Source organism: Mesorhizobium temperatum, assembly GCF_002284575.1.
Classification (GTDB): domain Bacteria; phylum Pseudomonadota; class Alphaproteobacteria; order Rhizobiales; family Rhizobiaceae; genus Mesorhizobium; species Mesorhizobium temperatum.
This window is the reverse complement of sequence record NZ_NPKJ01000045.1, coordinates 1-51,941: the sequence shown is the minus strand read 5'-3', so window position 1 is coordinate 51,941 and position 51,941 is coordinate 1. Positions and strand designations below refer to the sequence as shown.

The window sequence follows — 51,941 nt, the reverse complement described above, 5'->3', positions numbered from 1 at the left end:
TGTCAGACGAGGTGCTGTGCGAGCGCTGGGTGGAAAACCCCTACTTCCAGTATCTGTGCGGCGAGGAGTTCTTCCGCCACGACCTGCCGTTCGACCGCTCCTCGATGACGCGCTGGCGGAGCCGCATGGGCGAGGAGCGGATCGTCGCGCTTTTGCAGGAAAGCCTCAGCATTGCGGTCAAGACCGGGGCGATGAAGCCGACCGACACGCGCCAAGTGATCGTGGACACGACCGTGCAGCCGAAGAACGTGATGTTCCCGACCGACGCCAAGCTCATCCACCGGGCCNTCAGCATTGCGGTCAAGATCGGGGCGATGAAGCCGACCGACACGCGCCAAGTGATCGTGGACACGACCGTGCAGCCGAAGAACGTGATGTTCCCGACCGACGCCAAGCTCATCCACCGGGCTCGCGAACGGCTGGTGCGGCTGGCCAAACGGGCGGGGCTGGATTTGCGCCAGACCTATGTGCGGGTCGGCAAGCTGGCGCTGATCAAGCAGCAGCGCTATGCGCACGCCAAGCAGTTCAAGCGGGCCAACAAGGCGCTGCGCAGGCTCAGGACGTATCTGGGGCGCACCGTCCGCGACATCTCCCGTCAGATCGCCGGCGATGCGGAGCTGGACGCGCTCTTCAAATGGTCGCTCTACCAGGCCTCCACCGTTCTCGAGCAGCGTCAGCGCCAGCGCGGCCGCAAAATCTACAGCCTGCATGCGCACGAGGTGGAATGCATCGGTAAGGGCAAGGCGCATGCGCCCTACGAGTTCGGGGTGAAGGTGTCGGTGGCCACCACGCTGAAGCGCTCAAAGGGTGGCCAGTTCGCCCTGCATGCAAAAGCGCTGCCCGGCAATCCCTATGACGGCCACACGCTGGCAAGCGTCATCCCTGACATGGAAAAGACCATCGGCAACGAGATCAGCCGCGTTCTCGCCGACGCCGGCTATCGCGGCCACAACGCACCGCAGAGCCACAAGTTCAGGGTCTTCACCGCTGGTCAAAAGCGCCGCGTGACACCGGCCATCAAGCGCCAGATGCGCCGCCGCTCCGCGATCGAGCCCGTGATCGGCCACATCAAGGCCGAGCACCGGATGGGCCGCAACTGCCTCGCCGGCAAGCAGGGCGATGCGATCAACGCCATCCTGGCCGCAGCCGGCTATAACTTCTCCCTCCTGCTCAGGTGGCTGAAGGCTCTTTTGGGGCTTCTCCTCGCCGCCTCTCAAAGTCAGCCGAAAGAACTCAAAGCCTGATCCCTCCCATTGTTCACGGCGGACGAATCACCAAACAGGGACCGTAGTGCGCGGTTGCCACGCGTTTTCGGGTGTACCTGTGCAATGGCACCCAAATTGCCCTATTCATATGCTCATCATAACTACGCAACAAAAACTTATCCATAAATGTATTTACCAATTGCGGAGATACGTGATAAGTTAGAACATCTTCAGTATTTCGTTGTGGTTTTACAGCATGTTGATGCATGCAGAAAGATTACACATTATGCAACAAAATTGTATATTACAATATGTGTGTGTAGTATTGGTTGCGGAAAGTGCCATTTGGCAATAATCGCTATTTAAGGATTGTGTGTTTCGTCCTTCAGAATGGAACCAAGAAATGCATGCCGACGTGAAAAAAGTGCTTGCGGAATATGAGGAATGTTATCGGCGCGATTCCGACGCGCTGCTTTCTCTACCGGATGCTCCGCAGGCCGTTTTACTTTCGGTTGGGCCCGATACGGGCCAATTCATGAATTCCCTTCTTAAGGGATCAAAGGCGCGCTCCATTCTTGAGCTTGGGACGTCGTATGGCTATTCGACAATCTACCTGGCCGAGGCAGCGCGCGCGAATACCGGGATCGTGACGAGTTGCGATTTTGATGTGGAAAAGCAAATCTTCGCGAACGACATGCTGAGACGAGCCGGACTGGAGGATCATGTTGTTTTCCGTTCAGGAGATGCAATCCAAATAATTGAGAGCTTAGAGGGAGAGATCGAGTTCTGTCTGATCGATCTCTGGAATAGCTATTATATTCCAGCGTTTGATGCACTTTATCCAAAGCTCGCTCCGCTGGGCTACGTCATCGCCGATAATATTAGTAGTCCTGATCCGGTCGCTGGTGAGGGTTACCGCCAACACATCCGCCTGAGGAAGGATATCGAGTCGATCCTGCTGCCTATAGGATGGGGCTTGGAGCTTTCGAGGCGGTGTGCAAGCAGCTGATTGTTCTGTCGTAGAGGAAATAGCCGAATTGCTTCACGGATTAAGGAATTTCGTGAAGACAAGCCGCATTGCCCAGGGAGTAAAAGAAACATGAGGATAATGTCTTTCAAGCCGGGCCATGATGGCACAATTGCAGCGTTGGATGTGTCAGCAGCCGAGCTGATTTGTTCATACGAGGCCGAGAAGGATAGCTTTCGCAGATATTCGACCATTAACCCCACGACTATCCTCGAAGCCGCTGGGCGCCTAGATGCCATTCCGGATATCATTGCCGTCGGTGGGTGGGGCAAACGATTTCGCCACGACCCTGTAGGATACTACGGCATAGCTCAGGGATCGGATGTTGTCGGCGAGAGGACCTTCTTCGGCAGGAAGGTGCATTTCTATTCCTCGACGCACGAGCGCTCCCATCTCTGGGGCTCATACGGCATGTCGCCGTTCCCCGCCGGAATGCCCTGCTATGTGCTGATCTGGGAAGGGGTGTTCGGCGATTTCTATGAAATCGATGAGTATCTGCAGGTCGTGCATCGGGGAAAAGTGATGGCGTATCCTGGTGACAAATATGCTTTCCTTTATGCGCTCGCCGATCCGAAATTCACCTTGCCCAAAGGACCACCGCGTATCGAAGACGCCGGCAAGGTAATGGCGCTTTGCGCCTATGGGCAGACCGGATCGCCTGACCGGGACGAGCAGGCGCTGATTGATTTCCTGCTTCCAAGCGATCAGTACCCGGTGTCCAAAGAGGATCTTCGGAATTCGCCTTACTACAACATTGGCGTAACTCATCAGAAGTTTACCAACCTCGCCAGGCGCGTTTCGGACGCCATCTTCGGTTCCTTCCACACCTTTGCGAAGAAGAACTTGACAAAGGGGTTCCCGCTGCTGATTGCCGGCGGCTGCGGGTTGAATTGCGAGTGGAACCGCCGATGGGTCGAAACGAACCTCTTTTCCGATGTTTTCATCCCACCGTGCACAAATGATACAGGCTCAGCGATCGGGACCGCAGTCGACGCGATGCGGCATTTCACCGGCAAGGCTAAGATCAAATGGAACGTCTATTCAGGCCAGCGTTTCATACTTGACGAAATCGACCGGACCGGACTCGAGGTCCATCCACTCGACTACAGCCAAGTGGCCTCGGCGTTGCTCAGCGACAAGGTGATCGGCTGGGTACAGGGGAATTGCGAAATCGGGCCACGAGCGCTCGGCAACCGGTCAATTCTCGCGGCGCCTTTCTCAACGGCAACGCATGAGAGGTTAAACCGCATCAAGAACCGGGAGGGTTTCCGCCCGATCGCGCCCGTTTGCCTGGAGGAAGATGTCGCGCTCCATTTCGATCTAGCACGCCCTTCGCCCTATATGCTTCTTTTCCAGAAGGTTCTCGATAGCCGATTGAGAGCCGTCACGCACGTTGACGGCACAGCGCGGGCTCAGACCGTATCGCAGGAGCAAAACCCGCGCCTGTTTCAGTTGCTCACTTCGTTCAAAGCGAAAAGCGGGGTTGGCGTTCTCTGTAACACATCGCTGAACTTCAACGGGACCGGCTTCATCAATCGTGCAAGCGACTTGCTAGCTTATGCTCGGGCCGCAGGCCTCGACGGATTCGTGATCAACGATGCCTTTTATCTCCTCAAGGTAAGCATCCGGTAAGGCTTCGCCGAAGCTTCCGATTACCCACATCGTCGGCGGGCCTATTGCCCCGTATGAATCTGCCGTGATTCTGTTCGTGACGCCGAATCACGGAGGCGTCACGGATGCGACACAAGACCAGCAGCAGCGAAGCCGCTTGGTGGGAGGAAGAGCTTTCTGCGGCGGCCCTTCCCGACAAGCGTCTGGCCCGTCGGCTGCAACGGTTGCTGGATCAGATGTCAGCTGCGCCGGGCAAGCCAATCCCGGCGGCCTGCGGCGACTGGGCGGCGGCGAAGGCGGCCTACCGCTTCTTTGACAATCCGCGTGTGACCGAACATAGCGTTCTCGCCGGCCATTTCGCCGCGACCGCGGCGCGCATTGCGGCGAGCGAAGGTCCGATCCTTATCCTGCAGGACACGACGAATTTATCTACAGCCGCGCGCAGCCGGGCAAAATCGGCTTCACCAAAACCATCAACGCCGGGCGCTACAAGGCCGGGCAGCCCAACGTGCTGACCTTGTGCGGGGTGCTGATGCATTCGAGCCTGGCCGTCACCCTCACCGGCACACCCCTCGGTCTGACGGCGGCGAAGTTCTGGACACGAACGAAGTTCAAGGGAACGCTCGCGCTCAAGCGGCACATCAATCCCACGCGCGTGCCGATCGAGACGAAGGAGAGCTACCGCTGGCTGGAGAACCTGCGCCAGTCCATCGCGCTCGTTGGCGCGCCCGAGCGCTGCGTGCATGTGGGTGACCGGGAGAGTGACATCTACGAGCTCCATTGCACCGCGCAGGACCTTGGTACCAGCTTCCTCGTGCGGGTGCAGGCGAACAGGCTGGCAGAGCGGCCTGCCGATGCTGCCCCACACGATCCTGCTCATCGCGTCTTTGCCCAACTTGCGGCGGCGCCTTGCGCGGGACGTCATCGCATTGCGGTTGATCAGGACGAGACGACCTGGCTGCAGGTGAAGTTCGCCGCCATCAACACCTTGCCGCCGGTGGGCAAGCAGAAGCGCTACAGTCCGCAGGTTCTGACTTACATCCACGCCCTCGAAGAGAATCCGCCGCCCGGTCGCGAGCCGATCGACTGGAAGCTGGTGACCAACTTGCCGGTCGAAGATCTCTCCGTGGCGGTCGAGAAGCTCGGCTGGAACGCCCTGCGCTGGAAGGCGGAGGTGTTCCACAAGGTCATGAAGTCCGGCTGCCGTGCCAAGGAGGCGAGGCTCGAGACCGCCGAGAGACTGGCGAAGTTCCTCGCCCTCATCGCGGTGGTCAGCTGGCGCATATTCTTCGTCACTATGTCGGCGCGCGCCAAGCCAGACGCCGCGCCCGACAGCGTTCTCACCTTCGCCGAGATCACTGCGCTGGACCGGATCGACGCGTCCGAACGCGACCGCGCCTCAAACGGCCCACGCTCGCCGCTTACCTGCTGCAAATCGCCATGCTTGGCGGCTATCTCGCCCGCAACCATGATCCGCCTCCCGGCAACATGGTCGTCTGGCGCGGCATGACCCGCTTGCACGACATCGCCTTCGGCATCTCCATTGGATCAAGCCCACGATGTGGGTAATCGGAAGCTTCGCCGGATGCTTACCGCCCGCATCGCCGATACGCCGCAGAACCGGCTGGCCGAACTCTTGCCGTGGAATTGGCAGCTTCGATCAGCGAAAGCCATCGCTGCATAGGACAAGCGAATGGCTCACGGACGCAACAAGTATCAGTCACGAGAGAACCGGGCCCGGGTTCCCGAGATATTGCTTCGCGATTGGGATCCCATCGGTATCTACGGCATACCAGAGGCCACCGACGAATGCGACACGTACGCAAACGGGGCCTATGTCACGAAGGCGCCACCGCGAGCGAGATCGCGGGCTATCTCGTCACCGTAGCCACCGAGCACATGGGACTAACTGACCGCGGACGGCTCGCTGAGAGAAGCGATCAGGTCGCCAAGCTACTCGTCAATCTCCGGCCTGAGGTCAGTGCCCACTGACTGCACATTCGCCGAAAATCTGGCAACCGCGACCTTTGCCGGCCTCCCCGCCGGATGGATAGATGGATACGCTGATATGAGCGAATCTATCACCTCGATCAGATGGGCGATATCAAGTGGCTTCTCACACCGATCAACATTTTTGAAGCTGTCGGGTATATCCGAAGAATTGTGACCCACCAGAAACACGAATGGTATTTGACGTCGAACCAGGTGCTCGGCTGCGGCGAACGTTACCTCGCCTTGTAAGTTCACACCGAGGACAGCACCATCTATCGATGACGAGGACATGATCACGTCGAGAGTGTCCTCGATCGTATCGGCCGGCTGGATGAAGTTTGCGCCTTCTTTGACTAAAGCGTCGCTTAAGTCGAACGCAAGTGTCAAGTCTTCCTCCGCGATTAAGATGCTGCAGTTTCGGAGATTTTGGCCTCCCACTCGATTTTTCTCCAACATGTCACGGGCTACCTGAAATCCGATTGCAAAGCCGAACAGGCATGGCTGCGAACAACCCAGCGTGCGGGCACAAAGTCAGCTCGGTTTCGCGTTGGAGAACAGTTCCTCCGCGTTCAAATGCATGAGGCGGGTAATCAACTCGGGGACCGCACCGCCGTCAATCCAACTGCGACCAACCAAAGTCGAAATGGCCTCCGCGATGCCCCTGCGTGCGATCACACTGTGGCCCACGATATTCTCTGCAACGATATAGTCGCCCCCGAAAGTGAGAATCTTATTGGCAGGGACCGACACAAGGAATTCGGCAAGGAAACGAACCGATGCGACCGGGTTGATGATCCACGCCCAACACATGTCGACATATGCATTGCTGTACTGCTTGCAAAGCGCGATGTATTCGTCTTGATACGGATAACCAATGTGCATAAGTACAAATCGGATTCCCGGATAGGACTGCAGCAATCTGCAGACGTCGTTCGCGTTCTCCCGCACTCTGGCCAGGGGCATGGAATCTCTGCTGGCAAGATATCCGGTGTGAAGTTTCACAGGCAATCTATAATCCTGGGCTTTTCTTAGGCAGTAGTGAAACAGGTAATCCTCAAGTGCCTGAGTGCCTTCCGGGCCGATGAATGGCCGGGCTGCGACCAGTGTCGCAAAATTTTGCTCCGCAACATGTCGATCGACGTGCGCGAAGTTCAAGGCTCTGTAATAGGCTCCTACGTACTTTACCGCGACCGCCTTCCTTCCAAAGCGCTCGAAATAGCGGTCGACCGCTGCCAGCCAATCATCGAAGGAATTGATCTCGACGCCAAGTTCTGATTGCACCTTCTCAATGTCACGAAGGCTGCACCGGCTCAGCTCCATGATGCTGAGATCCTGTCCGAGAAGCGACGGCTGAGCGGTCTCCATGAATATCCGCTCTAGAGAATTCACTTGGCACTGCGAGATGCGACAAACACCTTTCAGAATATGGTCGTAGAAGCCAGGCTTCTTTATTTCATGATACTTGCTGGAGAGCTGCTCTATGTTTCCCAGGGCGAAAGATTTGACGCCGTAGAGTTCCCTGATCGTGATACTCAGCGCTTGCGCATAACCTGTATGTTGCACCCGATCCCAATAGGGCGAAACAATCTTGAACTTGTCAACTGCGGAAACCTCGGGATCATAAAACCGCTGCTGGTCCGCTGCGCTCATCCCCGCACAATGAAGATCATCCTGGAGATATTCTCTGAATAGCAGAGACCAATCATCGCAGGGTAGAAGCCCGTCGTTCAGTGGAGCAATGCGCCTAGACTCCTCGACCAGATGCTCGTGCGTGTCCGCGAGGACAGTTTCCGCAACTTTCTCGTGAATCCAAGTCATGGCCTCGGTGCCGATCATCGTATATCCTTCCCAGTTTCGAACCGCTGTCTAGGGTCTAGCTTCTAGGGGTGTTCTGGTTACGCGGAATTAGACTCTCCGTCTGACTGGGCCTTCAGTACGGCTTGAGAAGCTGTCGCGTCTGATTGATTGGTCCTGGAACGCTAGCGGCGGGGGGGCTGCAAAACAACCGTATAAAAAGTCATGTACCGCAGGACTAAATGTTATCAGGCGGATGGCAGGCTTGGATGACCAGGTGATAACGTGAACCAAGTGCCGGGTTCGAGTATCAGAGCCAACTCGATGAGTATGTGAGATGGATGCGCGATGAGCGTGGATTCACACCGGCGACAGTCGAGCAATGGGCCCGTGTGATCGGCAAGTTCCTGCGCTGATGCGACCAGACGAACCGGCAACTGAGGAGTCTTCAGCCCGAAGACGCCGATGCTTTTTTCGCCCAGGCGCGACAATGGTCCCGCGTATCGGTAGCCAACACGGCGTCGGCATTGCGTGAATTCCTGCGCTACGCGGCAGAGCGGGGCATGTGCATGGAGCGCGGCGCGGCCTCGATTTCCGCCCTCGGCTCTATCATCAAGAGAGGCTGCCGTATGCCCCGGATTGGTCGGACGTGCAGCGCATATTGGCCGATGCCGAGACCGATGAGCCTCAGGACATCCGTGATCGAGCGATCCTGTTGTTGCTTGCGGTCTATGGCATGCGCAGCGGCGAAGTGGCGGCATTGCGCCTCGATCAGATCGACTGGGCCGTTGGAACGCTACGGCTTTTCCGCCTGAAGCGCCGCCAGCCGCAGATTTACCCGCTGGTTCCCTCTGTGGCTGAGGCGCTCGCCTGCTACATCGACACGGCGCGGCCGCCATCATCGTGCCCGGAAGTATTCCTCTGCATGCAGGCGCCGCGGCGGCCGCTGAAGGGTAAGACCGTATGTCCGCCTCTGACGGTGAGGTGGCTCGCCCTACACTGCGCGTCCGAGGGTTGCTCGGACAAGCCGAGCCGATCCTCATCACAGGAGGACGAGCCGTGGCAGATTATAGGGAAGCATTTGTCGGAATCGATGTCGCGAAACTGAGGAACGCCATCGCGATTGCGGATGCCGGCCGAGAGGGAGAGGTCCGCTTCTTCGGTGAGGTCGACGCATCGGATACCAGCATGCGCCGCGTCATCCAGCGGATCGCCGCCAAGTTCGATCGGGTCCATTTCTGCTACGAGGCCGGACCAACCGGCTACGGACTATACCGGCTGATCCTATCACTCGGCCATGAATGCATGGTGGTCGCCCCATCACTGATCCCAAGGAAGCCCGGCGATCGGGTGAAGACGAACCGCCGGGATGCTCTTGCGTTGGCTCGACTGCTGCGCGCTGGCGAACTGACGGCGGTGTGGGTTCCCGATGAAGGTCACGAAGCCATGCGGGATCTCGTCCGCGCCCGGGCGGCCGCAGTCGAGACGCTTCGCGTCCACCGGCAGCATGTGAGCGCCTTCATACTCAAACACGGACGTATCTATCCGCGCAAGAAGAGCTGGACGATGCGCTATCTGCGCTGGCTGCAGGAGCAACCGTTCGATCACCCGGCGCATCAGATCGCGCTTCAGGAAATGGTCGAAGCGGTCCGCGTTTCGAAAGAGCGGGTCGAGCGACTCGAGGGTGTGATCGAGGAGTTCGTTCCGACCTGGTCCCTGGCGCCGATCGTGCGGGCCCTGCAGACCCTGAGGGGCGTAGACCTGATCGTTGCCGTCACATTCGCCGTCGAGGTTGGCGACGTGCAGCGGTTCGAGAGCCCGCGCCAGCTCATGGGTTATCTTGGCCTCGTTCCCGGCGAACGATCGACCGGCGAGACAGTTAGACGGGGCGGCATCACCAAGGCGGGGAATGGCCGGGTTCGCCATATGCTGGTCGAGAGCGCATGGACGTACAGGCATCCGCCGAGGGTCGGTGCGAAGAAGCTGTACCGGCTGGAGCAAGCTCCACCGAAGGTGCGCGAAATCGCATGGAAGGCTCAAACACGGCTGACCGCCCGCTATCGAATGTTGAGCGGACGAGGCAAGAGGACAACGGTGGTGTGCACAGCGATCGCCCGTGAACTGGCCGGCTTCATGTGGGCCGTTGCAGGGGAGGCCGAGGCGATCAAGTCGTAGACAGCCGCGACGGCTTTCATCTCGCGCATAGGCGGAGGCGGGACCACGGCAGGGGAATGCCCGTCAGACGCTTTGTGGCCGGCAAATCGACCGACGCCCGCAGTAAGATAGGAACAGCCCCAGACGCACAATCGGGAATGCGGTAGCCAACCCGCGCATCAGAGCTTGATCACCGACGTCCTTCAGTTCCGCTTCCACCCATGCGCGACCATCAGAATGAGCAGCCGTTCCTCGGATCGGGCGACCTCCTGCGTTTCAAACCTTGACAGCGGACATCAGAGCGCTGTTCTCAGGCCACGGCCTTAAGCTCGGGAGCCCGGATGTAGGCCCATGGCAGCAGATCGTCGATCTGGCTGTTGGGGTGGCTGTTGACGATCCTGGTGAGGACATCGGCGAGATAGCCGAGCGGCTCGACACCGTTGAGTTTGCAGGTTTCGACTAGCGACGCGATGACTGCCCAGTGTTCGGCACCGCCGTCCGAGCCGGCAAAGAGGGCGTTCTTGCGGCTAAGTGCGATCGGACGGATTGAGCGTTCGACCGTGTTGCTGTCGATCTCGACGCGGCCGTCGTCAAGGAAGCGCGAGAGGCCTTCCCAGCGCGAGAGCGTGTAGCGGATCGTCACGCTCGCCTTCTGCTGGGCGCATGTCCGTCGGCGCTTTTATGAACTGGCAGCAGCCGGTCCCGCGCCGATTGCCGGCGAGGCGCCTCGGCGAGCTTTGTCTTCTGGCTGATCAGGCCGAGCTTTTCGCGCAGCCAAGGTTCGAGATCGGCAATGATAGCGCGGCTATTTTCCTGACGCATCGCGCGGCGCTCGTCGGCCGGCCGGCCACGGATGCTATAGAGCTCGGCGATCCGTCTCAGCGCCGCTTTTGTCGGCCAGCACGCGATAGCCGCCATAGCCGTCGACCTGCAAGATTCCGGTGAAGCCTGCGAGATGAGCGATCGGACGCTCGGCCTTTCGGTCCGGCGCATAGACATAGGCGACGCCCGGCGGGTCGCTCCCATTCCATGGTCGGTCATCGCGGGCATAGGCCCAGAGCTGGCCCGTCTTCGTCTTGCCGCGGCAAGGATCGAGCACCGGCGCGGTGGTTTCGTCAGCAAAGAGCTTCGGCGAAGCCTTCAGCTTGCCAAGCAGCCGCTCATGCACCGGACGACGGTCAGCTCATGGACATTTTCGACCGCGCGCCTGATGCTTGCCAGGCAGCGCGGCCGACCCAGTCGGCGAGCGTAGAGCGATCGAGATTGATGCCCTGGCGGGCGTAGATCTGCGCCTGACGATAGAGCGGAAGGTGATCGGCATATTTTGAGACCAGCACCTGGGCGACCGTTGCCTCGGTCGGAAGACCACCCTCGATCAGCCGGGCCGGCGCGGGAGCCTGAACCACCACATCCTCACAGGCGCGGCAGGCATATTTGGGCCGGCGCACGACGATCACACGCAGCTGCGCCGGAACGATGTCGAGCCGCTCGCTCACGTCTTCACCGATCCGATGCAGGCCGTTGCGGCAGCACGGGCAGGCATGGTCCTCGATGTCGACGACCATCTCGACACGAGGAAGATTCGCCGGCAGTGCACCCCGGTTGGCCCGGCGTTTGGCAGTCTTTGCCTGTCGCTGGTCCGGAGAGGCCCCCTCGGCCTCTTCCTCGCCGGCCGCCTCGATCTGCTCGGCCTCTTCGAGCCCCAGCAGCAACTGATCCTCGGGAAGCGTCTCGGCGCGGCGACCGAAGCGGTGACGCTGCAATTCCTTGATGATCTGGATCAGGCGAGCATTCTCGACGTCGCGTGCCAGGATCATCGCCTTCAGCGCGTCCGGATCGTCGGGAAGCTGGTCAGCCGTCATCGCCATGACGGATCAAACCATATTCGCCGACAGCCCGCGACAGCGGAATCCAGCCTGGTTCACTTCGTCGCGGGTCAGCCCGCCTGAACCGGAATGCGGGTTCGACGCGCCTCGTGGACACGTCGCCAGTCCAGCCCTTCCAATAGCGCCGACAGTTGCGCGGCCGTCAGCCGCATCACGCCATCCTGCACTTTCGGCCAGCGGAACTCGCCGTCCTCAAGACGCTTGGCATAAAGGCAGACGCCGGTGCCGTCCCAGAAGATCAGCTTGATCCGGTCCGTCCGCTTCGCCCGGAAGACGTAGACCGCGCCGCTGAACGGATTGGCGCCCATCGTCTCGCGCACCAGTGCGGCCAGCCCCTCTGCGCCCTTTCGGAAGTCTACCGGCTTCGTCGCCACCATGACCTTGACCGCACCCGTCGGGCCAATCACGCTGTTGCCTTCAGCGCGCGGATTACAGCAGCCACCGTCTTGGCATCGGCGCCACGGCCAACGCGCGTGGCGATGCCGTCGATCTCAAGCTCGATCACGTCGGCGTCGCGGACCGTCTTCTGCTTCCGGGGTCGTCCCAGCCGCTTCGCGGTGGGTTCGGTTGTCGGCGCCGCCACAACCGCCGGCACAAAGGCAGGAGAATCTTGCTGCACCGAAGCAGCCTGTTTACCCGCTTCCCGGCGCCAGGCGAACACCTGCTGCGGTCTGAGGCCATAGCGGCGGGCGACCTCGGAAATGATTGCGTTCGGCTCCAGCGTCTCCGCGATGACCCGCGCTTTGTCATCCACAGACCACTGACGCCGGCCACCAGCACCGTTGATTACCTCGAAACGTCGAGGCTGCCGCTCCGGGTCAAGCGTAAGGTCAAGTCCAGACACAAGCCGATCTCCGATCCCAATGCAGAACCGGCAACCTCACAGATCGAGACCACTCCTGAAAGGTAGTCCCGAAACACCGCTTACGCTGAAGGCGGGGAGTATCTATGATGTCGCTAACCGCAGATTTGTCGCACTGGGAATCGACGCCGCTCACCGCGGTGGCCATGCGTTGCGCCATGCCTGCGCCTCTCGGCTTCTTGCCGAAGGTCTGTCGATAAAGGAGATCGGGGACCACTTGGGGCACCGTAGCGCGGCAACAACCAGTATCTACGCCAAGGTGAACATGGAGGCCCTTCGCGCGGTCGGTGCATTCGACCTGGGAGAGCTCCAATGCTGCTGACCAATGTCGTCGACGCCTATCTGGCCAAGCAGCGGTCATTGGGCATGCGTTTCGAGTCCGCCGAGATTCTGCTTCGCCAGTTCTGCCGAGCGATCGGCAATCGAGACATCGCCGAGGTCACACCCCGAGGCGGTAGCCGCGTTTCTCCAAGGCCGCGGCCCGCTCAGTGCGACCTGGATGCTGCGATACAAGGTCTTAAGCGGCCTTTACCGATTCGCGCTTCGCTTGAACTTGCAGGACGTGGATCTGACCGGGCAGGTCATCACCGCCGCTCCCGCTGGCGCAGATAGGCGCGCAGGGTTGCAATCTCGGCATCAGGACCGGAAACTCCCGCGTAACAAACCGTAGGAATGAAGCTGGCGGAGCCAGTTTCGCGAACATATAACCGCAGGGTCCGCGAACACTCGTGCGGGCGCCGCTGACGAATTGCTTCTGGGAGAGTTCTTCCAGGGCACCACGTGCCGAGTGGTCGCTATAGTTTGCTCACGCTTCAGAAAGCCGAACCCTTACTGCAACTCTCGCGCGCGTCCGCCGCCGTTCCCCTCTTCCCAAACTAATTCGAAGTTGCGCAGCATCTTTTCTGCGACGCTGAAGGTATGCTTCCCTTGCCGCGAAGTCAGGCGAGCGTCGATGTCGGGATAGATAAAGAAGGGAAGGGAAATTCGTTCGGCCGGACCATTGTGCGCGACCTGATGCGGCGTACTCTTAAACCGGTCGTCGCTCAAAGCCTGAAGCATGTCGCCCAGATTGACCACCAGACTGTCGGGTAGACTCGGCACCGGCGTCCAGCGCCCGTGGAACCACACCTGCAAAGAGCGCGTGGAGAGTTCCTCCTGCAGCAGCAGCGTGAAGAAGCCACTGTCGGTATGTTTAGCGGCCGCGCCGCCAGTAGATGGATACCGGATCACGCGTTGCAGTACCGTCGGCGAGCTGAAATGGTGTCGGAACCAGCCCTCTTCCATATCGAGCAGGTCGGCCAGCGCGCCCCCCAGCTGCGGCATAACCTCGTTCAGCACTGTAGCTTGCAATGCAAGTAGGCTTCGAGCGAAACCAGGAGCCACCGCGTCATCCGGAAGGCGCGTGATTCCGGCGAACGGACGCCGGTCGCCCTCTTTCTCGATTCCGAGGTCGAACATTTCCTTTGGATCGGGGCCGGCATCGGGATGTAGCATTTCACCGTGTAACGGAATGTATCCACGGGCGGTAGCGGGGTGCACGTCTTGAGAGGCGTGACCGTAGCGTTCCTTGGTAGCCTGTGGCAACGCGAAGAAACGCCGAGAAGAGTCGATGGCTTGTGCAATCTGCTCTTTCGGGATGCCGTGTTCGATAAGGTAGAAGAACCCGTACTCCTCGCAAGCGATGCGTAAGCGCTGTTGCTCTTCAAGTCGCGTTGCATCGGATGACATGTTTCGCCAGTGATATTTGCGGTAGCGTGGTCATAGTCGCTTCTCCTTTGGTGCTTTGCTCTTTTGGGGCTCTTGGAACCCTGGTAGTCCACATTCTTGATTGCGATGTATCAGTCGTCGTCTAGACAGTGTGCTGGCAAAGGCACGGTCGCATTTTGGAGACGGCTCATCGCGTCATCAAAGGATGTGACCTCCCCTTAGCTTTTAATACTACGCCTGATAAATTCCGCTCGGGCGCGTGACGCGAGCCAGTTCGAGCAGCCAATCCGGCCGGACATACCCAAGCGTGAAGACACCGCCGCAGACCGTGTTATGATAGTTCGCGCTGGTGTATTTGGAGAGCGGTTCATCAAGGTCGACATTGCCTCGGACATGGCGGTAGACGTGGGTTTTTCGGACATTCCTAGCCATCTCCCGTAACCACCGTTCCTATTATTTTTTGAAGTAAGCATTGAGCTTCCTTTTACACGAAACGCTATGGCTGGCCCGGATATAATCCTCTCTTGCCACCATATAACACTCTAATATTTACCATGTTCTCGGTCGACTACAAAAGAAAGTATCGTTAATATTATTAGGTTATTGCTACATTTTTTTAAGGTGCTTTAACACTCGTTGCAAGCAAGGCGTAATCCCACGAATTCAAGAAGATGGCGTTAGAGGAACTTGCTGTAGATCCTGTTCGACGATACGCCGAAGATCGGCCTCAACTCGTTCGAATTTCTTGCTGACCGTGCGATCTGAACTCGCGAACGGGAGTCGTATTATTACAGTTTTCCGCGTGATTTCCCCTTTGGGGGGAGCGCAGAACGGAAGGCAATCGCAGTTTTGGAACATGCCGAAAGCGGTGCGTCATCAAGGGTTCCTATCCCTGTCGTCCAGACGCAATCAAAAAATCCGCATCGGCATGGACCGTCCGCGAAACGCTATGATTTTGGCCATGTCGGCATCCGATTTTGCGCACCCGGAGGACGTTAACGCTCAAGGCGATGGTTGTTGCCATGGCCGAAAAGGCCACCCTTCTGGAGGAGCGCAACCTCAATCTCGAGTGGTCAACAAGAGTGGCGTGAGCGGATCGCACGACTGACGGCGGTGGTGAAGATGCTGGAGCGGTCGCACTTCGGCAGCCGCTCCGAAAGGTTATCGGCGCACTGAGCGAGGAACAGTATGCTCTGGCCTTCGACGAGATCGAAACCGGGGTGGCGGCCATCGAAGCGCAGATGGAGAAGTCTGCGGGCGGCTCGAGAAGCGAAGCGTTTGGCGGGTGAGTAGGCCGATGGAATCCCACCACCAGCCTCTCGCAGAACGCAGCGTGAGACTCTCGCTCACTGGGCTCCCATCAGGCGAACGTGTCGGTCATTCTGATCTGCCAGTGAACGAAAAGGCTCACGTTTTCCCGGACCAACCGCTGTAGGAAGTGGCTGGCGCGAGTCTTGTGATTCCTGAAGCGCTTGTATTTCCTCACCGCCCACGCCAGAAGCGTCTGATTGACGTATCGAAGCATGGGATACAGGGCCGATGGCGTGTATCGCCCGTAGTTCCCGATCCACCCCCTGAGGAGCGGATTGAGCTTCTCGGCGATGTCGGCCAGCGGTGCCTGTGTTCGATGGCGGATACCCAAGTCCCTGATCGCGCTCCGCGTCGCCTTTAGCGCCGTAGGGCTGACTGCTGGCGTGAAGCCGCAAAGCAGTCGTCCGCTTTGTGACCCCCAGACGGCCCGTGGTCGGAATTCGTATCCGAGGAAGTCAAACTTGACGTTCGGATACGTTCCTTTGCGCTTGCCGGCTCTTGCCTCCACCCGTTGGAACACCAGGCGAGACGCCCTCCAACCGCTCCTGACTGCCGCGGTGGCGGGCCCCTTTTTGGGCGAACGCGTCACCGCCCGCGAATAGACGGGCCTCGCTATTGCGTTCATCGGCGTCATGATCGCCGGCGGCTATGGCGGGCTTTCGGCGCCAAGGGTTGCATACTTATTGACGGTATTGGGCACTGCCGGCATGGTGGCTGCCACAGTGATCGCCAAGGTTTCAATGGATGAAACTCCAATTCTCCCCGCGATAGGCATTCAAAGCAGTTCTACCACGGCGCTATTTCTGCCTTTCGCCCTAGCCGACCTCGGCTCAAGCCCACCTTTCCAAGACCCGACATTCTGGTTAGCTGTTGGCTGGTTCATACTGTTCTCGACCTTAGGCGCATATGGCTTCTATTGGTTGTGCCTGCGGCGATCATCCGCCGTTCACGTTGGAACGGTGCTGTATCTCACCCCGGTAGTCACGATGGCCGTGACCTGGACCTTCTTCGGCGAACCGATTACGTCATCACAGCTTGGAGATTTGATGATGTCTCACTGGTGCGGCAATCTCACTGAGCCGGGCTGCTGCAAATCCTGTGACCGCCACCAAATGATTGGCGGGGATTTGCGCCCTGCAACGTGCTGAGGCAATATCCCCTTGACAACCGGTAAATTTCACTCGCGGTAGTCAGGAGGCTCCGCATGCTCCGAGAAATATTTCGAGTTTGGTGCAATCTGGGGATCGAGATTGCCTCGTCGCAGGTACATTCGTCTTCATGTGGTTTCGTCATCTTACCAAGCGATCATCGTCTTGATGGAGACGGCACAGGTGGGCCGCTAACTAATCCTCGAGAGATACGTGACGACCCGTATTTTCCCATATTTAGTGGGAGGTGCGATAAGTCTGAGTCAGAAAGTCGCGGATGCGGGGGATTGAACGAAGCCGCTGACGCGGCAGATGGTGCACCGGTTTGTGGGTGAGGCTTCTGTTTTGAAGGATTGCTGCTGTTGAAGCGCAATCTTGAGAACAGGAGCAATGAGATGGCCGATATGAGCCCGCTTGCGCATGATCGAGGACATGACAATCCGCAATCTGTCGCCGGCCACGCAACGATCCTATGTACACGCGGTGGCTAAATTCTCCCGCTATTTCGGTCGGTCTCCGGACCGACTTGGCCTTGAGGACGTCCGCGCGTTCCAGGTGCATCTGGTCTCGACTGGGATCTCGTGGCCTGCGCTGAACCAGACGGTGTGCGCACTGCGGTTCTTCTACGGCGTGGCGCTCGGCCATGCCGAGATTCCAGAACGGATCGTCTATGCCCGCGCGCCGCGCACGCTGCCGGTGGTTCTCGGCACCGACGAGGTTGTCCGCTTTCTTGAGGCGGTGCCGAGCCTGAAGACGCGGACGGCGCTGACGACGGCCTAGGCCGCGGGCCTTCGCGCTTCGGAGACCGTCGGGCTGAAGGTCGGGGACATCGACAGCGAACGCGGCGTCATCCGGGTCGAACACGGCAAGGGCGGCAAGGACCGTACCGTGATGCTGTCGGGGCAGCTTCTGCGCATTCTGCGGGTCTACTGGCGGCTGGCCAAACCGAAGGAATGGCTGTTTCCCGGCCGGGAGGCAAATCGCCCCATCGACGTGCAGGTGCTGTATTCGGCCTGCCGCTCGGCGCGGGCTGCCGCCGGCATCGACAAGCGTGTGACGGTCCACACGCTCAGGCATAATTCCGAGGCCCAGATTATTCCGAGCTCCCCGTTCGAGATCGCTTGATACTCGTTGAAGTTCAAAGCCCTGGGCCGAGCCTTAACGGTTTATGCCTCGGTATTATTCGGCTGTCGTCTCCGGGCGGGGATTGTCCCGACTCTGAGGAGGCGAACGATGATGGATCGGAACGGCGGCGCAACGGCGCCATGCAAGGGCCCCATGTGAGCCCGTTGGTCATTCACATTGATGGATTTGGCGCACGTCTTGGCGGTGATGGTTACACGCCGGGGTCGGTGCACGATAAATGCGAGCTCGTAGCGGATCTCAGTCGCTGGCTCGATGGGTGCAGCCTTTCGCTGGATGTGCTCGATGAGGAGGTCCTCCGCCAGTATCATGCAGCCCGCCGCCGACGGGGCCATTTGCGGCGTGGCGAGGCGGCCACCGGTCGGCAACTGCTCAGGTACTTACGTGACCTCGGTTGCATTCGAGCCGTCCCGCCAGAGGTTGATCGGAGTCCTCTGGGTGAGCTCACCCGAGATTTCGGGCGCTACCTGAGTGCGGAGCGTGGCCTCTCACCGGCGACCTTGAGCAACTATCTGCCGATTGTTCGATGCTTTCTGATAGGGCGGTTTGAGAACAAGTCGATGCGGCTAGATGAGCTGCGCCCAATCGACGTCCATCGTTTCGTTGTCCGTTACGCTAAGACGGGAAGCCGTCGCCGGGCGCAGCTGATGATCACAGCATTGCGCTCGTTTCTGCGCTTTCTGCAACAGCGGGGCGCAATCGCGACGGATCTCGCTCGCGCAGTGCCTGGGGTGGCCAACTGGAGCCTGGTGAACCTACCCAAGTCACTTCCGCCTGAACAGGTCGAGCAGATGCTCGCGTTTTGCGATCGCGGCACGCCGGTCGGCCAGCGACACGATGGACTTGCTTCACCACGGCGTCGACCGTTCCGTAATCGCGCTCTGGCTCGGCCACGAGTCGGTGGAAACGACATCCATTTATTTGCAGGCCGATATGAAGCTCAAGGAAGACGCACTTGCCAAGTCGCCGTCCGCCGATGTTCGCGCCAGCCGATATCGTCCCGACGATCACCTCATGGCCTTCCTCAGGAGCCTCTGATTATGCCGACACACATGTGAGCCATACCCGAGAAACGCTTGGGTTTTCGCACCATCTGGGGCACCACTCGGAATAATCTGGGCCTCGGAATTATGCCGCTAATTCCGAGCTCGGAATTACAGGCACAGCTTCGCCACGCATTTGCTGGAGAACGGCACCGACATTCGCATTATCCAGGTGCTGCTTGGCCACAACAATCTGTCCTCGACGGCGCGCTACACCAAGGTCTCGAACGGCCTCATCCGGCGCACGACAAGCCCGCTCGACCGGCAGAACATCGATGTCGTGCCGCCGGGCTGATCGGTTCCGCCCATGTCGGCGAGAATGGAGGTGGCGGATATCTTCCGCCGCCATGGCGAGGCGTATCGGCAGGCTCATGACGGTCATCTCGGACGCGTCGAGCGCCGCACGATGAGCGCCATCGAGTTGTGCCGGACCGCCGAACTGGGCGGCCATGTCGAGGGCTGCCGGTCCTGCGGGGCGATCCGCGTGGCCTACAATTCCTGTCGCAACCGGCATTGCCCCAAGTGCCAGGGAAAGGCCTGCCGGGAATGGCTCGCCGCTCGGCAGGACGAGCTTCTGCCGGTTGCCTATTTCCACGTGGTGTTCACGCTGCCGGCCGAGATCGCCGCAATCGCCTTCCAGAACAAGGCGGCGGTGTACACGATCCTGTTCAAGGCGGCCGCCGAGACGCTGCGCACGATCGCCGCAGATCCCGGACATCTCGGCGCCGGGATCGGTCTCACCGCGGTGCTGCACAGTTGGGGCCAGAACCTCACCTACCGTCCCCACCTCCATTGCATCTGCCGGGCGGCGGCATCTCCCTCGATGGAGGGCGTTGGGTCGCCTGCCGGCCGGGGTTCTTCCTGCCCGTGCGCGTGCTGTCGCGCCTGGGTTCTTCCACAGATCGAGCAGTGTGGACCGATCCGGGCGTGGATCGTCGACGACACGGGCTTTCCCAAGGAGGCAAGCACTCGGTAAGCGTGGCGCGCCAGTATTGCGGCCAGTTGGGCAAGCAGGACAACTGTCAGATTGCGGTTAGCCTATCGATCCCAAATGACGCTGCCTCGCTTCCGCTCGCCTACGAATTTTATCTTCCGCACAGCTGGGCGGAGAATCCGGAACAACGCAAGAAGGCCAAGATTCCGGCAGAGATCACGTTCCAGACCAAGCCGCAGATCGCGCTCGCAGATCAGGACGGCCAAGGCCCAGGGCGTCGCGCCCGGCGTGGTTCTGGCCGACGCCGGATATGGCGCCGACGGCGGTTTCCGCGCGGGCCTGTCCGAGCTCGATCTGACCTATGTTGTCGGCGTTCAACCCCACACTCAGCGTCTGGCGCCCAGGCGAGGGCCCGCTGCCGCCCAAGTCTTGGGGCGGAAGAGGCCGGCCGCCGTCTCGAGTCTGCCGAACCGACAATCACAAGCCGATCTCGGCCAAGGCCCTGGTCGAGGAGTTCGACGCCGAGACTTGGCTCATGATTGCCTGGCGTGAAGGAACCAACACCGAGCTCAATTCTCGCTTCGCCGCCGTGCGCTTAAGGCCGATCCAGGGACTACAATCGGCCCGAGGCTCACGCCGAAGAGTGGCTTCTGATCGAGTGGCCTCAAGGCGAGGTCGAGCCGAGCAAGTATTGGCTCTCCACCTTCGCTGTAGGAGCTGCCGTCGATTTCGTACGCCGAGTGTTGCTCGATCGACTTCACCGGCACGAACCGCATAGTCGGGCGTATCGCTGCCTCGTAAATCGCATCCGCGTCGACCGCGTCGTTCTTCGAGCCGCGCACAAACGGCTTTACGAAACGTGGGTTGATCAACCGAACCTGTCGCCCATCAGCCATAAACCAGCGGCCCCAATGATGGGCGCTGGCGCAGGCTTCCATCGCGATCTTCTCTGGCGCTATCTCGTTCACGGTCTCCACGAGCTTCGCCCGACTGACCTTCCGCGAAACGAGCACACCACCGGCATCGATCCCGTGCAGGTGAAACGACTGCTTTCCAAGATCGATCGCGAGCAAATCCATGTCATGCTTTCCTCCTTCAAGTTGGTCACCCAATGGTGCCGCAGAAGAGGGAGGCGTCCATCCCATAACATTTAGTCCTACAGTACATAACTTTTTGGTCCGTTGTTTTGTTGCCCCCGCGCCGCTAGCGTTCCTTGGATATAAAATGGCCCCGGCGAATACCCGGGGACGGGGATTGCGGCCTTACGCTGCGAGAATTCATCCTCGATACCAGATGACCTCAATATACAAACTGAATTTGACGCAAGCCTTCCATGTCACTGAATATCGACTAAGCAAAAATCAGAATGGGAGCAGATCATGAAATATACCATAGGCAATGTGAGCCGCCGATCATTTCTCAAGACCGGCGCCGTGCTCGGAGGGGGAATCGTCGCCGCTGGAATGCCGTTGTCGCAAGTCATCTGGGCAGCCGAAGGCAAGGTGCTCACCGCGCGGTCCGATACTGAGCCAAACACGCTCGATCCTGCATACTATACGTCACAGCTCGAAGTGGACTATATGAACTGCATCTATTCGAAGCTCATTCAATTTAAGCCGGGATCGGAATGGGGCTGGGAGCGGGAGGCCGCGGAAAATATAGAGCAGGTCGACCCGACGCATATCCGCTTCCGCCTCAAAAAGGGCATCAAGTTCTCTGGCGGTCACGGCGAGTTAACCGCCAAGGACGTCAAATTCTCGTTCGAGCGCATTGTCAAGAACAATACACCAGTCAAGGTAGAATGGGGTTCGCTTGACCGTGTAGAAATAGAAGATGATTATACAGCGGTGATGATTTTCAAAACGCCGTTCGTGCCAGTCTGGAACATCTCATTGCCTCATGGCGTTGGCCAGATCGTTTCCGAGGATGCGGTCATGAAGGCCACAAAGGATGGTGGTAATTTCGGCACTACACCACCGGCCTTTTCCGGCCCGTATGTGCTCGCTGACTGGAAGAAGGGCCAGTACATCCTTTTGACCCGAAATCCCGACTGGGCTGGCCAAAAACCTGGCTTTGACGAAATCCGCATTTTGACTGTCGCCGATGCTAAGACTGCGGAACGCGCTTACCAAGCAGGCGATATTGATTACACTACAATCAGTCTTGACTCACTCGCTACTTTGAAGGGGGCGCCGCCCGCAGATACAAAGATAGAGGAATTTCCCTCGCTCAACTACGTCTGGATCGGCATGAATATGGATCACCCGAAGCTGAAGGACATCAATGTCCGTAAGGCGATCCAGTGGGCGATCAATGTGCCGCAGATCTTGGATACTGCCTACTCAGGCCAAGCACAGGTGGCAACAGGTACAATTGCTCCGGGCATCGTCGGGCATCGGGAAAGGGCGCTCGTCCCCCCGGAAGGAGATCTGGCGAAAGCCAAAGAGTTTCTCGAAAAGGCCGGTGTGACCGACTTAGCCTTGACCATCAATTGCCTGAACGACAGCGAGTCTTCGACCATAGCTCAAACTGTACAGGCGCAGTTGTCGCAAATCGGTATCACGGTTGAGGTCAACGCCCAAGACCCTGGGTCGTTTTGGTCGACCGGCATGGAGTCCGAGGGCGAGCGGTGGAAGGACCTGCAGCTCAACCTCATGAGTTTCTCGTCCCTGGCGGACCCCCACGTTTCAACCACTTACTTCGTGCGGGAACAGATCGGCGTGTGGAACTGGGAGCGGTTCAGTAACGAGCGGTTCGATGAACTGAGCGCCAAGGCGGTGACAATCAGTGACCCAATAGAACGCGCCAAGCTCTATTACGAGATGCAGGATTTGATGGAGGAGTCCGGCGCCTATCGCTTCCTGACGAATGGGCGCACGCCGATCATGTACCGAACCACCAAAGTTCGGCCCGCGATGCGCCCCGACGGGCTACCACTTTACATCCATTTCAAGCCAGTTTCGGCATGACGATTTAGCCGGATTATGTGGCTATATCTCGTCAAACGTATCATTCTCGCGATCGCAAACATTGCGATCGCGGTGACGTTTCTTTTCCTTATGATTCGTGCTGTACCCGGGGATCCTGCCGCAGTGCTGCTCGGAACCCGGGCGACACCCGAAATGAAGGCGCAACTCCACGAGCAGATGGGGCTGGACAAGCCGTTTATAGTGCAGATCGCTACCTTCTTCGGCGGACTGCTCCACGGTGATCTCGGTTTTGATGTGTTCAGCCAGAGAGCTGTTGCCGATATCGTCTTCGAGCAATTGCCTTATACTCTAGAACTGATATTGGTCTCAATCCTATGGGCGGTCCTGGTAGCGGTGCCGCTCGGCTGTTACTCGGCGATGCGGCGCAACTCCCTGGTCGACCAGGTGGCCGGCGTTGTGACGGTCGCCACGATCGCCATTCCTTCCTTCGTTGTGGCAGTCTACGCACTGCTGATTTTTGCCGTGACTCTGCGCTGGCTGCCAGCAATCGGTGTCGGTATTGGATTCTGGGATGGACTTATCTATCTCATTCTCCCAGCTTTCGCCATAGGGATTGGCTGGGTCGGCTACATCTCCCGACTGGTGCGTGCGTCGATGCTCGAGATTCTGGGTGAAAACCACATCCGCATGGCTCGATCCTTCGGAATCTCGGAATGGCGCATTATTGCGCGATACGCGCTGCCGCTCGCGATCCTGCCGACCGTGACCATACTCGGGGTAGGCATCGCGTGGCTTCTTTCGTCCGCTGTCTTTATCGAGGTGGTCTTCGCGAGACCTGGCATCGGCACTTTGATTGTAAACGCGGTCAATACGCGCAACTATCCGATTGTCATGGGCGTCGTGCTCGTCACCACATTCCTTATCGTTGCCGCCACAACGCTCTCCGATGTGGTCAACGCATTCCTTGATCCTCGAACCAGGGAAAAGCTCGGACATGGTAAGCGTTGAAGCTATCGGTCCCGAACCCAACGATGCGATGGCTACCGGCGCCTTACGCACCTTTTTGCGGCAATTTCGCAATAACCGTACGGGCATCCTCGGAGCATTTCTTGTGGTACTCATAGCAGCAACTGCGGTCTTCGCTCCGCTGTTGGTCACGCATGATCCGATCCGGATCATGGTCGGGCCGCGTCTTGCCGCACCCTCACTGGATTATCTGCTGGGTACCGACCAACTGGGCCGCGACACGTTTTCTCGTATCATCATGGGCGGTCGCATCCCGCTCCTTGTCGCTTTTGCCTCCCTCGGTAGTTCGCTGGCGGTCGGAGTCGTGCTTGGTCTCATCGCAGGGTTCGGGCCGCGTTGGCTGGACAATTTGCTACTGCTCATCTTTGATACCATCCGCTCCTTTCCCGGTATCATTTTTGCGCTGGCAATCATCGCGCTCTTAGGCCCAAGTCTGGGCAGTATCATTTTCGTCATCGCAATAACGTCCATGCCCATTTATGCGCGCCTAGTGCGCACCCAGGCCCAGGCGCTGCTCGGCAGTGAGTACATAGCCGCGGAGCGCAGCCTGGGCGCAGGCATGACGCGCATCCTTGGCGTGCATGTTCTGCCCAATGTGATCGGCCCCCTTCTCATCCTCGTGAGCATGGATGTGCCGGCCGTCATCGCCGTAGAGGCGGGTCTCAGCTTTCTCGGCATGGGCGTGCGACCACCGACGCCTGATTGGGGAGCTACCCTCAACGACGGCTATAGCTACATCAACCAGACCCCTTGGCTGGTGATCGCTAGCGGCATCCCGATCGTCCTCGCAACGCTTGGCTTCACGTTCCTGGGCGAAGCGCTGCGCGACATATTCGATCCCACGCTGCGGAAAGACCTATGAGACGAGACGATTCGATATCCCACACGTCCGCCCGTCCGCTTTTGGAGATCCGCGGGCTCGGTCTCGATTTTGGCACACCGCGTGGGCGCGTCCACGCCCTGCGCAATGTTTCGCTCGATGTGCCAGCCGCACAGGTGGTTGGCATCGTCGGGGAAAGCGGATCCGGGAAGTCGACGCTCGCCTATACGGTGATGGGCCTGCTTCCCGAAAATGCAGATGTGACAGCCGGCAGCATCCTGTTCGAAGGTAAAGACCTGCTCAAAATGCCCGCTCAGGCGCGACGGAGCCTGCTCGGCGATCGTCTCTCCATGATCTTTCAGGATCCGATGACCGCCCTCAATCCGGTGCGGACCATCGAGAGCCAAATGATCGATATCCAGCACCACGAACAAGGAAGCCGGAGCGAAAAGCGCGCTCGTGCCCTCGAGATGCTTCACCGGGTCGGAATTCCCGATCCCCAAAGCCGTATCGGCGCCTATCCGCATCACTTCTCCGGCGGCATGCGTCAGCGCGTTTGCATTGCCATGGCGCTTCTCGTGAAACCAACGCTACTCGTCGCCGACGAGCCAACCACCGCGCTCGATGCAACGCTGGAAGTGCAGATTATTCGTCTACTCAAGGATTTGCAAAAAGAGATCGGTTGCTCGATTCTCTTCGTCTCCCACCACCTCGGCGCGGTGGCTGAGTTGTGCGACCGAGTCGCCGTCATGTATGCGGGCGAAGTGGTGGAGCAGGGCGCCGTTCGAGACATCTTCCACAATCCTGCTCATCCATATACGCGGGCGCTGCTTGAGTGCGATCCCGGGCGGATCAAAAAAAGCACACGCACTTTGCCGACCATACCCGGCGAGGTGCCCAGTCTCCTGGGCAGCAAGGAAGGATGTATCTTTCGCACACGTTGCCGACATGCCTCCAACCGCTGTGTGCTAGAGAACCCGGTCGAGTACCGCATCGGCGTGGATCAAGTCGCCCGATGCCATCTCCTCGATGAAGAGCGGCTGGTTTCGGCATGAGCGCGCTGCTTCGTGTTCAGGATTTGCGCGTCCGCTTCCGCACCAGGGTTCGCTGAAGGCGCTCGCAACGGGGACGAAAGCCCCTTTCATCGACGCAGTATGCGGTGTGTCCTTTGAAATCCGCAAGGGCGAGACACTCGCCCTTGTCGGTGAAAGCGGCTCAGGCAAATCCACCATCGCGCGCACGATCATCGGCTTGCAGCGGGCTGTGAGCGGCAGCATCAGCTTCGACGGACAGGAAATTGAGGAGCTCAGCGGGGCTGAACGCAAGCCCTACTTGCGGCGCATAGCGATGATGTTCCAGGATCCGATCGGCTCCCTCTCGCCCAGGCTGACAGTGCGATCGCTCCTGACAGAGCCTTTTCGCATCCATGGACTAAAGGATCGCGATGCCGGAAGCGAAGCCGAGCGCCTGCTGCGGATGGTCGGCTTGCCGGCGGATTTTGTTCGCCGCTATCCCCATCAGCTTTCCGGAGGTCAGGCCAGGCGCGTTGGTATCGCGCGTGCTCTTGCGCTGGATCCGGACTTGATTATTGCCGATGAGCCGACCGCAGGCCTCGATGTCTCGGTGCAGGGCGAGGTGCTCAATCTTCTCGCGCGGCTTCAGGACGAACTCGGCATGGCGATCCTGATTATCACGCACAATCTTAACGTTGTGCGGCACATGACCGATCGCATGGCGATCATGTATCTCGGCCGCTTTATTGAGGTCGGCTCGACCGAGCGTATCTTTGAGCACCCGCGTCATCCCTACACCGAGGCACTGCTTGCGGCCAATCCCGAGCCTGATCCGGATGCGGTGCTGAACCGGATAGAGCTCAAGGGTGAGGTGCCGAGCCTGCTTCGGCGGCCATCCGGCTGCGAGTTCCATACACGTTGTCGTTATGCGCAGGACATCTGTCATCGCGTGTTCCCCGAACCATTAGCAAGCCCAGATGATACGGAGCACAGCTTCAGATGCCATTTCCCGCTGGAGGGCGAGGCGGTCCAGCGGGAGCAGGAATTGCTGTTTCCGGTTGAAGAAGGCATCTGATCCGACACCGTCGTGTGCCGTCCATTGCCGCTGGAGCGCAGATGGGCGGCGATCCTCTCGCCCTTGCGGAACAGCTCGATGGTGGTCGCCGTGATGCGCGCCTCGACCTTGGCTTTGTCGCGTGGCCGCCGTGGCCGGGTCGGCAGCACCGAACTGCCATGATGCTCGGCTATGCCAGCATAGGTGCGGTTTACCTGCGGGTCGTAGCGGCAGGCCTTGATGATGGCGACCTTGGCATTGTCGGGAACCAACAGAGCCGGCGCACCGCCGAACGCTTCCAGTGCATTGACGTGACACCCCAGCCAGTCCGGAAGTGTCTCACTCCAGCGTGCTTCCGCATAGGACAGGCTCGAAGCGCCCAACACGGCCACGAACAGATGCGCCTGGCGCGTCTTGCCCCTCAGCCGGCCGACGATCACCGTCACCATATCGCCGGCATAGTCGATGAAGAGCTTGTCGCCGGCGGCATGGTTCTGCCGCATCGTTACTGGCAGGTTGGATGCCCAGCCCCTGTATAGATCACAAAAGCGGCTATAGCGGTAACCATCGGGGTGGCGAGCGATGTATTCCAGGATCTGAAGCGTCACATGCTTGCGCTTCAGCTCGCGATGCACGCAAGCCCAGTCCGGCTCCACGCTGCGACGGTGCCCTGTCTTCGTCTGGTTTGCCTTGTAGAGCGCGGCCTCCAGGACCGCGTCGATGATCTCATCGCCAAGCGGCCAAACCTGCCCGGCGGTCTCCGCGCGACGAAGCGTTTCGCGCACAGTCGAGGGCGCAGCCCCGACCCTTTACGAGATCGCCTTGTGGCCAAGGCCCTCTTCAAATCGATATCTCAAAATCTCGCGGACACGCCGCATCGCCAATCTCTTCGCAGGCATTTCGTTCCTTCTCCTGGACAACCCAAAAGAAGGAACATTTCACCAGCAGAGCACCATGCCCATACACCCCTCCAAGGGGGCGGCATCGACATCCCTGGGAATTTTGCAGAAAGCTCTGCGCTCCAAACAGCGAGACCTTCTGAAGGTTGGAGAGCTGGGTGTTGAGAGTTCGCGAGGTTGCACCTCCATGTCCTCGCTCATGCGCGGGCGAAGGTGGGTCATGACAAGCTCCTTTGATGGAATGGGCTGCTGACAGCCACTCCATGCTGACGCAGTCGGAGCTTGTTGTGGACACATGACCAGCGCGACAGACGATCAACACCACGCCGTCGGCACATACCTCCTTGCCGCTCCGCAATCGCGGAGCGGGTTAGTCCAACCGTCCTAATCAACCGCCCTCCACAACCAGCATTTCTGACCGTTGATGCGCGCCACGACTTCATCGAGGTGCCAGACATCGTCCTTCGTCGGCGCCTTGCGGCGTATGCGGCGCGCATAATCAGGGCCATGCTTTCGGCACCATCGGCGGATGGTCTCGTAGCAAACAACAATTCCGCGATCGAGCAGCATTTCCTCGACATCGCGCAGGCTCAGATTGAAGCGCTGCAGGTCGGTGCACTCGCGGTCATGGGCGCGCTGCTATCTCAACTTCCTTACTGCTCAATCAATGTAACAGCGCCAGACGACGTCCAGATCTTCCGCAAGTGCTGACACAGGTCGCAGATTTGAATCCGGTCCCGCCAGTGCCAGCTGCGGAAACATCAAAGGAGCACCCGTTGCACCCAGCGGGTATCAACTGGCCTTCTGTCTAATAACATTTAGTCCTGCGATACATAACTTTTTGTCGGGTTGTTTTGTTACACCCCTCTCGCTAGTGTCACCTTTACTACCAAACTGGCGAAGTATTTCATGAAGGATAGTCGCGGGGATGAACAGTGAATTCGCGAGATCCTCGATCGGCTCACTCGCCGTAATTCCAGAAGTGATGACTGGTGTGCTGCTCGTAGGACATGGCGGTTTCGATAAGCTTGAGTATCCTGATGGCATCCCCGTTCCGACCCTAGGCCGGGTGAAGTTCTGATCCGTGTCGCTGCTGCGGAAATCAAACAACACTGACATCAGCACGCGGATCGGTTGGTATTCGAAAAGCGTGAAAAGTGACACCGAGGAGGTGCAAGGCCTCGAAACATCGCAGGACGCCGACGCAGCCTGGTCCGGAGTCTCGATGTGCTTTCCGCGAATTCGGGGCTCTGACTGTTGTGGTCGTATCGTCGCCGTCGGAGAGGACGTAGACGCCAGCTGTATCGCCGGCCCGATTGTGCGGGGCCTGGGCGGAGGGAGGTTTGAATGAGCAATAACAAGGAAACCGATAGTATCTCGGTAGCTCGACGCGCGATCCTCAAGGACGTGGACGCGGCGCTTCCTGCCAGCGTTAGTGCCAGCGCATCTGCCGCCACGGCGGTCAGCGCCCAAACCTCATCGGCCAAGGCGCGAACAGGTCCACGCACAGTGCGTGAAATCGAAAACATTTGGATTCCGATGTCCGATGGTACCAAGATTGCGGCGCGCGTGTGGCTGCCGGAGGATGCCGAGCATAATCCGGTGCCAGTGCTTATGGAATATATCCCCTACCGCAAGCGCGACAGCAGGCGCCTCCATGAAGAAACCTTCCACCCCTACTTGGCCTCTTTTGGATATGCTTGTGTGCGGCCGGACATTCGCGGGTCTGGGGATTCCGAGGGCCTGCCGATGGACGAGTGGGTTAAACAGGAGCAGGACGACGGCGTCGAGATCATCGCGTGGCTGGCCCAGCAGCCCTGGTGTACGGGCAAGGTCGGTATGTTTGGGATCTCCTGGGGTGGGTTCAGCGCACTGCAGGTGGCTGCCCGCCGTCCGCCTGAACTCAAGGCGATCATCACGGTTTGCTCGACTGACGATCGTTATGCTGATGATACGCCTTACACCGGTGGTATGATCATGGAGGACGCGTTCGGGATTGCATGGGGTCTCCGTTACCCCGCTTCTTGTGCAAGTCCTCCCGATCCGGCAATCGTTGGGGACCGCTGGCGCGACATGTGGATGGAGCGTCTCAATAACCTGGACTTTTATACCGCGAACTGGCTTACCCACCAACACCGCGATGCTTTCTGGAAGCAGGGGTCGATCAGCGAAGACTATGGTTCCATTCAATGCCCCGTCTACGCGGTGACTGGCTGGTACGATGCGTATCGCCGTACGGTTCCGCGCATGCTCGCCAACCTCAAATGTCCGCGCAAGGGACTTGTCGGCCCCTGGGGCCACCAATATCCGAACGATGGCGGTCCGGGTCCGGGTCCGGCGATAGATTGGCTCGCCGAGTCGCTGCGCTGGTGGGATCACTGGCTCAAGGATATCGATACCGGCATAATGGACGAGCCGATGTACCGGGTCTGGATGCAGCAAGAGCCGGCAATGCGCGGCATACACCAGACTTCCGGCCGGTGGGAGATTCCCGGCCGGTGGGTGGCCGAGGATAGCTGGCCTTCATCGCGCATCAGGCCACGCAAACTCTATCTCACCAAAGACGGGCTGGAGAACAATGCCGGTGATGAAACGGCACGTGTTCTCAAGCCTTTGCAGACGGTCGGCATAACGGCGCCTGGATGGTGGTTGAGAAGCGCCGAGGAAGCCCCGACCGATCAGCGAATTGATGACGCTCGCTCACTGACATTCGATTCCGAGCCGCTCAAGGGCGGTTTCGAGATACTCGGCGGGCCGGTAGTCACCCTCGATCTGGCGGTCGACAAGCCGGTTGCGTTCCTGGCCGTTACACTCAATGAAGTCGATCCGGACGGCCGTTCAAAGCGAGTCGCTTATAATGTGTTGAATCTGACCCACCGAGACAGTGACGAGTTTCCTCAACCGCTGGAGCCCCGCAAACGCTATCGCATCAGTTTAGCACTGCAGGACTGCGCCCATGTTTTCGAAGCGGGCAAACGCATTCGTGTTACCGTGGCGACTTCACATTGGCCGGCATACTGGCCGTCACCAGAGCCCGTGACCCTGACGCTCTACGCCGGTCGGTCCGAGCTCGAGCTGCCGGTACGACCGCCAAGGGCGGAGGACAGAGAATTGAAACCTTTCGGCCCGGCCTTTGTTCCAGAACCGACCTCCGGACGAACCATTTTACAAGAAGCGCCGAAGCCAACCAGAGATTCTGAATGGGATGCCGCAACGGGCAAACTTACAATACGCAACGCCTATGGCACCGGGCGATACAGGATTGATGCGATCGGCACCGAGTTGTCGTTGACAGAAAGCGAGGTCAAGGAAATACTTGATCACGAGCCCACCAGCGCCAAGAGCGACGCACAATACGTCAAGGCCTACAAACGCGGCGATTGGGACTGCCGCATCGAGGGTCGCCTATGTTTTAGCTCGACCAAAGACAATTTTTTGTTCGTGGGTCAGATCAAGGCCTTCGAACACGATACCGAAGTCTTCGCCAAGACTTGGAATCGAACGATCCCACGCATGCTAGTCTGATATCCAGATCTTGGATGGGGGAGAAGCGCCGAAAGTGACGGATCGTCTTTGAAGCGACGGACGATCCCGGTGGTCAGATCCGTCTGATCGCCCGGAGCTCGCGCCGCGGCGTCGTCACGTTGTTTGAAGTGTGGCCGCGTGAGGCCGACACCGCGCTTTTCAGTCAGCCCGTGCACTCACGGCTTCCCACGCGGCCGTGGCCTGGCGTCGATGGGTTAGAATTTGTGCTGCGGAGCGGCTGATCTGGGATGGGACGAAGAGGTTTTGGACGGCGGAGAAGATAGACTCGAAATGCTGCGATGAGCCGACCGACTGGAAACCCTGACGCCGCTTGATTGAACAGAGGGAGGCGCACGGGCGCGTTTGTTCGCCAATCCTCTGGTCAGTCTCGGAGACTTCTACGAGCAGCTGATTGTCTGGCCAATTCTGCAGTCGATGCTCCATGAGCCTGCCGTCGCTACCGGCAATGGCTGGTGGACTGACGGCACCAACGTCATTGCAATCCAGAACGCAAGCATGATCGCATGGGCGCGGCTCTTCGGCGATGCCGCTCGTCACCGCCTTCAACCAATAAACGGAGTTCCCCAATGGTCGACGCTGCCCTCATGCGGGAATGCGTAGATCCCGGGCTGGGCCCGACGATCGTGGAGAAATTCATCGCCGAGGCGGGCTCGCCCGATCCGCTGGCCGTCACGGGAGATCGGGGGATCGGCTGGTGCTCGTTCCTCGAGCGGGCACGCCGTACGAAGCGATTACCCGTGTCCGCCAGTACGTTGGCGACGCAGTGATACGCGTCGGGCTCACTGTGGGCTCGGCATCACCAATGCGAGGGAGGACGGCGACCTGGTCGATGGCTGTCCAAATATCCAATTCGGCACGAAGCTCTTTTCCAAGGGCTACCGCATCGTCCCCGAATGGCACGGCAACGCCGTCGATGAGGCCTTCGACGATGCGACAGAGGAGAGGGTACTTCGGGGGGTCTTAACCGGATCCGGGCGACGTAGAACTCGCCTTGCCGGCCGCACAGCAGAAGCAAAAAGGCCACCCGGCTGTAAGATAACCATCTGGGCCGCGTTCAGAACCGAAAGATCCCAACGAGGGCAGGCATTCGTATAGATCTTTCTGGCATCGGCAGCGCGCAGGCGAAGAACGATTGAGTCAACATCCAAGTCGCAGGTTCAATGCTTGTCGGGAATCCGATTGGGTCACCAGCGTTCAGCACCACTGCCGAGCTCACCGACGCCTTCTGATATCATCGACCACCCCATGGCTCCTCACATAGGGACCGCCGACGATCCTTTAAAGGGCTGCACATTGGCCCGGGCGTCCCTTCAGATGCCGCCCATGTCGAGACAGTCCTCGAGGCCATGGCGGGAACCCTCGCGCCCGATGCCGGACTGCTTCATTCCCCCAAATAGCGGCCGCTTCCGGGGAGATGCGACCTGTATTGATACCGACCATGCCATATTCCAAACCTTCGGCGACGCGACAGAGGCGGTTGAGATTGGAGCCATAGAAGTAGGCGGCCATCACCAAGGCCTTGGTGATGGCCGGAACCTTGGCCATGTCAGCTGGTCCCAGCAATGAGCTTCGGCAGCCCCACTAGATTGTAGGCGGCGGCAGCGAAGGTGAAGCCCATCCGATGCGGGCCCGGCGGCGGAACTTGGTTTGGTGCAGACCGGCGACGGTCTTGATCCGGCCGACCGCCTCTTCAATGCGCTTGCGAATACGCTGACTGGTAGCATATAGCCGCTGTGCGGGATGGTGCGCCCGTCGAAGGCTCCTGGCATGTGGTTCGATAGCAGGCCCGTCCGATGGTCTGTCGCTAGCGGCAGGCACTAATTTAGTAGGTGGACACGAGCGCTTCGCAGACAGGACCCTGCGATACTCCATCGATCAGAATTTCCGCGGTCACAAGTCTTCGTCGCGGGTCGACCTTAGATGGCGAAGTAGCCCCCAGTATTATCTCGCCTCGTTCGCCTGGTTGAAGTGTGATGCTTTCAACGTCGCCATCCGATGTCCAACCATACGCCATTAGTAGGCGAGCGCTGTACACGGCAGCGCGTTCTAAATTGTTACGAATCTTCAACTTGAAATTCAACTTGCTGTTTGGTCTGGCCTCCGACAGATACGGCAGCATTCGTGTCCAAAACAAATCAATGAAATGATCTGCGGGTTCATCTACTATGTCGCGGAAGGCTGCTTCCTTACGTTCAATGTAATCGGTGTACTCGTCAATTCTCCGCTGATCCATGGTAATCAACTCCCCGTGGCCTGGGCATAGTAGATCAAACTTCGACGTTCGTAGCAGATTGGCGCAGCGGCGATGCATGTCCAATTGAAAGCTGTTGCGCATGACTGTAGTCTGGAAGGCAATCTCGCGCTCAATTCCTCCGGCCCCAGGGTTGAAAAGGAACAGATTGTCTCCCCCAAAAGCGACCCGTTTGCCGTCGATGATGCCCAAAATTAAGGCGTGGTACTCGGTTTGACCTGGGGCGTGATGAACCTCAAAGTCGAACCCTCTCCATTGGAATGCTTCTCCATCACGCAGAACACGCTCCACTGCGATAGGTTTGTGGAAGCAGCATGGCGTACTTGCCCACGCAGCGGGGTCGCTAATGACGTCAGCAACACCATCGAGAGCCCAGCACTTCGTGCCGAAATGTTGCTGGAGGAATGGTATTCCGCACACATGGTCGTCATGAACATGCGTGGGAATCACGAGTTCGATATTGCGGACTTCATAATCTTCGCGCAGCTGATCGATATGATGTTCAACGAACCGCAGTGCCTGCACGCCATCGGAATCTGCGCCCCAATGGAGCTGCCCAAGTGATGCCAACCCATAGTCAATCAGCATTGCGTGGCCAGCTCCACTCAGCACAATGTAAAAGTTTGAACAGGTATACGGCCCAGCCCACAGCAGATGTTCGGATATCGGCTGTAGCTTGCTCTCACGAATAGTCTGATTTTCGCTGAATTTGCTGTCTAAACCCGATGTGTAAAGCCGACCTATACCGGAAACTGTTTCGAGCCGCGATTCAAGCTTTTCAATATCGGCCTTTACCTCACTGATGAGTTTCCCATGCGACGGAAAGGCTTTCTGCACGTTTTCCTTTTTTAAAGCGAGGATCGATTGCATTGTAAATTCGATACCAAGGAGATCGCCATAGCCATACTCCATCGCATGAAGTTGGTAGACCCTTCCGCCTCTTGCCATCAGATCGCCTGTGAAGGCAACTTTCTCGCCATCCACGTCTGCGATCAGGCCGACCATGCCGTAGGTATGACCCTTAGCCGGCAGTACTCGGAGTCTGTAATCGTTCCAGACAAAAGTTTCGTAGTCTCGGAGTACAGCATCGACTGTAATATTTTCCCCAAGCGAGAAAAAAGTGTTGCTGTCGTTGTAGTTGTCATAGATGCGTCGAGCCTGCCAATAGGCCTCGACATTGTCAAATAGGTGACGTTCATATTCCGGCACAGCAATTTGTGCCCCTGTGCTCTGAATGAGAGGCGTTCCCCAACACTGATCCCTGTGATGATGGGTATGTATAACCCAGTCGACTCGATCGATGCCGATTGTGTGAAGATGCTGCAAAACAGCCCCGGATCCTGCATCGATCAGCAGGCACTCTGCGCCACTTTTCAGAATGTAAACGTTACAGGTATCTCGAAATGCCCAAAGGTGTTCGGAAAGCTGGGTTAGAGACAAGTTACTTTTCTCAAGGGGGCGCCGATAGTGACGAAACAGCCTCTGCTGGCCGCTTAATTACTATAGATAGCATAGCCTATAGCGTCGGCAGTCATGCAAAAAAGTGATCTGCCGAATGACTTTATTTGGGCGTGGGCGAGGGTTTCCTGCATATATGCCCGGCATGGTAGTGAGCCGGCGCAGTGCCTGTGCGTGCCCTCTGTGTTGATGAATCACGGTTATTCGTCCGGAATGCCGCCTGAGCGCCGCCGAAACCGCGGGCGATGTCGCAACCAAACGAATCTATCTCTGAGCGAGCAGTCAGCGCGGTTGTCGCGTGCAGGTGTCAGGCGAAACGAGAAATTGAGCCCCCTATTGCCTCACCGGAGAATGTTGCCGAGCGTTGTGGTGCCAACATGACCCGCGCTATTAATCCAGTCGCCGTCGAGGATGATCCGCTCCGCCGTTTGCGCGCGCCATTCCTTCACAGGGGGTTGCAACTGTCCTCAGGCTCTTCTTTTCTTTGTGAAGGCGGGACGGATCGGCACCCGTGAGGCGCTGCACCACCGTGACTGCCGAGAGTGTCGGCTCGGCCTCAAGCCATGCCCGAATCCGGGTCTCGTACGGCTCCAGCATACTCGGCTTCTTCGGATAGGGTTTGGTCCGCCGATACGGCCTTCGATGCGTGAGGCGTGTCTCCCCAGCCTGCCAGGCCGCTCGCGGCGAAGCGCTGAAGATCGATGGCGACAGGTGCCTCGGGCTTTGCGTTCAGACGACCGAGCCGCCTTCTAAGGTCTTCCTATGCCGCACGAATCCCGGCAAACAGCATCACCCGGATCCGCAGTTCCAGTATAGCCCGCAAGCGTTCCTTGTCCGTCTCGGCCACGCCGGGATGGGCAGTACCCGCGCGACGGGCGGCTCTGGAGGATGATAGCGCTTGATCACACGGGCGCCGATCCAGATCTTCTCCCGCAACTTGAGGCAGGTTCCTGAACAGCTCCAGTGCCTCGGGGTTGTCTAGCGCCTGCTTGTTCTTGACGGCGCGGCCATGCACGACGTCGCACGGCGAACTCGGTGATCTTGCCCGACTTCGTGCGCGGAATGTAGGTCACCGCGACGATCTTCGCAGGCACATGGCGGGGGCTGGCGCCGGTGCGGATCCTGGCACGGATGCGCTTTTCCAGGTCTTCGTCCAGGCTCATGCCGGCGGCCAGCCGCGCCAAAAATCCTGGCCGATGCAGAGCTACCGTTGAAAACCTTTCCGCCGACCAGGACGCTCCCCTCACTTCAGAACCCGCTGACCGCCTCGAAATGAGGGTCCAAATAAGCGAGAATCATGAGGGGCAAACAAAAGTCATGACGGCCCTGGGACGCTGGGTGGCTAGTGCCGGCTTCGCCAACCCTAAGTGGAGTTAGCCGAGGCGTTTCCTTGGGAGGCTCCGGCAGTGCTAGCGAGGTGGGAGAACGAATTCCTCTGCGTAGTCATGACTTCTGATTATGCGCCGAACCAATAAATACTCATTTGAAGTACGGCATACGCCGCCTTAGGTTCAGGTGGGAAATGGCCAAACTTTGCAGGTCAAGCACGGAAAATGGGAGTATAAACCGTGAAATCGCTCTTGCGCACTATCTTGCTGAGTTCAATTTTTATCTCGTCGACCGCTTTCGCGGGTGAGCAGGTCATACCAGCGTGGTCTGGCGGCAGCGAGGAACTCATGCAGACCTATATTGTCGATGAGGGCCTACGGGAGCTCGGGTATGACGTTGCTGATCCCGTTCAACTAAATATCGAGGTGGCATACGTTGCCATCAAACAAGGAGACGCTACGTTTTTTGCAGCCTATGCCAACCCGCTACATAACGCATTCATAAAGGAAAACGGCGGCGCAGATGTTATAACCACCCTCGGACCATACGCCAAAGACGCCGTTCAGGGGTATTTGATTGACAAGAAGACTGCTGAGGCGACCGGGATCAAGTATTTGGAGGATCTAAAGGATCCAGAGAAAGCGAAGCTGTTCGATATTGATGGCGACGGCAAGGCGGACATCTATGGGTGCGATCCGGGCTGGGGCTGCGAGCGCGTTATTGAACACCATCTTGACGCGTATGGGTTGCGCGATACTGTTGAACATAAGCAGGGTGGTTATTTTGCAATCATACCCGATGCAGTCCAGCGCATCAAAGAAGGCGAGCCGACACTTTATTACACTTGGACGCCGTTCTGGCTGTCAAGTGTGTTGCAGCCTGGCAGGGATGTTGTGTGGCTTAACGTAAAAAAGACGGATTTACCCGACGGCCAGACTGCGAGCACCGAGATTCCCGGCGTGGGAAATGTTGGATTTTCAAAGATCGACCTTGGGATTGCCGCGCCGACGAAATTCGTCAATGAGAATCCATCCGCGAAAAAATTCTTCGAGCTGCTAACAATTCCTCTCGACGACCTGAATGCGGAAGCTTTGCGGATCCACAACGGCGAGAAATCCAACGATCAGATCAAACAGCACGCGTCGGAATGGCTCTCTAACAATAAGGCGAAGTGGGACGACTGGATCCGCCAAGCCAAGGCAGCGCAGTAGAAAGATTCACGCCCCCGAACAAGTCGCCGGTGGATTATGGAATTGATTGAGAACCAAGCCGTCATCTGACAGGCGCTGCCGGTGCAATCGGCAGCGCTATTGCACCCAGCAGGTATTAGCTGGCCATCCGTCTGATAACATTTAGTCCTGCGGTACATAATTTTTTTGTGTGGTTGTTTTGTTGCACCCCTCTCGCTAGCGTCGTTTATACCACCAACAACAAAGTAATTCATGAAAGGATAGTTGCGGGAATGAACAGTGAATCCGCGAGATCCTCGATCGGCTCACTCGCCTTAATTCCAGAAGTGATGACTGGGGTGCTTCTCGTAGGGCATGGCGGTTTCGACAAGCTTGTGTATCGTGATGACATCCCCGTTCCGATGCCGGGACCGGGTGAAGTTCTGATCAAGGTTGCTGCCGCGGGGATCAACAATACTGATATCAACACGCGGATCGGTTGGTATTCGAAGGGCGTGAAAAGCGGCACCCAGGAGGGTGCAACGCAAGGCTTTGCAACTTCGCAGGACGCCGACGCAACATGGTCTGGCGTTCCGATGTCCTTCCCGCGAATTCAGGGTATTGACTGTTGCGGTCGTATTGTCGCCGTCGGAGAGGGCGTGGACTTGGGCCGTATTGGCGAACGCGTCATTGTTCGAAACATGCTTCGCTCTTATGTCGACTACCGGCCGATGGAACACTGGGCTTTTGGCTCGGAGTGCGATGGGGCTTTCGCTCAGTATGCGAAAGCCCCATCACGCGAGACCCATCCGGTCAATTGCGATTGGAGCGACGTCGAACTCGCTTCAGTGCCATGCTCCTATTCAACAGCTGAGGGCATGCTGCATCGTGCCGTAGTGAAGCAAGGTGAACATGTCGTCATCACCGGCGCATCTGGTGGGGTCGGATCCGCTGCAGTCCAACTGGCGAAACGGCGGGGAGCTGTTGTGACTGCAGTAGCAGGCTTGAGCAAGGCCGAGCAAATCCGGGATCTGGGCGCCGACCGGGTAGTGGTGCGCGGGGAAAGTTTAGTCAAACACCTCGGCAAAGAGGCCGTCGATGTTGTCATCGACGTCGCTGCCGGCCCCGCTTTTGCCGATCTCCTCGACGTCTTAAAGAAAGGCGGACGATACGCTGTCGCCGGGGCCATCGCGGGTCCCATTGTCGAACTCGATGTCCGTACCCTGTATTTGAAGGATCTCACCTTCTTTGGTTGCACATTGTATGACGAAGTCGTTTTCGAGAACCTTGTGTCGTACATCGAAAGGAACGAGATTCGCCCCTTCGTAGGCAAAACCTACCCGCTGAAGGACATCGTGAAAGCTCAGCAAGAGTTTCTGTCGAAGACTATCAGTGGGAAACTCGTACTCGTCATTCCTGAATAGAGAAAGAGACGTGACAGATGTCCGGACTGAAGATTGCGCGAATTGATGTCTTTCAGGTGGACTTGCCCTACTCGGGTGGTGTCTACCGATTATCGGGCGGCCGCGAGTACAGGACCTTCGACGCCACGATTGTGCGCATAACAACGCAAACCGGGCTTGAAGGATGGGGTGAAAGCACGCCATTCGGTCCAAATTACGTCGCGGCTCATGCGCTAGGTGTTCGATCTGGTATCGCCGAGATTGCGCCGCAGCTGATTGGCCTGGACCCGAGACGCGTTGATCGTATCAACGATGCGATGGACACAGCTCTCGTCGGCCATGAGCATGCCAAGACAGCGCTCGATGTCGCTTGCTGGGATCTGTTCGGCAAATCTGTTGGCCTGCCGGTATGCGAGCTATTGGGAGGCGGTACAGACGTCAAAATGCCGGTCATTTCAGGAATCTACATGGACGAACCTGAGGACATGCGCAGGCGTGTCGCAGAGCATAGGGCGATGGGCTATATCGGCCATTCGGTTAAAATTGGCGGCGAACCTGCTGACGACGCGGCTCGGATTGCTGCTTCACTCGCAGACAAAAGACCCGGCGAGTACTTCATCGTCGATGCGAACGGTGGGATGACGGTCGAGACGGCCCTTCGCATGCTACGGCTGTTGCCGAATGGCCTTGATTTCGTCCTCGAACAACCCTGTGCCACTTGGCGCGAGTGTCTCTCGCTGCGCCGTCGCTCCGACGTTCCTATTATTTTCGATGAACTAGCAATTAGTGACGCGTCAATCCTTCAGTTAGTTGCCGACGATGCCGCAGAGGGATTTGGGATCAAGATTTCCAAAAATGGCGGTCTGACAAAAGGGCGACGACACCGTGATATCGGCGTTGCTGCGGGCTACACAGTGAGTGTCATGGATACAGTTGGATCGGAGATTGCGTTCGCTGCAACTGTACATTTGGGCCAGACCTTCCCGGAACGGTACTTGCGGTGCGTGTTTGATTGCCGAAAACTCGTCTCGCGTCAGACCGCCGACGGCGAATTTGAGGTCATCGAGGGCCGCGTCGTTGCGCCGAACACGCCGGGATTAGGCATAATGCCTAGGCTGGACGTTCTGGGAGGACCGGTCGCCAGCTACCACTGACACTAATGCGGAAGACGCAGAAGTCTACATGGTTTGCTGACGACGCCCGCCAAGCCGACACAACGTTGAGCCGGGGCGATTATCGGCGGTGGTCGCAGCCGGTCTGTGCGACCCAAAGACATTGCGGCGACGGCCGACCAGCAGCTGCTGATTGTCTGGACGGCGACCGGGTTCGTCTTGCGGTCACGCGAGCCGCTGCTGAAGCAGCTCTGGAGCGACGGCAGGCCGACGCGCGACCGGCAGTGTCTCTGGAGCCCTGTGCCGCCTAAGAGGCAGCGGCGTGAACAGCGTGAACACAGTCGACGAAGAGCTGGGGCTCTTCGTCGGCCAGCTGGAAAAAGGCCTCAAAAATCTTGCCCGGCCGGGTCCTGACGATGTTCAGGTTCACCTCGACCGCGTGGAGCAGGGCCGCAAGCGGTGAGCCTGCCGGCGGCCTTGCGCGCGTGCCTAATGCCACTTGCACGTGGATTGGCAGCAGAGCAAACAGGACCAGTGTATGGATTTGTCGGACAAACGCCGCGCCTTCGATGACGCGTTCGCTGTCCGGGCGTTCGAAGTCATCAAGGGACAGAACCCGGGGATGCATTAAAGTCCAACGCTGTCGCCATCTGCTTTCCCGGGGAAACCCGGCAGTGGCGAAGTAGGCGAGGGGATCCGCCTCCAGTTTGCGCCGCGAGGGATAAGCGATGGCCTGTCCGGCCCGCACACGTCCGGCACCCGAGGTTTTCGCGCGGATGTAAAGCCGGGACGTTTCGGCGTGGATCTCCTCGCCGTTCCGGTCGAATTCCCGCTGAAGTCCGCCCCAGCGCAAATAGTCGCTGAGCCTGTAGCCGGCCACCTTGTCGTCGAGGATGACTTCTTCGGCTTCGGGCACCAAGAGACCGGCAATCACTGCGTCGGCGGCGGTGCACCGGGTCTCGTAACCAACATGTGCGGCCTCGAAAGAGAAATCTTCGTGAGCGACACCCTCGATGATACTTCCTGGAGCCGATGCAGCGGCGGTTTTCATCGCCTTCAGATAATTCTGGTCGTAGAGCGTGTCGGCGTCGGCCTGCAGGATCAGGAGCGCGTCCGCCGGAATCCCTCGGGTATCGGCCATCTCCTTGGCGAGAAGGGCACCCCGGTGGCGAGGGGGGATATAGCCGCGGTCCGGTTCCGCTCCCAAAATAACGGCGCTGGGGTGGTTTCGATGGATGGCCTCCATGACCGAAACCGTCTCATCCGTCGACCCGTTGTCGACCAGGATCAGCGTCGTATCGGGTGGCGGCGCCCGTGTCGGGTTGCCGTAGCCAAGGGAGACACAGACGTCTGCCAGCGTTGCCGCCTCGTTGAGGCACGGGATGGCGACGGCGGTGTGCATCCTAATTCCGCGCCGCCCACGGCCGCGCTGAAACCGTCCGGTGGCGTTCGCTGACCTTGGTTGCCATGACCAGCGAAGCCCGGCAATGCGGCGAACAAGGGATATGGCTGATCATCGCCCGGCCGGCGCGATAGCCTCCCGTCTTGGTGCAGGCGTAGTTTCCGATGTGCCGGCGGGCTGCGACCCTCTCGGACCAGAGGTCGAGATTGGATTCGGTGATCCGCCTGGCCGACCGGATACAGCAGGCCGGGTATCCGAGCCAGTGCCCGAGCCGCGCGACATGGTCGCCGGGACTCCGGTCGATCGTCATGATGTAGCGGACCAGTAAAGGGGTTTTCGCGAAAACGACAAAGTCCTGCGCGTCGCGACAGAAGTAGAGCGACCGTCTGCGTGCCCATCGACCGATGTCGGCATCGTTGACAGGGGCGTTTGTCTCTGTGCGGAAGGCCGGACGAATGCCGAGCTCCACGAGACGCAAGTCAACGACTGCCGAGGGTTTCAGCCAATGCGGGCGATGCGTCATGGCTTTCGGTGCCATCTCATCAGCAGCTGGCTCGTCCCGGCCCGCATATCCACTTCAAACCCCGCTTCCTCGGCCGCCCTGCGCGACGCGAGATTCGACTTGCGCATGTGGGCGTATATCACGTCGTAAGAGCTCGCCTCGCAGGCCTTGCGGTAAGCGATCCTGCCGATGTGCCTGCCTTGGCTCGGCTTGTTCAGGTAGATCTGGATCGACGCGTGACGTCCGACGGGCAGCTCCTCGATCAGGTTGATGAACACAATGCCGGCGCGCTTGGCATCGACTTCGATCTTCCACGCCTCGCCGCCAGGTCCGCCGCCGCGTTCGGGTGTCCCCTTGGTGCGGGTGAGCAGGACGTGGTCCGGGTTGACGGCACGATGAGAGGGCCTGGGCCGAGCGACCTTGGGCTTTGGGGTTGGCCGTTTGGGGAACCGTCGCGCTTTCGGCTTGGCAGGGGCTTTAACGCTCATAGATGCGCTCCAGCCTGGGGATCAGCCGCTGTGTCGCCGTGGCCCAAAACTCGGCCGGGAAAAACCCTGGCGAGTAGGCAACGACGATATCGACCAGCTGGTCCGCGCGAACAGCGTGCGCCAGGGCGTCGGTGACCTCGTCGATCTTGGCAAGGAGCTGATCGTTGGGGGGATCCAACGGCACCGCCCTGTGCTGCCAGTCGGTGTCACCGTCGTACCTGTTGTTGAAGTAGTCCATGTCGATGTGGAGAAGGATGCGCTGGTCGCCAAGTTCGTCAAGCCAATCAGTGGGGCTGGTCGTGAGACGATAGCGACCGCAGCTTCCTCCGTCGGTGTTTTCGGACAGGCTTATTGCCGGCCGGACGCGCCGCCGATCGATTAGAGTGTCTCTGATACTGGTCAGTTCAATGACAAAATCTTTGGTGGGACCGGCTTTGGGCGGCTGGCAGAGCTGCCGGACTTCGGTGCCCGGAAAGCCGTGCAGAAACGGAGTCATAAAACTGCCCATCCCGATGGCGCCGCTCTCAATAGCGGCCAGGACTGTGTCCGGCTGGTCAAGGCGACATGGGTTTCGCGTAATGCTATCGATCCATGTCCCATCAGATTCAAAGAGGCGGGGGCTGCCAAGGTCACGGTGATCATCGACGTGCAGGACGACGAGCCTCTCGTCGCGGGATACCCGCTCACGGCGGATCCATTCGCTCCAGCTGTGCAGGGTCCAGGTGTCGTAAAGCGCGCTGAGGATCCGGCCTCGCCGGCGCCGCGCGTGCACCATAGTCGGCAGGGTGACGCCATCGCCCCACCACACCAATCCCTCCGTTAAACGGGGATCCACGTGGCGGTCAGGACCCCCGGGCCAGTGCAGCGCAATGTCCCACCCCGCGTGGCTGAGCGTCGCGTCGCCATCGATGTCGCAGAAATAGTCGCGGAGCGCGGCGTGCCGCTCGGTTTCCGAGTCTGGAAGGTCATCCTTTGGAACACCCGAGATGCTCACGCCGCCTCGGCCACCAACCCCGCGGCTTTTTGCAGGACACCCGTGAGGGAGCGTCCGGCCTCCGTCAACGGACACGTCAACAGGGTGGCAAAGGCCTCGGCAAGATGCTCGTCGGTGTCGCGCAACTGTTTCATGGCGCGGTTATGGAGGCGGGCAGGGCCGGCCTTCAGCACGAAAGCCCAGAACCGCCGCAACTCCACGAACACGAACACGGCATGCAGGAGCCCGGACGGGGGTCGCAGATCTTCGCGCCAGGGCGAGACCACCCGCATCTGCGTCGGCTCGACCGTCGGCGCCAGGCGCTCAAGCAGATAGAGTTTCTGGTGACGGTGCTCGTGGACGAGGGAGTCCGCCAGATCGTAGGGGTCAATCAGCCGGTCACCCTGCCACACCGAGACGTAAAGGGCTCCCGGAACGGTATTGTCGCTGAAAGAGACGATCTTCTCCGGGTGAGCCAGCGGGTCCCCGACAAACTGAATGGCCCGGCAGGCGAGGCGGATCTCGGCGGCAAGCGCCGGGCGCCACCGCTCGATGATGTCGAAGGCCTGCTCGACAACCGGCCGAGCCAGCGCAGACGCTTCCTCATCCTCAAAATAGATCGCGTCACCGAACGGCTTGCGCAGCCAGGGATCATCCACGGCCACCGCGAGGTACGTCAGTTCTGTGGGCGTCCGCCCGTTCAACAGGTCGAGATAACCGCCGTCGGCTTTGAGGGGCAGACCGTCGACGGTATGGAGCATGCGGCCCTCGGCTTGGGCTAAGAGCGTTCGCTGCCACGCTACGGCCCCCGGCTGCTGGGCGATTTCAGCCAGCCTCTCGGGGTCCGTTGCCTCCAAGCGCCGGACCTGTTCGCTCTGCTCTGGCACGAGTTGCGCGGTAGCCCTGACGAACTCGGCCGTCAGCGCCTTGCGCGAGGACTGGCACAGGTAGGCCATGGCATCAGAGCCGCATTCCGCGAGCTCGTAGGCGTCGAAGTCGAAGCCGGTGGCGAGAGTTTCGCTGGGCTTAGCCGCTTGACCGAGAAGGTCCTGCACCCGCGACCGCACATGTCCGACCAACGTGGTCATTTCCCCACAGTAAACGGTGGGATTGTTGAAGCCGTTCTCTCCGAAACGATGGGGGAGGGAGCCGCCGCCGCAGATATCGACGATGTCACACTCCTGACACGTCACGCTGAGACCTGGCTTGCTGAGCAACTCGCGGTGGGCGGCCAGACGGTCGGATGCGGCGATCGTCGCGATCGGGGTGTCGGCAACGCCGCCGCCGATTTTCGTCGCCCCGTCGCGCGTCACCTTGAGAACGTCAAGGTCGTGGTAGCTGCCGTCGGTCTCGATGCTAATCAGGCTCACGTCGCCTAGGCCGAACGCATCCGTGCCCGAGGGAAGACCGGCTACGGCATCGAGCAAGGCTTCGAAGGTCCGGATTGAAAGATGCGGATACCTGTGGAGCCAGACGTCAAAGGCCCGGCAGAGCCAGGTTTCATAGAGGTCTTCCTGGCCGCTGCGGCCGGGAGGCTGCCGCAGGTGATGTGCATCGGGCAGCAAAAAGTCGAGCTTGGGAACCTGGTGGTGGCTGAAGAACTCAAGCAGGTCTTCAGCAGAGGTTGTCGGATCGATGACCGCGATGACCCCCGCAAAAATTGTCGGGTGTTCTTTCAGCCTTTCGAGGGCAGCCGCAACCTTGTCGAAACTCGACCGACCCTTGTTCGACGTCCGGTGCTTGTCGTTCGCGGCCTTCGGACCGTCCAGACTCAGCGATACGCTGATATTGGCGGCCTCAAAGGCCTGGAGAGCCTCTTCCGTCAGCAACAGGCCATTGGTCTGGAGGCCGATATCCACCAACGACGGCGTGGCGGCCCTGATCTGGTCGGCGAACGCCACAAGGGTCTCGACACCGGCCAGCAGCGGCTCACCGCCGTGGAAAATCACCGTGCAACGCGGGATCGAAGCCTCAGCCAAGTAGTCCCCCAATCTTGTGACAAAAGCGGTTCGTGTGTCCGCCGCGAGCAGTCTCGGCATCGATCGCCAAGACTGGTCGGCATGATGATAGACATAGCAATAGTCGCAATCGAGATTGCAGCGCGACGCGACTTTCACCAGGAATGAGGTTATCCGGGGAGGCGTCCTGCCAGCCGTCATGAACGGCTGTGGCGATGATGCATCCGGTCATAGCTGGTGATGACGTCGCTCGGCTCGGCCTGCGACAGAACACGGCCCTGCAGGCGCTGGAGCGCCGGATTGACGGGCTTGTCGCGCAGAAGTGCGCTACGGACATCGCTGCTGGCTGTTGCGACGGTGGCAGTGGCTGCCTGCTGTAGTGAATTCGTCATTGAAACACTCCAATTTTGAGACGCGGCGACAATAGCATGCCTTTTATAAGAATCTACGGGATTCCGTTAGCCAGCTGCTCGCTCGCGAAGCAACTTGTGGAGAGGGAAACTGGAGCGGGGAGCAGGTGTGGGGGGAATATAGATGGCGGCACAATAACAATCCACGCTACGATGGCAGCGGCCAGTCTTAACGCCCTTCGGTTACTCCAAGGTCGTCTCGCAGCACGGAGTAGGCGCGCTATGAAAAGCGTACTTGCCATTTGTGTCCTCTATATATTTGGTTTCGTGGGTGTAAACGTGCGATGTACGGCAGAGCAGGCCCGGAGCTCCTCAGAGCACGCATCCTGCCGCTCAACAATTCTCATCACCACACCAATTGAGGAAGACCCCAATTAATTGCCAAGTCTGAACCAAACCGGCGCATTCTTACAATCAACTGCCAAACGACAGCCCTTGTCAGCCAGAGCCCTGCGGAACCAGTTGCGGTCGTAGCTTGTCGCCGGGCAGGCTGGAAGCGGATGGCAAGGCGTCGAGCATGAGCCTGGCGCCCTTGTGGTCGCTCATCTGCCCCTCGCTCAGAAGCAGGATGCGCGGTCGCCCTTCGCCATCGCAGACGGTGTGCAGCTTGGAGTTCAGCCCGCCTTTGGTGCGACCGATACGGCGGGGAACATCCCCTTTTTAAAAAGGCTCGCCGCCGTGCGGTGGGCCTTTCAGATGGATGGCATCGATCATGATGCGCTCTGGCTCCGGCCCTTCGCCGCAAGGGCCGCGAAGATGCGGTCGAACACTCCCATCTGGCTCCAGCGCAGGTAAGCCGCTCAAGCCTGACTACCCGGTAATTACCCCGTTTACCCCGCACTCGATTAACTCCTTGAAACAGATGAGAGTCGGGACGCGACCCCATTTAACATTCGCCTGTTAGGCAAGACTGCCTCTTTTTTATAAGCCGAGCCAAGAAAGACGACTTATTGGACTTTTCCAGGTGCACCAGAAGCTATTGTGCCGCTTGTCGGGCGACGGCGCAGGCAATCTCTAGCGCGTCTAGCGGCATAGGCACCAACTCCGTCAGATCTGTTGCATGTGTTTCCAGGAATCCGGCGACCGCGGCGGACGAAATGGACATCAGCATCGGCGGCTGGAAGGCGAACAGTGGCAGGGACGAAAGCCGCGCGCGCTCCTCCTCAAAGCTGCTCGGCTCATAAGTGGCTGCTATCTTCTGCGCGAGATCCGGGATCGAAAATGCGGTAGCTCCCGACAACTCGTAGCAGCGGCCGGCATGGCTAGCCGGATCGCCCAGCACAGCAAGCGCCGCTTCGGCCAGATCCGCTCTTGCGACTGCGGAAATCCGACCCTCGCCAAATGGCGTGGCAATCACCCCGCCGCGCGGCGCGGCGAGAGCGCCAATCAGTTCTGCATAGAGACCGTTGCGAAGGATGGTCCAGGCCATGCGGCTTGCCCGAAGCTCGCGCTCGGTCCAGCGATGAGCCAGGGCAAAGCCGAGATGATCGCTAGCATAGGTGAGGCTCGTATAAACGACGTGCTTCACCCCCTGCGCGCGGGCAGCAGCCAGAACGGCACCATGCCGACGCATCACGCTATCGTCTTCGGCAGAGCCGGCCGAAGTCAGCAACATGGTCTCAACCCCGGCGAAGTCAAGCGTTTCAGGTCTGTCGAAGTCTATTTGCCGGTCAGCAGTGACTGCTCTGCTGCCGGTGAGAATCGCAATGCCCTTCTGCCGCGCCCGTGCCACGATCTGCGATGCCAACTGGCCCGAGGCTCCGGTGATGAGGATCATGGCTCTTCCTTTCATGGATGTGTGGTGCTCAAGGCGCTCCAAGGTTATCGATGAAGGCTTAGATCATTTTTCATTGGCCCGCCGGAGACCCGCTCCGACGTCTTCAGCTTGTGCTAACAGACGATGTCGCAGTCGGTTTCGCTGAGCCAGCCTCCTGGTCTTCCGTCTAACCTTTCGGGCGGTTGTCGCGGCAGAAGCGGCTCAGGCGAGTCCGCAGCATTAAGTAAAACCACGGCCACCACGCGCAAGAACGTTACCACTTCATTCCGCCCAAGTCGGCGTGGCATCGGTTCCCTCCGTGGGCGCAAGGCATTCAGAACGACCTTTCCAGCACTACCGCGTCCCGGGCAAACTTTAAGACGAATTCGCCCTTTGCCCATTATCTCCTCACCGGAAATAGATTAACCCGCAGGTCGCAGAGATAGCAGGCCACATCACATCCTGGACCAAAGCTTGCCGCCGGTCGCCCAGTTGTTAGGCTCATACTCATCGAATACCACATGGATTTGTTCTGGCCTTAAGTTCATCTTGTCACAGAACAGCTTTGTGATCTCAGCGACCAAATGTGCTTTCTTATCGTCATCAGACTTGAACGTTTCGATATGGATTACGGGCATAGCTTGCTCCTTCGTTGCTCTCTGCCGAGCAGGTTGATAACAGTTGCCGGCGCTCTAAGCGCCCTTTGCTCAAAACTCTGGAATGCGGGCGCTAAACATTGCCTCGACGATCTCCAAACCAAGGCCGGGCCCGGTGGAAGCGAGATTTGACCGTCTGTGATGCGAATTGCGCTCTTTCATGATCACGTCGAGAGCGTCCTCGATCGCGTCGATCGGATACATGACGTTCGCGCCTTCATTGACAAAAGCGTCGCTCAGTTGGAACGCAATACTGTCCTTCATTTCCTCGGTCGGTCCGTAGTGCCGCAGTCGTAGATCATTGGCGTAGCCTTGCCTTCGTGAGTTTTGCTACATGGCCGTGGACTCACGTAGTAATTGGGAGTCGAACTAGGTCCTAACTCAGGAGACGCTCGTCAAAAGGATAGTTTGAAAGCAACTCGTAGCCGTCGGACGTAACGAGCAATTGCTCCTCAAGTTTCACGCCGTCTCGTTCGCCGACGGCGCCAATATAGCTTTCAACACATATTACCATGCCTGCTTCGAGTGTCGCGTCATACGCTACCGGACCACGGAATGAGGGTTTAACTTGCGGATATTCATCGCACATGCCAACTCCGTGTATAACGCAGGGGTAAGCTTGCTCCCGAAATTCTTCGGGCACTGGCCAAGCTGAAGCTTGCAGATCCTTCATGCTGACGCCTGGTCGGATAAGCTTCATGTTGGTCTGCAATTCGTCATACGCCAGTTGGTACAGTTGGCGCTGGCGCGCACTAGGCGGGTTCTTTCCGTAGTAGAATGTCCGTGAAACATCACAGAAATACCCAAATGGGCCCACCATATCGGTGTCAAATCCCACCAGGTCTCCCTCCTCAATGACTCGTTGGGTGGCTTCCTGGAGCCACGGATTAATTCGCGGCCCGGAAGCTAACATTCGTCCCTCATGCCAGCCGCCCTGGTTGGCAAGGTTGGTATAGTTGAGAAGTCCCCAAAGCTGCACTTCCGTTACGCCTGGCCCCATGCTCTCCTGCATACGAGCAATGCCGTGCTCAGCTACGGCGCAGGCCCAGCGAATACACGCTATCTCGTCATCCGATTTAATGACCCGCGCCCCTTCCACGATGTCCACCGCATCAATTACCTCTAGACCGCGCTGCAGCAAAGCCTGGGTTATGCTCGGGTTCACATACTCCACCGCCACTTTGCGATTGGTGGTACCGATTTCGCTTAGGAACCCAACGATGTCGTCGGCGAGGAGCCTCGCGCCGTCCGCCAGTTCGTTGCCGCCTTCAAAAAACGAAATCGGCCTTCCGTGCCTTACACGGTCTGCAGAGCAGGCGTTGCCAATACCCTGATGAAGGGTGATCGGCCCATCAAGAGGCAAAAAGAGGTATGTGACGGGAATATGCGACTGAAACAAAGGGTATATATTGTAGTCCACCGCATAGCGAATGGTAATGGGGCTCACCAGGACACACATTGCGACATCAGCTCGGCGCATTGCCGCTCTTAGCCGCTCTTTCCGGTATCCATCGAGCCTTTTAAAGTCGATATCCGGCATTGGTCGAAACTGCCGCAAGTCGCTCCAGTTGTCATAGAGTACAAACCCATCCGGACCTGGTGAACTCATTTTAGAATTCGTCATAGAGCCCTCGTACATGTTCCGACTATGCTGCTGATCAGTCACGCAGAAATGCTACGGTCGTGAGCTATAGGCAGCGGCGCACCGCACTTCAAATGAGTATTAGTGGGCGGCCGCATAACCAGGAGTCATGACGATGTCCAATGGTCCTAAAAGGCTGCACGAGGCCGTTACCGATGTCCAGCGCGCCATAACGTCAGCTTGTCCGCCGCATGACCTCTTGGACGTTTGCAAACCGGCGGTATGAAGGCCCAGATCATTAGGCACGGCCGCCGGAGATACCCGCTCCGACGTCTTTAGCTCCTGCAATCAGACAATGTCGTAGTCGGTTTCACTAGGCCACTTCAGGAGCACGGGAAGCCGGCCATTGACGCCATTCACTTTGAAGGTTGCGATGCGCGTCATTTCGACCGTTTTATCTCTGGACCGGCCAGACGAGCTTGCCCGCCCGACCGCTCGGTGCTTGAGGCGGCGGGGTCGAAAGCGTCCGCAACGGCATCCTTCTTCGCGCGAGGAAGGAGCGTCATGACGAGAATGAAGGCCGAAAGCACTAGGCACACACCGTTGGTGATGATAAGGGGCCATTCGTTCTTCAGAATTCCGAAGATCAGCCAGAACGCAAGTCCCAGCACGTAGATGGCGTACATCGGTGCTGATATGCTGCTCGTGTCCCGGGTTTTGATGATCTTCCAGACTTGCGGGGTAAAGCTGGTCATCGAGCATAGAGCTGCGAGGTAACCAATAACCGTGACCAAATCCATGGTTCGAGATTGCCTACTGGCTTTTCCGTTTAACCCTTTCGGGTGGTTGTCGCGGCAAGAGCGGCTCAGGCTAGTCGGCGGCCCTTAAGTAAACCCACGGCCACGCGCGCGAGATCTGAAACGCTCAACGCCGCTGCGACATTCCGCTCAAGTCGGCGTGGCTTCGTTCCCCTCCGCGGGCGCAAGGCATTCAGAGCCATCCGGGCCTGATGAAACGGATGTGTTATCCTTTATTGAGCCCTAGTACATCGTGCTTGCAATGCCTGCCAAGCAGCGATTCAGGAATACTAGACAGCGGCTGATCGAACTTCAAATGAGTATTAATGGTGGGCCGGATAACCAAGGGTCATGACCATGTTTAGGATCAGCTTCAACTCGGTTGGAGCCGACGCCAACGCCAGATCTGTCTTGATCTCTGCTGAGCAAAATCTGGCACGGGTCGCCACCGATGCGCAAGGCGCGCCATGACTTCAGCTTGTCCACCGCATGACTTTTTGGACGCTTGCGAACAGGCCGTATGCCGGCATAGATCACTAGCTAAGCAGGCCGCCGGAGATACCTGCCAAGCCTCATCACTTTTACTGGGCAATCGATACTATGACGCACTCTATGACGCACTCCAAGAAGGTGGTTATCGTTACTGGCGCGACGTCGGGGATAGGGGAGGCCATCGTACAGGCCTTCGCCGCGACAGGGGCGTCACTCGTATTGGTCGGCCGCGATCGAGAGCGGGGCCGACGAGCTTTAGAGTCGGTTCAGAAACTCGATTGTCCGGCCGAATTGATGCTAGGCGATGTGGCTGACTCGGCCTTCGCCGACCACGTGATTAATTCCAGCGTAGAGCGGTTCGGAAAGGTCAGCGTCTTGGTCAACAGCGCCGGTATCATCCGACGTGGAAGCGCCCTCGAAACCACGGATGACGATTGGCGCCAGACATTCGACGCCAATGTCAACGGTGTTTTCTACTTCAGCCGCGCCGCGGTGAAGTCCATGAGGAAAACCGGCGGCGGAAGCATTGTCAACATAGCCTCAAATGTGGGGTTGGTTGGCTGTCCCGGGCTGGCTGCCTATTGCGCGTCGAAGGGCGCCGTCGTTCTGTTGACACGAGCCATGGCGCTCGATCACGCCAAAGAGCAAATCAGCATCAATGCGGTCTGCCCTGGCGCCGTTGATACACCCATGCTTGTGTCGGCCCATAGCAAGCCAGTTAGCGTGGACGAGGTCCTCCAGAGGAACATCGATTCCATACCCCAGGGTCGCGTGGCTACGCCGAAAGAAATCGCAAGTCTGACGCTGTTCCTCGCGAGCGAGGGAGCCAGGCACATCACGGGCGTTGCTGTTCCAATAGATGGCGGCTTCACAGCAGGATAGGAGAATTTCTTGGGTAACCGGCTTTCAGGCAAAGTTGCCATCGTCACCGGCGGCAATCGAGGGATAGGGCGGGCGATTGCCGAGAGGCTCGCTGATGAAGACGCCATGGTTGTCGTCGGCGATTTGCGTGACGATCGCTCCGCCGATTCCGGCAGCGTCGAGAGGCTCACGTTTATGTCTCTTGACGTCACAAAGGAGGCGTCGGTTCGTGCATTC

44 protein-coding genes and 15 pseudogenes are annotated in these 51,941 nt (G+C 58.7%); 31 read left to right on the top strand and 28 right to left on the bottom strand.

What is annotated here, in order from left to right:
- The 5 genes from CIT26_RS15245 to CIT26_RS15230 all read left to right on the top strand — a co-directional run.
- A partial coding sequence (locus CIT26_RS15245; RefSeq protein WP_143747851.1) for an IS5 family transposase occupies nucleotides 1–1,244 on the top strand: 1,244 nt, incomplete at its 5' end.
- Nucleotides 1,245–1,608: 364 nt separating this feature from the next.
- Complete coding sequence (locus CIT26_RS15240; RefSeq protein ID WP_095493350.1) at nucleotides 1,609–2,214, top strand: O-methyltransferase; 606 nt, start codon at nucleotides 1,609–1,611, stop codon at nucleotides 2,212–2,214.
- Between the two features lie 99 nt (nucleotides 2,215–2,313).
- Entirely contained in the window at nucleotides 2,314–3,864 is a 1,551-nt protein-coding gene (locus tag CIT26_RS15235; protein WP_245319442.1) for a carbamoyltransferase C-terminal domain-containing protein, read from the top strand.
- A gap of 104 nt (nucleotides 3,865–3,968) precedes the next feature.
- Nucleotides 3,969–4,358 carry an IS4/Tn5 family transposase DNA-binding protein gene (locus CIT26_RS37645; protein ID WP_245319441.1) on the top strand — a complete coding sequence of 130 codons (390 nt, stop codon included), beginning with the start codon at nucleotides 3,969–3,971 and terminating at the stop codon, nucleotides 4,356–4,358.
- 11 nt (nucleotides 4,359–4,369) lie between these two features.
- A complete protein-coding gene (locus tag CIT26_RS15230) occupies nucleotides 4,370–5,353 on the top strand; it encodes an IS4 family transposase (protein ID WP_245319447.1) in 984 nt (327 codons plus the stop codon).
- Between the two features lie 443 nt (nucleotides 5,354–5,796).
- Here the strand turns inward: CIT26_RS15230 and CIT26_RS15220 are convergent, their stop codons facing one another.
- Together CIT26_RS15220 and CIT26_RS15215 are read right to left on the bottom strand one after the other, a co-directional pair.
- Nucleotides 5,797–6,222 (bottom strand): response regulator, encoded by a 426-nt coding sequence (locus tag CIT26_RS15220; protein WP_143747850.1) that lies wholly within the window; start codon nucleotides 6,220–6,222, stop codon nucleotides 5,797–5,799.
- A 144-nt stretch (nucleotides 6,223–6,366) separates the two neighbouring features.
- Nucleotides 6,367–7,671 (bottom strand): amidohydrolase family protein, encoded by a 1,305-nt coding sequence (locus tag CIT26_RS15215; protein ID WP_095493347.1) that lies wholly within the window; start codon nucleotides 7,669–7,671, stop codon nucleotides 6,367–6,369.
- Nucleotides 7,672–8,278: 607 nt separating this feature from the next.
- On the opposite strand from CIT26_RS15215, the gene CIT26_RS37640 reads away from it, so the two are divergent.
- Together CIT26_RS37640 and CIT26_RS15205 are read left to right on the top strand one after the other, a co-directional pair.
- Entirely contained in the window at nucleotides 8,279–8,737 is a 459-nt protein-coding gene (locus CIT26_RS37640) for a tyrosine-type recombinase/integrase (RefSeq protein ID WP_245319440.1), read from the top strand.
- Complete coding sequence (locus CIT26_RS15205; protein WP_095493346.1) at nucleotides 8,689–9,804, top strand: IS110 family RNA-guided transposase; 1,116 nt, start codon at nucleotides 8,689–8,691, stop codon at nucleotides 9,802–9,804. Before CIT26_RS37640 ends, CIT26_RS15205 begins: the two co-directional genes overlap by 49 nt.
- Nucleotides 9,805–10,093: 289 nt before the next feature.
- Here CIT26_RS15205 and CIT26_RS35915 read toward each other — a convergent pair whose 3' ends face one another.
- Nucleotides 10,094–10,426 carry a transposase domain-containing protein gene (locus CIT26_RS35915; RefSeq protein ID WP_143747849.1) on the bottom strand — a complete coding sequence of 111 codons (333 nt, stop codon included), beginning with the start codon at nucleotides 10,424–10,426 and terminating at the stop codon, nucleotides 10,094–10,096.
- On the opposite strand from CIT26_RS35915, the gene CIT26_RS35910 reads away from it, so the two are divergent.
- A complete protein-coding gene (locus tag CIT26_RS35910; protein WP_425350349.1) occupies nucleotides 10,419–10,535 on the top strand; it encodes an IS66 family transposase in 117 nt (38 codons plus the stop codon). The genes CIT26_RS35915 and CIT26_RS35910 overlap by 8 nt on opposite strands.
- Nucleotides 10,536–10,602: 67 nt before the next feature.
- Here the strand turns inward: CIT26_RS35910 and CIT26_RS35905 are convergent.
- The 4 genes and pseudogenes from CIT26_RS35905 to tnpA form a co-directional block, all read right to left on the bottom strand.
- Nucleotides 10,603–10,951: pseudogene (locus tag CIT26_RS35905) on the bottom strand (IS66 family transposase); the annotation flags it as partial.
- Nucleotides 10,952–10,961: 10 nt separating this feature from the next.
- On the bottom strand, nucleotides 10,962–11,651 hold the full coding sequence (locus CIT26_RS35900) for an IS66 family transposase zinc-finger binding domain-containing protein (RefSeq protein ID WP_143747847.1): 690 nt from the start codon (nucleotides 11,649–11,651) through the stop codon (nucleotides 10,962–10,964).
- 68 nt (nucleotides 11,652–11,719) lie between these two features.
- Nucleotides 11,720–12,076, bottom strand: a complete 357-nt coding sequence (gene tnpB / locus CIT26_RS15195) for an IS66 family insertion sequence element accessory protein TnpB (RefSeq protein WP_095493345.1) — start codon at nucleotides 12,074–12,076, stop codon at nucleotides 11,720–11,722.
- Nucleotides 12,073–12,513, bottom strand: coding sequence for an IS66-like element accessory protein TnpA (tnpA, locus tag CIT26_RS15190; protein WP_167391416.1), 441 nt, complete (start codon nucleotides 12,511–12,513; stop codon nucleotides 12,073–12,075). Before tnpA ends, tnpB begins: the two co-directional genes overlap by 4 nt.
- 19 nt (nucleotides 12,514–12,532) lie before the next feature.
- On the opposite strand from tnpA, the gene CIT26_RS15185 reads away from it, so the two are divergent.
- Both CIT26_RS15185 and CIT26_RS36610 read left to right on the top strand, forming a co-directional pair.
- On the top strand, nucleotides 12,533–12,853 hold the full coding sequence (locus tag CIT26_RS15185; RefSeq protein WP_245319433.1) for a tyrosine-type recombinase/integrase: 321 nt from the start codon (nucleotides 12,533–12,535) through the stop codon (nucleotides 12,851–12,853).
- Complete coding sequence (locus CIT26_RS36610; protein WP_167391415.1) at nucleotides 12,844–13,143, top strand: hypothetical protein; 300 nt, start codon at nucleotides 12,844–12,846, stop codon at nucleotides 13,141–13,143. The genes CIT26_RS15185 and CIT26_RS36610 overlap by 10 nt, the downstream gene beginning before the upstream one ends.
- A 216-nt stretch (nucleotides 13,144–13,359) precedes the next feature.
- On the opposite strand, the gene CIT26_RS15180 is transcribed toward CIT26_RS36610, so the two are convergent.
- The 3 genes from CIT26_RS15180 to CIT26_RS15170 form a co-directional block, all read right to left on the bottom strand.
- Complete coding sequence (locus tag CIT26_RS15180) at nucleotides 13,360–14,259, bottom strand: 2-oxoglutarate and iron-dependent oxygenase domain-containing protein (protein ID WP_245319431.1); 900 nt, start codon at nucleotides 14,257–14,259, stop codon at nucleotides 13,360–13,362.
- A 210-nt stretch (nucleotides 14,260–14,469) separates the two neighbouring features.
- Nucleotides 14,470–14,670 (bottom strand): hypothetical protein, encoded by a 201-nt coding sequence (locus CIT26_RS15175; RefSeq protein ID WP_095493343.1) that lies wholly within the window; start codon nucleotides 14,668–14,670, stop codon nucleotides 14,470–14,472.
- Nucleotides 14,671–15,598: 928 nt separating this feature from the next.
- Nucleotides 15,599–16,069, bottom strand: coding sequence for a group II intron maturase-specific domain-containing protein (locus CIT26_RS15170; protein ID WP_245319429.1), 471 nt, complete (start codon nucleotides 16,067–16,069; stop codon nucleotides 15,599–15,601).
- A 112-nt stretch (nucleotides 16,070–16,181) separates the two neighbouring features.
- Here CIT26_RS15170 and CIT26_RS15165 point away from each other — a divergent pair, with 112 nt between their 5' ends.
- The 8 genes and pseudogenes from CIT26_RS15165 to CIT26_RS38780 all read left to right on the top strand — a co-directional run bounded on the left by CIT26_RS15165 (nucleotide 16,182) and on the right by CIT26_RS38780 (nucleotide 20,595).
- Nucleotides 16,182–16,697: a DMT family transporter gene (locus CIT26_RS15165; RefSeq protein ID WP_095493341.1), complete on the top strand. Its 516-nt coding sequence runs from the start codon at nucleotides 16,182–16,184 to the stop codon at nucleotides 16,695–16,697.
- Nucleotides 16,698–17,117: 420 nt separating this feature from the next.
- A pseudogene (locus CIT26_RS38510) lies at nucleotides 17,118–17,801 on the top strand (tyrosine-type recombinase/integrase); the annotation flags it as partial.
- Nucleotides 17,802–17,962: 161 nt separating this feature from the next.
- Nucleotides 17,963–18,523, top strand: a pseudogene (locus CIT26_RS38785) (site-specific integrase); the annotation flags it as partial.
- A 154-nt stretch (nucleotides 18,524–18,677) separates the two neighbouring features.
- On the top strand, nucleotides 18,678–18,878 hold the full coding sequence (locus CIT26_RS37625; RefSeq protein WP_342587017.1) for a site-specific integrase: 201 nt from the start codon (nucleotides 18,678–18,680) through the stop codon (nucleotides 18,876–18,878).
- A gap of 120 nt (nucleotides 18,879–18,998) precedes the next feature.
- Nucleotides 18,999–19,178: pseudogene (locus CIT26_RS15145) on the top strand (tyrosine-type recombinase/integrase); the annotation flags it as partial.
- Nucleotides 19,179–19,190: 12 nt separating this feature from the next.
- Nucleotides 19,191–19,771 (top strand): annotated as a pseudogene (locus CIT26_RS37620) (IS91 family transposase); the annotation flags it as partial.
- A pseudogene (locus tag CIT26_RS37615) lies at nucleotides 19,751–20,369 on the top strand (IS701 family transposase). The pseudogenes CIT26_RS37620 and CIT26_RS37615, both read left to right, overlap by 21 nt.
- The gene (locus CIT26_RS38780; RefSeq protein ID WP_425350348.1) at nucleotides 20,305–20,595 is read left to right on the top strand and encodes a hypothetical protein; all 291 of its coding nucleotides are present in this window, start codon (nucleotides 20,305–20,307) and stop codon (nucleotides 20,593–20,595) included. The pseudogene CIT26_RS37615 and the gene CIT26_RS38780 overlap by 65 nt, the downstream one beginning before the upstream one ends.
- Here CIT26_RS38780 and CIT26_RS15120 read toward each other — a convergent pair.
- Nucleotides 20,561–20,896 (bottom strand): annotated as a pseudogene (locus CIT26_RS15120) (IS110 family transposase); the annotation flags it as partial. The gene CIT26_RS38780 and the pseudogene CIT26_RS15120 overlap by 35 nt on opposite strands.
- A 300-nt stretch (nucleotides 20,897–21,196) precedes the next feature.
- On the opposite strand from CIT26_RS15120, the gene CIT26_RS15115 reads away from it, so the two are divergent.
- The 5 genes from CIT26_RS15115 to CIT26_RS15095 are packed head-to-tail and all read left to right on the top strand — an operon-like array spanning nucleotide 21,197 to nucleotide 26,681.
- Nucleotides 21,197–22,786: an ABC transporter substrate-binding protein gene (locus CIT26_RS15115; protein WP_095493338.1), complete on the top strand. Its 1,590-nt coding sequence runs from the start codon at nucleotides 21,197–21,199 to the stop codon at nucleotides 22,784–22,786.
- Between the two features lie 15 nt (nucleotides 22,787–22,801).
- On the top strand, nucleotides 22,802–23,755 hold the full coding sequence (locus CIT26_RS15110; protein WP_095493337.1) for an ABC transporter permease: 954 nt from the start codon (nucleotides 22,802–22,804) through the stop codon (nucleotides 23,753–23,755).
- Entirely contained in the window at nucleotides 23,742–24,635 is an 894-nt protein-coding gene (locus tag CIT26_RS15105) for an ABC transporter permease (protein ID WP_095493336.1), read from the top strand. Before CIT26_RS15110 ends, CIT26_RS15105 begins: the two co-directional genes overlap by 14 nt.
- On the top strand, nucleotides 24,632–25,648 hold the full coding sequence (locus CIT26_RS15100) for an ABC transporter ATP-binding protein (RefSeq protein WP_095493335.1): 1,017 nt from the start codon (nucleotides 24,632–24,634) through the stop codon (nucleotides 25,646–25,648). The genes CIT26_RS15105 and CIT26_RS15100 overlap by 4 nt, the downstream gene beginning before the upstream one ends.
- Entirely contained in the window at nucleotides 25,623–26,681 is a 1,059-nt protein-coding gene (locus CIT26_RS15095; RefSeq protein WP_245319426.1) for an ABC transporter ATP-binding protein, read from the top strand. Before CIT26_RS15100 ends, CIT26_RS15095 begins: the two co-directional genes overlap by 26 nt.
- Here the strand turns inward: CIT26_RS15095 and istA are convergent.
- Both istA and CIT26_RS15085 read right to left on the bottom strand, forming a co-directional pair.
- Nucleotides 26,666–27,538: pseudogene (gene istA / locus CIT26_RS15090) on the bottom strand (IS21 family transposase); the annotation flags it as partial. The gene CIT26_RS15095 and the pseudogene istA sit on opposite strands and share 16 nt — an antisense overlap.
- Nucleotides 27,539–27,946: 408 nt before the next feature.
- Nucleotides 27,947–28,162, bottom strand: a pseudogene (locus CIT26_RS15085) (IS6 family transposase); the annotation flags it as partial.
- Between the two features lie 744 nt (nucleotides 28,163–28,906).
- On the opposite strand from CIT26_RS15085, the gene CIT26_RS15075 reads away from it, so the two are divergent.
- The 3 genes and pseudogenes from CIT26_RS15075 (at nucleotide 28,907) to CIT26_RS15065 (ending at nucleotide 32,200) form a co-directional block, all read left to right on the top strand.
- Nucleotides 28,907–31,084, top strand: coding sequence for a CocE/NonD family hydrolase (locus CIT26_RS15075; RefSeq protein WP_095493334.1), 2,178 nt, complete (start codon nucleotides 28,907–28,909; stop codon nucleotides 31,082–31,084).
- A gap of 345 nt (nucleotides 31,085–31,429) precedes the next feature.
- Nucleotides 31,430–31,658, top strand: a pseudogene (locus CIT26_RS15070) (nitrilase-related carbon-nitrogen hydrolase); the annotation flags it as partial.
- A 13-nt stretch (nucleotides 31,659–31,671) separates the two neighbouring features.
- Nucleotides 31,672–32,200, top strand: a pseudogene (locus CIT26_RS15065) (lysozyme family protein).
- A gap of 215 nt (nucleotides 32,201–32,415) precedes the next feature.
- On the opposite strand, the pseudogene CIT26_RS37610 reads toward CIT26_RS15065, so the two are convergent.
- The 4 genes and pseudogenes from CIT26_RS37610 to CIT26_RS37605 form a co-directional block, all read right to left on the bottom strand.
- A pseudogene (locus tag CIT26_RS37610) lies at nucleotides 32,416–32,614 on the bottom strand (aldehyde dehydrogenase family protein); the annotation flags it as partial.
- Nucleotides 32,615–32,651: 37 nt separating this feature from the next.
- Nucleotides 32,652–32,859, bottom strand: a pseudogene (locus CIT26_RS15055) (IS5/IS1182 family transposase); the annotation flags it as partial.
- Between the two features lie 68 nt (nucleotides 32,860–32,927).
- Nucleotides 32,928–34,796 carry an MBL fold metallo-hydrolase gene (locus CIT26_RS15050; RefSeq protein ID WP_095493333.1) on the bottom strand — a complete coding sequence of 623 codons (1,869 nt, stop codon included), beginning with the start codon at nucleotides 34,794–34,796 and terminating at the stop codon, nucleotides 32,928–32,930.
- Between the two features lie 952 nt (nucleotides 34,797–35,748).
- A pseudogene (locus CIT26_RS37605) lies at nucleotides 35,749–35,992 on the bottom strand (acetoacetate--CoA ligase); the annotation flags it as partial.
- A 390-nt stretch (nucleotides 35,993–36,382) separates the two neighbouring features.
- Here CIT26_RS37605 and proX point away from each other — a divergent pair.
- The 3 genes from proX to CIT26_RS15025 all read left to right on the top strand — a co-directional run bounded on the left by proX (nucleotide 36,383) and on the right by CIT26_RS15025 (nucleotide 39,869).
- Entirely contained in the window at nucleotides 36,383–37,354 is a 972-nt protein-coding gene (proX, locus tag CIT26_RS15035) for a glycine betaine/L-proline ABC transporter substrate-binding protein ProX (RefSeq protein ID WP_095493332.1), read from the top strand.
- A gap of 251 nt (nucleotides 37,355–37,605) precedes the next feature.
- Nucleotides 37,606–38,736, top strand: a complete 1,131-nt coding sequence (locus CIT26_RS15030) for an alcohol dehydrogenase family protein (RefSeq protein WP_095493331.1) — start codon at nucleotides 37,606–37,608, stop codon at nucleotides 38,734–38,736.
- A gap of 17 nt (nucleotides 38,737–38,753) precedes the next feature.
- The gene (locus CIT26_RS15025; protein WP_095493330.1) at nucleotides 38,754–39,869 is read left to right on the top strand and encodes a mandelate racemase/muconate lactonizing enzyme family protein; all 1,116 of its coding nucleotides are present in this window, start codon (nucleotides 38,754–38,756) and stop codon (nucleotides 39,867–39,869) included.
- Nucleotides 39,870–40,134: 265 nt separating this feature from the next.
- Here CIT26_RS15025 and CIT26_RS15020 read toward each other — a convergent pair whose 3' ends face one another.
- The 11 genes and pseudogenes from CIT26_RS15020 to CIT26_RS14960 form a co-directional block, all read right to left on the bottom strand.
- Nucleotides 40,135–41,229, bottom strand: a complete 1,095-nt coding sequence (locus CIT26_RS15020) for a glycosyltransferase family 2 protein (protein ID WP_095493329.1) — start codon at nucleotides 41,227–41,229, stop codon at nucleotides 40,135–40,137.
- A 1-nt stretch (nucleotide 41,230) separates the two neighbouring features.
- The gene (locus CIT26_RS15015) at nucleotides 41,231–41,752 is read right to left on the bottom strand and encodes a hypothetical protein (RefSeq protein WP_095493328.1); all 522 of its coding nucleotides are present in this window, start codon (nucleotides 41,750–41,752) and stop codon (nucleotides 41,231–41,233) included.
- On the bottom strand, nucleotides 41,749–42,219 hold the full coding sequence (locus CIT26_RS15010) for a GNAT family N-acetyltransferase (protein WP_095493327.1): 471 nt from the start codon (nucleotides 42,217–42,219) through the stop codon (nucleotides 41,749–41,751). Before CIT26_RS15010 ends, CIT26_RS15015 begins: the two co-directional genes overlap by 4 nt.
- Nucleotides 42,209–43,213 (bottom strand): hypothetical protein, encoded by a 1,005-nt coding sequence (locus CIT26_RS15005; RefSeq protein ID WP_095493326.1) that lies wholly within the window; start codon nucleotides 43,211–43,213, stop codon nucleotides 42,209–42,211. Before CIT26_RS15005 ends, CIT26_RS15010 begins: the two co-directional genes overlap by 11 nt.
- The gene (yhhB, locus tag CIT26_RS15000; protein WP_095493325.1) at nucleotides 43,210–45,351 is read right to left on the bottom strand and encodes a cyclophane-forming radical SAM/SPASM peptide maturase YhhB; all 2,142 of its coding nucleotides are present in this window, start codon (nucleotides 45,349–45,351) and stop codon (nucleotides 43,210–43,212) included. The genes CIT26_RS15005 and yhhB overlap by 4 nt, the downstream gene beginning before the upstream one ends.
- A complete protein-coding gene (yhhA, locus tag CIT26_RS14995; RefSeq protein ID WP_095493324.1) occupies nucleotides 45,348–45,542 on the bottom strand; it encodes a YhhA family cyclophane-containing RiPP in 195 nt (64 codons plus the stop codon). The genes yhhB and yhhA overlap by 4 nt, the downstream gene beginning before the upstream one ends.
- Nucleotides 45,543–46,536: 994 nt before the next feature.
- Nucleotides 46,537–47,337 (bottom strand): NAD(P)H-binding protein, encoded by an 801-nt coding sequence (locus CIT26_RS14985; RefSeq protein ID WP_095493322.1) that lies wholly within the window; start codon nucleotides 47,335–47,337, stop codon nucleotides 46,537–46,539.
- A 434-nt stretch (nucleotides 47,338–47,771) separates the two neighbouring features.
- Nucleotides 47,772–47,963: pseudogene (locus CIT26_RS14980) on the bottom strand (tautomerase family protein); the annotation flags it as partial.
- A gap of 60 nt (nucleotides 47,964–48,023) precedes the next feature.
- Nucleotides 48,024–48,236, bottom strand: a complete 213-nt coding sequence (locus tag CIT26_RS14975) for a hypothetical protein (protein WP_095493320.1) — start codon at nucleotides 48,234–48,236, stop codon at nucleotides 48,024–48,026.
- 112 nt (nucleotides 48,237–48,348) lie between these two features.
- Nucleotides 48,349–49,512, bottom strand: coding sequence for a M24 family metallopeptidase (locus CIT26_RS14970; protein WP_245319425.1), 1,164 nt, complete (start codon nucleotides 49,510–49,512; stop codon nucleotides 48,349–48,351).
- Between the two features lie 482 nt (nucleotides 49,513–49,994).
- Nucleotides 49,995–50,354 (bottom strand): SemiSWEET family sugar transporter, encoded by a 360-nt coding sequence (locus CIT26_RS14960; RefSeq protein WP_095493319.1) that lies wholly within the window; start codon nucleotides 50,352–50,354, stop codon nucleotides 49,995–49,997.
- A gap of 609 nt (nucleotides 50,355–50,963) precedes the next feature.
- Between CIT26_RS14960 and CIT26_RS14955 the strand changes: the two genes are divergently transcribed.
- Nucleotides 50,964–51,725 (top strand): SDR family NAD(P)-dependent oxidoreductase, encoded by a 762-nt coding sequence (locus tag CIT26_RS14955; protein ID WP_095493352.1) that lies wholly within the window; start codon nucleotides 50,964–50,966, stop codon nucleotides 51,723–51,725.
- Between the two features lie 9 nt (nucleotides 51,726–51,734).
- On the top strand, nucleotides 51,735–51,941 hold a 207-nt coding region (locus CIT26_RS35895), incomplete at its 3' end, for an SDR family NAD(P)-dependent oxidoreductase (RefSeq protein WP_143747846.1).

Excerpts from the sequence above, each read along its gene's own strand:
- CIT26_RS15110 (WP_095493337.1), top strand. The coding sequence starts at position 22,802 with ATGTGGCTATATCTCGTCAAACGTATCATTCTCGCGATCGCAAACATT.
- CIT26_RS37645 (WP_245319441.1), top strand. The coding sequence starts at position 3,969 with ATGCGACACAAGACCAGCAGCAGCGAAGCCGCTTGGTGGGAGGAAGAG.
- CIT26_RS15105 (WP_095493336.1), top strand. The coding sequence starts at position 23,742 with ATGGTAAGCGTTGAAGCTATCGGTCCCGAACCCAACGATGCGATGGCT.
- yhhB (WP_095493325.1), bottom strand. The coding sequence starts at position 45,351 with ATGACGGCTGGCAGGACGCCTCCCCGGATAACCTCATTCCTGGTGAAA.
- CIT26_RS15235 (WP_245319442.1), top strand. The coding sequence starts at position 2,314 with ATGTCTTTCAAGCCGGGCCATGATGGCACAATTGCAGCGTTGGATGTG.
- CIT26_RS15030 (WP_095493331.1), top strand. The coding sequence starts at position 37,606 with ATGAACAGTGAATCCGCGAGATCCTCGATCGGCTCACTCGCCTTAATT.
- CIT26_RS15015 (WP_095493328.1), bottom strand. The coding sequence starts at position 41,752 with ATGACGCATCGCCCGCATTGGCTGAAACCCTCGGCAGTCGTTGACTTG.
- CIT26_RS15095 (WP_245319426.1), top strand. The coding sequence starts at position 25,623 with ATGAAGAGCGGCTGGTTTCGGCATGAGCGCGCTGCTTCGTGTTCAGGA.
- CIT26_RS15175 (WP_095493343.1), bottom strand. The coding sequence starts at position 14,670 with ATGGCTAGGAATGTCCGAAAAACCCACGTCTACCGCCATGTCCGAGGC.
- CIT26_RS37625 (WP_342587017.1), top strand. The coding sequence starts at position 18,678 with ATGGACTTGCTTCACCACGGCGTCGACCGTTCCGTAATCGCGCTCTGG.
- CIT26_RS15010 (WP_095493327.1), bottom strand. The coding sequence starts at position 42,219 with ATGAGCGTTAAAGCCCCTGCCAAGCCGAAAGCGCGACGGTTCCCCAAA.
- CIT26_RS15100 (WP_095493335.1), top strand. The coding sequence starts at position 24,632 with ATGAGACGAGACGATTCGATATCCCACACGTCCGCCCGTCCGCTTTTG.
- CIT26_RS15020 (WP_095493329.1), bottom strand. The coding sequence starts at position 41,229 with ATGCACACCGCCGTCGCCATCCCGTGCCTCAACGAGGCGGCAACGCTG.
- CIT26_RS15025 (WP_095493330.1), top strand. The coding sequence starts at position 38,754 with ATGTCCGGACTGAAGATTGCGCGAATTGATGTCTTTCAGGTGGACTTG.
- CIT26_RS14955 (WP_095493352.1), top strand. The coding sequence starts at position 50,964 with ATGACGCACTCCAAGAAGGTGGTTATCGTTACTGGCGCGACGTCGGGG.
- CIT26_RS15185 (WP_245319433.1), top strand. The coding sequence starts at position 12,533 with ATGCAGAACCGGCAACCTCACAGATCGAGACCACTCCTGAAAGGTAGT.
- CIT26_RS14975 (WP_095493320.1), bottom strand. The coding sequence starts at position 48,236 with ATGAAGGACAGTATTGCGTTCCAACTGAGCGACGCTTTTGTCAATGAA.
- CIT26_RS15240 (WP_095493350.1), top strand. The coding sequence starts at position 1,609 with ATGCATGCCGACGTGAAAAAAGTGCTTGCGGAATATGAGGAATGTTAT.
- CIT26_RS15215 (WP_095493347.1), bottom strand. The coding sequence starts at position 7,671 with ATGATCGGCACCGAGGCCATGACTTGGATTCACGAGAAAGTTGCGGAA.
- CIT26_RS15165 (WP_095493341.1), top strand. The coding sequence starts at position 16,182 with ATGATCGCCGGCGGCTATGGCGGGCTTTCGGCGCCAAGGGTTGCATAC.
- CIT26_RS36610 (WP_167391415.1), top strand. The coding sequence starts at position 12,844 with ATGCTGCTGACCAATGTCGTCGACGCCTATCTGGCCAAGCAGCGGTCA.
- CIT26_RS15115 (WP_095493338.1), top strand. The coding sequence starts at position 21,197 with ATGAAATATACCATAGGCAATGTGAGCCGCCGATCATTTCTCAAGACC.
- CIT26_RS15180 (WP_245319431.1), bottom strand. The coding sequence starts at position 14,259 with ATGTCATCCGATGCAACGCGACTTGAAGAGCAACAGCGCTTACGCATC.
- yhhA (WP_095493324.1), bottom strand. The coding sequence starts at position 45,542 with ATGACGAATTCACTACAGCAGGCAGCCACTGCCACCGTCGCAACAGCC.
- CIT26_RS14985 (WP_095493322.1), bottom strand. The coding sequence starts at position 47,337 with ATGATCCTCATCACCGGAGCCTCGGGCCAGTTGGCATCGCAGATCGTG.
- CIT26_RS14970 (WP_245319425.1), bottom strand. The coding sequence starts at position 49,512 with ATGCCGGATATCGACTTTAAAAGGCTCGATGGATACCGGAAAGAGCGG.
- CIT26_RS35900 (WP_143747847.1), bottom strand. The coding sequence starts at position 11,651 with ATGGCGATGACGGCTGACCAGCTTCCCGACGATCCGGACGCGCTGAAG.
- CIT26_RS14960 (WP_095493319.1), bottom strand. The coding sequence starts at position 50,354 with ATGGATTTGGTCACGGTTATTGGTTACCTCGCAGCTCTATGCTCGATG.
- CIT26_RS15075 (WP_095493334.1), top strand. The coding sequence starts at position 28,907 with ATGAGCAATAACAAGGAAACCGATAGTATCTCGGTAGCTCGACGCGCG.